Source organism: Bacillus cereus group sp. MYBKT111-2 (assembly GCF_051915205.1).
GTDB lineage: Bacteria > Bacillota > Bacilli > Bacillales > Bacillaceae_G > Bacillus_A > Bacillus_A paranthracis.
Genome location: NZ_JBQAEG010000006.1, coordinates 288,357 through 346,027, shown reverse-complemented (window position 1 = coordinate 346,027; position 57,671 = coordinate 288,357). Strand labels below are relative to the sequence as shown.

Below are 57,671 nucleotides of genomic sequence, written 5' to 3'. Positions count from 1 at the left end.
TGTCGCTTCCATCTTATTCGCATTTTGGAATGCTTTCAGTGCTGATTCTGTCTCTTTACTAAAGTAGCCATCTTCACGTCCTGGTACATACCCTAAACTCTTAAGCATTTCTTGGGCATGTTTTACTTGTACATCATTTGCATTGTATGAAAGTGTCTTTTCAATTTGAATTGGTGTCGCATGATAATAATCTGGTTGTTTCACTTCTACAGTTGGCTTGATTCCTTTTTTATGAATCCAGTTTCCATCCGGTGTTAACCATTTGAACATCGTTAATTTGATATTGCTGCCATCTTTAAATGGAACAGCTTGCTGAACAGTACCTTTGCCAAACGTTTTTTCACCAATTAAATCGTATCCTTCTCCCTCTTTTAGCGCACCCGCTAAAATCTCTGAAGCAGAAGCACTTCCATTATCAATTAATACTGAAATTGGATATGGCTTTCTCTCTTTTAGTTCCGTAGAGAATTTCTTCTTCTCACCATTTCTTTGCTCTACTTGTAGCATCGGCTTTTTATCCGTCATAATTTCTCCTAGTATCTCTTCTACACTATTTAAGTAGCCACCTGGATTACCACGTACGTCAATAACTAAGCCTTTTATGTTTTTCTTCTCTAACTCTTTTAACTGATCCTTAAATTCTTTCGCTGTATTTTCAGCAAAAGAAGTGATTTGCATATAACCGATATCTTTTCCACTCTCTTGTTTCACAGAGCTAAACACTGTGAAGATTGGAATTTTTTCACGCTTAATTTTAAATACAATCGGATCAGCTACTCCTGCACGCTTAATTTCAATCGCAACAGTCGTTCCTTTTTTACCACGAATCTTTAATACGGCTTCTTCACGTGATAAATCTTTCACACTATTTCCATCTACAGATAAAATTTGGTCATTCGGTTTAATTCCAATCTTTTCTGCTGGTGAGCCTTTAATTGGAGATACGATAATAAGCTTACCGTCCGTTTTGTTCACCTCAGCCCCAATCCCTTCTAACTCGGGATCAAGCGATTCACTAAACTGTTTAGCCGTTTCTTTATCCATATACGTGGAATAAGGGTCCTTCAGCGTAGACAACATGCCTTGTATTGCACCTTCGACTAATTTTTCATCTTTCACGTCTTCCACATAACGTGAATCAATTAGTGCATACGCCTCATTAATTTTTGCCAAATTCCCTTGCGCAGTGCTAGCGTTTCCATTCGAAATTGTTTGCGTTACTTCTGCTGGGTTAACCCCAAATAAAGACATACCCGCAAACATTCCGCCAGCACCAATTAAAAATGCAACAACCATTCCAATAATTGCAACTCTACGTTTCAATGCGGAATTCCCCTTTCCAAAACACACAGGTGGTGTAGCAAAAGGCATCACACAGTGTGTGATGCCTTTACCTATTTCTACTATATGATAAGCTTGTACGAATTATGTTTGCAACTTTTTATACTTTTAAGAAGCGACGAATTGACATTACACTTCCCCACATACCGATTAAAGCCCCGATTAACACTAGTAAACCAGCTAATTGGAATACGAATGGGCTGTATGGTAGAAGTTCGAAAATTGTTCCGCCAAGTTTTTCGTTAAACACACCTTGCAACGAATTATACGTAACTAGAATTAAGCCAATTGGAATAATTGATCCTAATACTCCTAGGAATAATCCCTCTAATAAGAACGGCCAACGAATAAACCAGTTTGTTGCACCTACAAGTTTCATAATTTCGATTTCTGTACTACGAGCATAAATTGTAATTTTAATTGTATTAGAGATTAAGAACATCGCTGTGAATAAAAGACCAGCAATTAACACAATCCCGATGTTACGACCAGTTTTTACAGTATCAAATAATCGTTCAACTTGCCCTTTTCCGTACTGAACATTACTTACAAACTGCATTTTTTCAATCTTTTTCGCAATTGTTGCTGTATCTGTTGGTTCTTTTGCTTTTACAACGAATACGTTTTTAAGTGGGTTATCTTGTTCAAATAACTCAAATGTCTTTCCGCTATCGCCTAAGCTTTTAATTAAACGTTTTAACTCTTCTTCTTTAGAAGAATATTTAATAGAGTCTACTTTTGCAATCTTACTCATATCATCTTCTAATTTCTTTTGGTCAGCTTCTTTTGCTGCTGGATCAATGTGTACACGAATTTCTACATCTTGCTCTACTTTCGTCGCAAAATGGTTCATATTCATAATCGCTGTTAAAAAGACACCTACAAGTAATAATGTAACTGTTACTGCACTAACAGAAGCAAACGTCATCCATCCGTTACGTGATAGATTCTTTACACCTTCTCGCAAATGTCGACTAAGGGTCTTAGCCTTCATATCCGTATCCTCCCTCCATCTCATCTCGAACAATTTTTCCGCCTTCAATCGCGATTACACGATGACGGATTGTATTTACGATATCTGCGTTATGTGTCGCCATAACGATCGTTGTACCACGCTCATTAATGCGCGTGAAAATCTTCATAATATCAAGAGCTGTTTCAATATCTAAGTTACCTGTTGGCTCATCGGCAATTACAACCTTTGGTCTATTAACAATTGCTCTCGCAATCGCAACACGTTGCTGCTCCCCGCCTGAAAGTTCGCTTGGAAGTGCGTCTGCACGATCTTCAAGACCTACAAGACCTAACACTTCTGTTACACGCTCACGAATTGCATCTGGCTCTTCTTCAATTACTTCTAAGGCAAACGCAACATTCTCATATACCGTTAATTTAGGTAGTAATTTAAAGTCTTGGAAAATCACGCCTAATTGACGACGGAAATATGGAACGTCTCTTTCTGCTAATGACTCGATAGTAAGACCATTTACATTAATTGATCCTGTAGATGGCTTCTCTTCACGATACATCATTTTAATAAATGTAGATTTTCCGGCTCCACTCGGTCCAACTACGTATACAAACTCGCCTTGTTTAATGTTAACTGTGAGACCAGCAATGGCTTTCATACCATTCGGGTACTCCTTATAAACATTCGTCATTTTTATCATTATTTATCACCCAATACTTAATGATTTTTTTCGAAATACTTTTCTGTACATTTGAAAATAAAAGCTAAACCTTTATTCTCTTTTAAACCACTCTTGTTGAAGGTAGCCTACTTATACTCTTTTTCTAAGCAATACTACTCTATGTAATATATTTCAGCAAAATTCTACAAACCTCATTGTAACATCAAACGGTTTCCAGTTTGGATACATTTTTGTTACAGTTATGTTACATTCCAAAAAAAGGGAAACGAGTTGATTATATGAATCAACTCGTCCATTTTACCCCTTTTTATTTATGTTCAGCTAACCACTCAGCTACTTTTTTCGCATCTTCACCTTGAATAAGTCCTGGCGACATTGAACCGCGACCTTTTTTAATAATTTCTTCGATATCTGCAGCGTCGTACTTCCCGCCTACTTTTCTTAAATCAGGTCCAGTTGCTCCTGATAAATCTGTTGCGTGACACCCAGCACAACTTCTTTGGAAAATTTGTTCTGCACTGTCTGTACTTGCAGACTGGTTCGAAGACTTACTCTCTTCTTTATTTCCACACGCTCCTAAAGCAAAAACGACTGATGTTCCTAGCGCAATAGCCAATAATTTCTTTTTCACTTCTATCGCTCCCCATTGTTGATATTCTTTTCATTCCTAACACACTCATTTTCATTATAAGCATTATCTTTATATAGAAAAGCTAAGGTGTATTTCATATTCTTCAAAAATAAAGTGAGAACCTTAATGATATAAAGCTTTTATAAGTTGTTTCAATTCTGTGAACAACTTATAAACTTCTATAAAGGATTCTTTTTGAACGGGAATTTAGAAAAATTCTGTAGAAAGCCTTACTCTATTGCCAATCTGTTTTACTATTTTCTACTTTTTACAAAACAATATACAACATTGTATGCTACATATAATCCCATCAAAAAGAGAAGTTGTCGTTTCCAACTTCTCTTCCTCTGTACTTCATCCATATAAATAAAATAGCACTCTTTATGTCCTCTATATCCTCAACGTGCGCCAACAATTTTGTTGGCTTTTTTTCACTTAGCTTATTAGATGCGAGAACGTAAGTAAGCATCAATAAACGGATCAATTTCTCCATCCATAACTGCTTGCACATTACCGACCTCAGTATTTGTACGGTGGTCTTTCACAAGAGAATATGGGTGGAATACGTAAGAACGGATTTGGCTACCCCATCCGATTTCTTTTTGTTCTCCGCGAATTTCATCTAACTCCGCTTGTTGCTCTTCTAATTTCTTTTGATATAATTTCGCTTTTAACATCTTCATCGCGTGCTCACGGTTTTTAATTTGAGAACGCTCTGACTGACACGTTACAACCGTATTTGTCGGTGTATGCGTAATACGAACTGCTGAATCTGTCGTATTGACGTGCTGTCCACCCGCTCCACTTGCACGATACGTATCAATTTTCAAGTCTTCTGTACGTATTTCAATTTCAACTTCATCATTGAATTCAGGTACAACTTCACAAGATACGAACGATGTATGACGACGGCCTGAAGAATCGAATGGTGAAATACGTACAAGACGATGTACACCTTTCTCAGCTTTTAAGTAACCGTAAGCGTTATGACCCTTAATTAATAAAGTAACGCTCTTAATACCAGCTTCATCACCTGGTAAGTAGTCAACAGTTTCTACTTTAAACCCACGTTTTTCAGCCCAACGTGTGTACATACGTAATAACATAGAACCCCAGTCTTGTGACTCTGTTCCACCTGCACCTGGGTGTAATTCTAAAATGGCGTTATTTTTATCATAAGGATCACTTAATAGTAACTGAAGCTCATACTCATTCATTTCTTGAATTAAGCCTTTTACTTCTGATTCAAGCTCCTCATGTAAATCTTCATCATACTCTTCTTTTAAAAGTTCATGCGTTATTTCTAAATTTTCGAATGTCTCATCTAACTGACGGAAACTCCCAACCATATCTTTTAACGCATTTGCTTCGTTAATGACAGCTTGTGCGCCTTGTTGGTCATCCCAAAATCCTGCGCCCATCATTTTCTCTTCTAATTCTGCAATTTGTTTCTCCTTAGTAGGGAGGTCAAAGAGACCCCCTAAAAGCCGCTAATCTCTTAGCCATTTTCTCTAATTCCTGTCTAATTTCTACTAATTCCATTTCCTTCACCTCTATGTAATTGCTGTTACTTTCGTATGAAAATAAGGGAAACTCTCTCCACTTATGACGGAGAGAGTTTAATCCTTCTTAATTATACATTTTTGATGTAAAAGTTTGCAAAGTAGCCAAAGCTAACGCCCTGTATTACTTCCCGATACCACAGCAGTTTTTATATTTTTTACCGCTACCACATTTACATAAATCGTTGCGGCCCACTTGGTCACCTTTTACAACTGGTTTTTTCTTCGCTTCTTCGCCATCGCTAGATGGGTGAACAGCTTCACCTTGAACAACTTCTTGACGCTCTAAGTTTTGTTCAATTTCAGCTTTCATAATGTAACGAGAAATTTCCTCTTCAATAGAAGCAATCATTGATTCGAACATTGCGAATCCTTCCATTTGATACTCACGAAGTGGATCAATTTGACCGTAAGCACGTAAATGAATACCTTCACGAAGGTGATCCATCGCATCGATATGCTCTGTCCATTTCGTATCTACAACACGGAATACAACAACTTTTTCGAACTCACGCATTTGCTCTTCTGGCATAAGCTTTTCTTTGTCATTGTAACGCTCTATTAATTTCGCGATAATTGGTTCGCTCATTTCCTCTGGAGCAAGGCGACGTAATTCTTCTTCTTTCACATCTCCTTCTTGCAGAAGGTTTGTATTTAAGTAGTCAACAAGACCTTTAATGTTCCAATCTTCTTCAATTTCCTCTTGTGTATGAAGTGCAACCGCACGCTCTACTGTAGATTTCATCATACCTTCAATAATACCGCGTAAGTTCTCAGACTCCATTACCTCTTGACGCTGTTTGTAAATAACTTCACGTTGCTGACGAAGTACATCATCGTATTGTAGTAACTGCTTACGTGCATCATAGTTATTTCCTTCTACACGTTTTTGCGCAGATTCTACTGCACGAGAAACCATTTTACTTTCGATTGGCTGAGAATCATCCATACCAAGGCGATCCATCATCGCTTTCATATTATCAGAACCGAAGCGACGCATTAGTTCATCTTCCATTGATAAGTAGAACTGCGTAACACCTGGGTCCCCTTGACGACCAGCACGACCACGTAACTGGTTATCAATACGACGACTTTCGTGACGCTCTGTACCGATAACGGCTAAACCAATATTTTTAATATCGTCTCCAAGCTTAATATCAGTACCACGACCTGCCATGTTCGTCGCGATCGTTACAGCGCCTTTTATACCTGCTTCTGCAATGATATCCGCTTCACGCGCATGGTTTTTCGCATTTAAGATGTTATGACGTACACCTTTACGCGTTAACATTTTTGAAATAAGCTCTGACGTTTCAATCGCCACTGTACCGACAAGAACAGGTTGCCCTTGTTTATGACGATTTACAATATCCTCAACAACAGCATTAAATTTACCTTCCATTGATTTGAAGATTAAATCTGCACGGTCATCACGAATAATCGGTTTGTTCGTTGGAATTACGATAACGTTCATATTGTAAATGTTACGGAATTCCTCTTCCTCTGTTTTCGCTGTACCAGTCATACCAGATAACTTTTCGTACATACGGAAGTAGTTCTGGAATGTAATTGTCGCAAGCGTCATACTTTCATTTTGAATTTCTACGCCTTCTTTTGCCTCGATAGCTTGGTGTAACCCTTCGCTATAACGACGACCTTTCATAAGACGACCAGTAAATTGGTCTACAATTACGATTTCGCCTTCTTGTACAACATAATCTGTATCACGATGCATAACAACGTGCGCACGAAGTGCCTGATTAATATGGTGAAGAAGCGCTACATGTTTTAAATCAAATAAGTTTTCAATATGGAAAGCTTTCTCCGCTTTCGTAATACCATCTTCTGTTAACATTACATTTTTCGTCTTCACATCAAATGAATAATCTTTTTCATTTTCTAACGTACGAACGAATGCATTTGCAAACATGTACAGCTCTGTTGATTTTTGAGCTTGTCCAGAAATAATAAGTGGCGTACGCGCTTCATCGACTAAAATAGAATCGACTTCATCGATAATAGCAAAGTGCAGTGGGCGTTGAACGCACTGCTCTTTATATAAAACCATGTTGTCACGTAAGTAATCGAATCCAAGCTCGTTATTTGTGCTATACGTAATATCAGCAGCATAAGCCTCTTGTTTCTCTTCGCGTGACATACTGTTTAAATTAATTCCTACTGTTAATCCTAGGAACTCATGAAGTTGTCCCATTTCGCTCGCATCACGTTGTGCTAAGTATTCATTGACTGTAACAACGTGAACACCTTTTCCTGTTAAAGCATTTAAATATACAGGTAATGTAGATGTTAACGTTTTACCTTCACCCGTTTTCATCTCAGAGATATTCCCTTCATGTAAGGCAATACCACCCATTAACTGTACACCATACGGACGCATTCCAAGAACACGAGTCGCAGCTTCACGAACAACCGCAAAAGCTTCAGGTAGTAGATCATCTACTGTTTCACCTTTTGTTAGACGTTCTTTAAATTCAAGCGTCTTCCCTTTTAATTGTTCATCAGTTAATGGCTTAATAGATGACTCTAATGCATCAATTTGCTCAACTGTTTTCTGCATACGTTTAATTTGGCGTTGATTTACATCAAACACCTTTTTTAAAATACCGATCATAGGAAATACGCTCCTCTTTTTATTAAAATAAAACTTCCGATTGTTTTCTCTTTTTCTCTATTACAATCAGTCGTTATAAAAATCAAATGTATGTTATGCCAATTTTTCTCCTAATTAAAAAAACTAAAATGTATATACCTAATGATAATTGTAACACTTGTCTTATAACTATGACAACAATCGGCAAAATGTCGGGCCTTATATTCAGAAAAAGTTTTTATTTCATTTGTTACGTTCCTTTTCTCTGTCTCGCTATTTCAATTTTACGTTACAAATTTCGTATTAAATCTACGTCCTATTCTTTCAAGTTTCCTTTAAAAAAATAGGACTATCAAAAATTCCTTAATAAAATCTAAATCGACAATTACAAAAAGCCGGAAACTTCGCAGGTGTAGCATCCATAGATACTTACACCTACAAAAAAACTCCGACTTTAAAAGATATTGTTATGTTGCAAGATCTACAAACAACATTAAAATATAGCTGTATCAATCATAAATTTTATTAATTTATCGGTATTTCTAATTCATGATATTTCCCTTCCTTATCCTTTATACACGAAATGAATTTCACTTTAGTTGATTCATTTGAAAAGTTTTTATAATTTTTATAAGGGTCATCTCCTATAAAATAATTTGTCCCTATATACCCTCGTACTGTTTTACCAGCAGGTATTACAGGATCAAACTGATATTTTTTAGGTAATTCCATTGAATAAGGGATTACATTATAAAACTCACCTATTTTAGAATAAAACATTGTATCGGAAATAGACTTATTACTAAGCAAGTTAATATCTCGATTTGTTGTATTTGTAATATCTAAAGGTAAAACATACGTCACTACTTCACGGTCTTCATAGGGATCATAAACTTTTGTAGGATCAAGAGGATTAAGTACATGAAACGTAACTCCTTGCCCATCTTCAAAAGTTCTATTAGATAAAAACTCATCTTTTACCACTTTATAAGATTCATTATTAAGATTTAATGTTTTAAATCTTAATAAACTAGCAAATATACATAGCAACAGACACAATCCAATGCTTATTAAGACATGTTTTCTTGTCACTCTTAATCTACCAACTTTCCATTATTAACATGTACAATACGATCTACTATTTCATTATCTAGAACATGCACATCATGACTGGCTACAACAATAGTCGTTCCCTTGGCTTTTTCTACTTTCAAAATATCTAAAACATCTTTTATCCCATCACTATCTAAAGCATTAGTTGGCTCGTCTAATAACAGTAATTTTGGTTGTTCCATTAAAGCTTGCGCTATCCCTAAACGTTGTTTCATACCTAAAGAGTATCTTTTATACTTTCTCTTATCTGTTTTATCAAGTCCAACCCTTTGAATAATATTATAAATCTCCTCATCGGAGATTTTATTGTTAATCGATGATAAAAATTTCAAGTTCTGAAAACCAGTATACCCTGGAATAAAACTTGGATATTCAATCAATATTCCCATAGAATCAGGAAATTGCTTTTGTTTTCCAATTATTTCATTATCTATATAAACAACTCCAGAATTCAAACGCATTAACCCTGAGATAGCGCGTAAAATCATCGTTTTACCAGAGCCATTATGCCCCTTCAAAACTAAAAATTCGCCTTTTTTTACTGACAAACTAATATTATCTAACACAATATTTCCTTTTAATCTTTTCGTCATACATTCACATTTAATATAATTGTCCATAAATTATTCACCTATCACATCTAGTTTTTTAAAACAAAAACTACCTAATAAAATCATTACAACAACAATTACTACTCCTATTAAAAGTAAATCATTATATTGAATAGATTGATTATTACCTAAAGTCAATTGAATTGAACTGTGATCAACAAAATACCAACGATTTGGCATAACAAAAGAGCCTAAAAAATAAATACTATGAAAGAAAATAGACAAAAATAGGTACAACAACATTAGTACAAAAACAATAGTTATCGGTATATAAAAAGTTAAAAACTCAAAAATCAAAGCTAATAAAAAGCTGATAATGATTTGAATTAGCATAGTACCTAATATCTTATAAGGAAATTGACTATATAAATTTAAAAAATTATACTCGCCTAAAGAAAGCAAATAGTAAGCGCTAAACCAAATAAAATACATACCAATCCAAATAATAATTATATAAAAAAACAAAGATAATATTTTCGTTAACCACAGAAAATGCTTCTTCTTAACACGAGGAAATAAATAAACACCATTCTGTTGAATATCTGAAAAAGCAAAATTCCCTACAAGCAACAAAGGAGTGATTTGAAAGAATATCCAATAAAAAGGGATAGAAAATCGCCCCTCCTTATAAAAATAAGATAAATCCACAAAGTCTACTCCATGAAAAAATCGATAAAAGGTAACATCTACTAATACAGATTCTTTGCCATTACTAAGAGGCTGATTGTATAAAAAAGCAATTGCAATAATAGCGTAAATTAAGAATAAAAAAGCCATTATCTTGATGGAATCTCGAAACCTTACATGTAAATCTCTTTTTAACAAATAATATAAGATCATAATGTAAACTAGATCACCTCTGTCTCATCATTCATAGAAATATAACTTTTTTTAGATAAAATCCATACACTTATAAAAAAGATAAAAAGACAGACAAATAAGCGTATAAATAAACCAGTAGCATCTTCAAAGACATTTATATAAAAAGCATTTGTAAATAAAAATCCATGTAATATAAATCTATCTAATAAAACAGCAGTAATCATACATATTATTACAAGTAAACTAGGTAAAAATAATTGCAATAAAGCACTTATCATACATATAAAAACACTCGCAAATAATTGAATGCAAAATAATAATGGATAATTTACATCAACACTAGTTACAGCCATCATATTTGACATCAAAAACAACTGTAAAATCATACTCCCAGCAAAAAAGTAAACAAAAACGAATAGCTTCAAATAATATATGGAAACTAATTTCAATGCATTATTCACTCTGTAAACAACATAAATACTAAAAAAATTCGACATAGAATATACAGAAAAAACGATAGTTAAAGGAATAAATATAGTCGATAAATTATAAAACGACATAACCTTATACAAAACTTCCAATTCGTTCATTTTCTCTTTTATAATTCCGGTTTCAAAATAATTGAACAAACAACCAATGATACTGACATTAAGTAAAAAGAGAATACTTAACCAAACATATTTCATCCTTATAGTTTCTTTCATAACATTATAAAAGAACATGCTTCCTACTCCCCCGTAAATAAAGAACTACAGAACAAAACCAAATACATAACAGTACACTAAGAAAAATTTGTAATTCAAAAAACCCAAAATCTTTAATTAAATAATCTTTAGGATTGAGAAGCCCTTTTCCAATACCAAGCCAAAAAATATGTAAAATAAATGGAACTAAATAAACAAAATAAACTCGTTTTATAAAAAACGAAACTGATAAAGCTAAACTCGAAAAAACCGCACCGTATAAACCATTTAAAAATACATACATTAGAAAATATAAAGTAGGGTACTTATAATAAACTATATGAAATTGAGCTATTGGCGAAACAGTAGAAGCCATATAATTTAATATTGGATGCGGAGCAACTGTTGGATAAGTCATCACATATAAATAAAAATTAAATAGTAAAGGGACACTTATAATAAAAAAAGATACAATAAAATTAATAAAATAAAGTAGCTTAAAATAATAACATGTTCCCATCTTAGAAATAACAGGATAAATAAATCCATAATTTTTATCAATTCTATAAATCCCTGCTACAGCCATTGCGGAAAGCATAGGAAATATAAGTAAATAAAACTCACTATAAAACGATAATCTATTAAAATATAAAATATTAGATAAATATGGGGATACCTTTATAATCCCAGCATCGTTAAATCCTTTAGTTGTAACAAACATAGCAATATATTGAGCAATAACAATTACTAACATAATAAATAAAGACAACCAAAACATCCTACCTTTTAAAATCCTTCCTAAAAAGTAACTCATCTATAGCTCCTCCATAAACCATTAAATTTAAATCTTTTTTAATATGAACAATTGATCTGCAACACCATAACATTTCTTTTCTTTATTTAACCAAATGTAACGAAAAGAAACATTTGCTCTCTCTCCTTCAAATTTAGGAAACTCAACTTCATACTGATAAACATCATTTGTGCCTTTTCTTTTTACACTCTTAACTTCTTGTTTCCACTGTATTACTTTGCCATCAATTTGTTCAATCCGCCCCAAAAGATACGTTGGTTTTTTCTCATTCGTAACACCCGTTAAAAAAACATAATAATTTTCTGGTATAACTCCTGACTTTAAATTTTTATCTGAAAGCCTATCTTCTATTGCAATATCATTTCTATCTATTTGTCCTTGAAAGAAATCATTACCATTTTTATTCCCCGAAAATACTTGTTCATAAATAGTATTTTTATTAATTTCTTGCAACTGAATACTTTTCAAATTATCTTTTTCCGTTAAAGTATCTTCAACATGTACAATAGGTTCATCTACTTTCTTTTGACAAGAAACTAAGAAACTAATACTCAATATAAAAAAACAAACTAAAATATATTTTGAAAGAAACCTCATTACAGCTCCTCCTATTTTAAAAATGAAATAGCAGGAAAAGTCGTATAATCCGGATTTGAAACTATACGACTTTTTCTAGCACTATAAAATAAATAATTTCAATTTATAATTTCTAAATCAATATTCAGTGTAAGGTCCACTAGGTCTTACACTATCAGGACTCCAAGCAGTAGGATAAGCATTATTTTCTCTAGAATAACCACCAAATCTCACAGGCACATTTTTCCCATGGTTTTCATATGCATAATTTTGAAAAAGATATGTTCTACCTGGTATCACTGTTCCTTCATGCTTACCTGAAACATTTACCCATTTTCTATCTTCTGCATTTTTATTTTTATCTGCTTCTGTCCAAACATTGAAGGAACCTCCGCCCTTCTCACTGCTCTTCACACGCATATACATAGAGGTAGGCGTCTCTTTAGGACGTGCATTAGTATAATCATATGGACTCCAAAGTCTAAAGGTAAAATTCACATGGTCATCCCTTGTACTAGCCTTAGCCGGTTCGGTTAAAGCGAAAGTACTAGCTAAAATACCTAACGATAAAACAGATCCAAACCTAAAACGACTTTTTTTCTTAATGCTCACTAAAAGCACCTCCGATAATTTGTAGCATTATATTGATTTTATTTTTCCACTGAATGAATAAAATCAATATAATACAATATTATGGTAACAACACCTCAACACACCTTCAATGGATTTCAGAATATTTAATATTACCTTTACACTTGCGAACCTTTTGTTAAATTTTTAAAAACAATAATATACTCCTAGCAAAGAATTACTTGTAAAGATAGCTACATTCCTATGCTTGTTCCAAATAATAACGCGTAACTCACTTCTCTAAGTTTTGAATTTTCTCATGCGATTTTAACGAAATAATGCCTAAAATCACTTCTTAATGAAATCGGCTACTTACAAAGCTTTTTAACCTTGCTGCGAAAAATAAAAATACAAAAAAAGCGCAGCCATTTCGGCTACGCTTTTGAATTATTATTTAGTTTCAATTAAACCATATTTCCCATCTTTACGGCCATATACAACGTTAGTTTCATTTGTATCAGCATTTGTGAAGACGAAGAAATTATGTCCTAGCATATCCATTTGTAGGATTGCCTCTTCAACGTCCATCGGTTTTAAATCGAATCGTTTTGTACGTACAAGTTCTAGTTCATCCTCTTCTACCTCATCCAGAACAGCTACTGCTTCTGGAAGGATAAAGTTCGTTTTCATAGAACCTTTCTCACGTAACTTACGATTTACTTTTGTTTTATGTTTACGAATTTGTCGCTCAAGTTTATCAACTACTAAATCGATAGCAGCGTACATATCGCTATTAGTTTCTTCTGCACGAAGTAATAAATCAGTAAATGGAATTGTTACCTCGACACGTTGCTTGTCAGAGTATACTTTTAAATTAACTTTAATCTCTGGGAATGTATCAAAATAACGCTCTAACTTACTTAGTTTTTTCTCTACATATTCCTTTAATGCTGGAGTTACTTCAATATTTTCACCACGAATGTTGAATTTCATAGATGAATTCCTCCTTTCAAGCCTATGTACTATAATTTCGACACCGGCTTAAAAACTCCTTCTAACTTTTTTAAAAAAATTAGTGGAATTGCGATTTTTTTATCGTTTTTTGTTGAAATGAAAAGATGCATCGTTTCTATCTTTATTTTATCCTATTAACATCGTGAATAACGAATATAACTGTGGACAATTCGTTACAGAAAAGAAACAACTTTTTGACAACTCATTTTATAACAAAAACCTCTTGCAAAAAAAACAAGAGGTTCTACTACATATATATAACGTTGCCACAAACGCAGCTTTCTCTTCCCAAAAACAATATACCTACAGTTTTACAACATTAGCTGCTTGCGGTCCACGTGCTCCCTCTACAATATCAAACTCAACTTGTTGCCCTTCTTCCAATGACTTATATCCATCTTGTTGAATAGCAGAAAAATGAACAAACACATCATCACCGTCTTCACGCTCAATAAACCCAAATCCCTTTTCTGCATTGAACCATTTTACTCTTCCTTGCATGTTCATTCCATTCCCTTCACTCTAAAAATCAGGGCATTTGCCCCATAATTTCACTATAACGAATGACAACTTACGAAGTCAAAGAAGACTTATCGTCTTTTTATTATCTCTTTCGACAGTTACAGATCAACTTCTACAGAGCGTCAAACTAGAAACTTCGCTTGCTCCTTTATCATAGAAAAGACTTCCAATTTGTCTCACTGTAATTCCTGTCGTATATACATCATCAACAAGTAAAATATGTTGACCATGAAACATCTCTTCTCTCTGAAAATAAAAAGGATTACTTCCCGAAAGCCTTTCTTTACGCGACTTCTTACTTTGCTTTTCTGTTTCCTTCCTTCTTAATGATGAATAAAAATTTTTGACAGGCAAACAAGCTGCTAATAACTCTGCTTGATTAAAACCTCGTTCATATTTCCGTTCCCCACTAAGCGGAACAGCAATAACGGTTGAAACGTCCGTAAAATACTTTTGAAATAACTCCCGAAAAGATTGATAAAAAATACGAACTAACTCCGCATCACCTCGAAACTTAAACTGCGCTAGTATACCTTTCATATCATCATTGTACACGTACAACGAACGATTTTTAAAAGGACGATATCCTTCCTCATTCCTCCATCTTACACAGTCCATGCAAATATCATTTTCTTTATATCGAGTAGGTAAGTCATCTAAAGGACGACCACAATCCATGCAAATTCCTCCTATAATATAGGAAAGTTTTTGCTCACATCTATCACATATATATTTTTTATGTGACTTTACAAAGAAGGTGTACCAACTAACTGTTTCCACCATATACTCATCACAAAGTAAACAATGCATTAATCGATCAATCCTTGTTCTTTCGCATTTTTGTTCATACTTTGAATATGTTTTTTCGCGCGTACCATTGCCTCTGTCTTACCGTAATGAAAATACATAACCTCACCATATGGCTCTTCAAAACTACGCCCCGCTCGGCCTGCAATTTGTACGAGCGCACTCTCTGAAAAAATTTCTTCTTCAGCTCCTAACACAGCCACTTGCAAGTTCTTCACAGTTACTCCTCTTTCTAAAATTGTCGTTGTAACTAATAACGGAATGTCTCCCTTTCTGAAAGATGCTACTTTTTCTTTTCTCATCGAATCTTCTGCATGCACGCCATCGATTCTATTATCCAACCCTTTCAACAACTGACTTATTTCTTCTATATATCGCACATGAGGAACAAATAAAAAAATAGGATACTTTTTGTTTAAGTTCATTTTTAACCATTGTAGTAACACGCGAGGAACTTTTTTATGATGGAGGCTTTTCTTCCAATTTCCGCACCAACTAAATAGAGGAACTGGTAACGGGTGACGATGGTATCGTCCTGACACAATAACACCTTTTTGTTTCCCCTTTCTGAAATTACGCTTCCATTTTTCATCAGGGGTTGCAGTTAAATAAATACGCGCTGCTTTCTCTTTCATTGCTTGCCTAACTGCATACTGTAACATTTGATCTGCATGATACGGGAAGGCATCAATCTCATCTACAATCATCACATGAAACGCTCTATAGTAACGTAACAGTTGGTGAGTCGTTGCAACGACTAACGCTGCATCTTTTTTATGATCTACACTCCCTCCGTATAAAGCAGCTACAGTTATACTTGGAAACACTTCTTGTAATCTCGGCGCTAATTCCAGTACAACGTCAGTCCTTGGCGTTGCGATACACACTCTTTCTCCTTTTCGAAGTGCCTCTTCTATACCGTAAAATAACATTTCTGTTTTTCCAGCCCCGCACACAGCCCAAATAAAAAAAGATTCTTTTTGCTTAATAGCTTCTATAACACCTTGCGCCGCCAGCTCCTGACCAAGAGACAAACTCCCTTTCCACTGTAACGAATGTAATTCCCTTTCTCCTTTTCTTTCATGAATCACACGAACAAGTACAGTACATTCGCTAACTCTCCCCATCGTGATACACTTCCGGCAATACGCGCATGCTTTACCGCACCTTTTACATAAAAATGATACAAATAGCCGCTGCTCTATATTTCCACAACGCTGACATATATATTTAGAAGCCTTCTTTATTACACCTTGTACACATATAACCTCTCCCTTCTTTTTCAAATCACTTACTTCTCTCCGTAAATCTGAAGAGAGTTCCTCTAATAGCAACTGTTTTCCACCAAGCATTAGCAATCACCTCCAGCACTACTATAAGCCTTTCTTATAATCTCGTAAAAACGCAAAAAAGCCGATAACCTACTTATAAAATAGTAAGCTATCGACTTTATACACGTTTTTTATTCAATTATAATCCTATAATCTACCGTAACCTAAGAAATGCTTTTGGTTGTAAGAGCTATTTACGCTACCGTAAGTAACACCTGTTGATTCATCAGCAGCATGAATCATTTGACCGCCACCAATATAAATACCAACGTGAGATACGCCTGCTCTATAAGTACCTTGTAAGAAGATAAGATCTCCTGGTTTTGCTTCAGATGCGCTAATTTTTTGTACAGAGTTCCATAAACCTCTAGTATCTTGACGACCTAAACCGTAAACATAAGAGATTAAACCACTGCAGTCAAATCCACCATTTGAAATTGACGCACTACCCCATACGTATTTTAAACCTACTAAGCCTTTAGCTTTTTCAACAACATCTTGTCTTCCGCCACCATTGTCAGCTGGTACTACTGGGGCTGGTGTTGCTTTTTTCTCTTCTTTTTTCTTAGGCTCTTCTTTTTTATCTTGTCCGTCATTGTTTGCTGGAGCTGCTGGCTCTGCTTGTGTTTGTGCTGGCTGAGCTGGAGCCTGTGACGGTTGTGCTGGAGCTTGCGCTTGTGCTTGTTGTGCAGCTTGTTCTGCTTGTTTTTGAGCAGCAACTTCTTGTGCTGCTTTTTCTTGTGCTTCTTTTTCAGCAATTTGCTGTAATTTTAATGCCTGTTGTTCAAGCTCCTTCAATTGTTCTTCCGTACTTGTCATTGAAGTTACAACTGTATCCATTTTACCGCTTAAATCATTTACTGCTGTTGCTTTTTTCGCTTTTTCAGCGTCAAGTTCTTTCTTAGCAGTTTCAATTTGAGCTTGTGCTTCTTTTAATTCTTTTTGCTTTGTTTTTACCGTTTCAACATCTTTTTTCACGTTCGCTTGATCTTCTTGTTGTGTTTTCATGATGTCTTCGTCAGACTCAAGAATTTTAGAAACTGAATTTAAACGATCAACTAAATCTGCAAGATTTTTAGAGTTTACAAGAACTTCTGTTACAACGTTTGTGTTTGGTTGCTCTTGAAGTGCAACTAAACGTTTTCTTAATAACTCTTCACGTTTTGCAATTTTCGTTTGTAATTCTGCAATATCTTTATTTTTCTTTTCGATTAATTGCTCAGTGTCCGCAACTTTTTTCGTTGTTTCATCAAGCTTTGCAGCATTCTCTTGAACAGACTTATCTAAACCTTGAATTGTTTTGTTTAAGTCATTCATTTGTTTTTGTAATTCATCACGTTCTTGTTGTTGTTTATGTAAAGTGTCATTTTGTGTATTAATTTGTGATTTCACGTCAGAAATTTTATCTTCTGCAAATACATTTGGTGTTAGTCCTGAAAACATTAACCCTGCCACTAATGCGCAAGATGCCATTTTTAGCTTTTTCATTTTATTTTTTACACCGCTTTCTTTTTTCTTTTTCCGTATATAACCTATAAAATTTATACCATAATTCGGGATTTTTTTTGCTAATGTTACGCTTTTGTAAAACAAATGTAATATTATATGTAACACTATCGCAAAATATGCATATTTTTGTATATATGTGTAGAGTTTTAAAAGGTTTTTATAAGCAAAGAAAAAAACGCAAGGTTTCCCTTACGTTTTATTAAATATACTAATACGGATGAAATCAAAACGTTATTTCATCCATTTCTCAGCCCAATTTTGGACTTCATCCATAACACTTTCTAACGCTTTTCCCTTGTCCGTTAAGCCGTACTCGATTCGAACTGGTACTTCTGGATAAACATTACGAACTACAATGCCTTCGCTTTCCAATTCCTTTAAACGCTCTGATAACATACGATCGCTCATATTCGGTATAATATCTGCGATTTCTCTAAAACGTTTTGACTCTTCCAGCAAAGATTTAATAATTAAGCCAGTCCATTTCTTACTAAGCAAAGTAAAAGCTGACTCAAACTTTGGACATAAACAAGAATTATGCTCCATATGTTTCACCTCTCTTCTATTATAATATAGTTTCTTGTAAAAAGTAAGTTATAAAACTTTCCTCATTATTTTATTTTACGTACATTTTACCATTTCCAAATATTAACTTGTCAACTTCACGTAAAATATCCGTAAAAAAACCCTCTTCCGAAAGAGAGCTTTTTATATCTTTATTACTTCGTATACCATCCAAGACCTAGTGCACCTTCACCTAAATGCGTTCCAATTACAGCACCGAAATAACCTGTGCGGATTGTAACATGAGGATATTTTGCTTCTAATTCTGCCTTCCATTCATTCGCTTCCTCTTCACGTTGTGCATGAATGATAACTGCTTCCATAGGTACACCTTTACTTGCTTGCTCATCAAAAATTTCAATGATACGTTTTAACGCTTTTTTACGCGTACGAATCTTTTCAAACGGGATAATGATTTTGTCTCTAAAATATAAAACCGGCTTTACTTGTAACAGACTACCGATGAAAGCTTGCGCACTATTTAATCGGCCTCCACGTTGTAAATGGTGTAAATCATCTACTACAAAATAAGCGTCCATCGTTTTCTTCATTTCATCAAAACGGGCGATAATCTCTTTTGGATCCTTCCCTTCGCTTGCTAGCTTTGCACCTTCACGCACGTAGAATCCTTGTACTTCACAACTAATTTCAGAGTCGTACGTATATACATCAATACCCTCTACCATTTGACCAGCTGTCGTTGAAGTTTGATATGTACCACTAATCCCACTTGAAAGATGAATGCTAATAACTGCATCATAATCCTTAGATAATTCTTCATATAGCTCAACAAACTTTCCGATTGCTGGTTGAGAAGTTTTTGGAAGTTCTTCTTGCTCACGTACTTTTACATAAAAATCATCTGCTGAAATTTCAGCTTCTTCTTGATAAGATTCCGTTCCAAACACAACGTTTAATGGAATCATATATATATTGAGTTCATCACGAATATGCTTCGGTATATATGCTGTACTATCAGTAACAATAGCTGTTTTCATTTTCGTACCTGCCTTATAAAAAAGTTTTTATTTCCTAATTTTACACGAAAACTAAAAATGGTGCATCCATACATGAAAATGCGGGTTTGAAATTATACTCATCATCTCGACAAATTACAACAAAAAGGTAAAACACTCACCAAAAATTTCAGCTTATTTATAAAAAATGTTTGAATATAAAAACGCCCGCTTTTAAAATGTAAAGTACTAGTCATTTTGATGGATAGGAGCGTATACAAGTGTTATTACAATATTTAACAATAAAAGACTACGGTGAACACGAAATTGTTATTCAAAAATCAAGATTCATCTGTTATGTTAGTCGTGCTACAACCGAAGATGAGGCTCAAGAATTCATACAAAAAATCAAAAAACAAAACTGGAATGCAACACATAATTGTTCTGCTTATTTAATTGGCGAACAAGATCAAATTCAAAAAGCAAATGATGATGGTGAACCTAGCGGTACAGCTGGCGTACCTATGTTAGAGGTACTAAAAAAACGCGGTTTAAAAGATACCGTCGTTGTCGTTACCCGCTATTTTGGTGGCATCAAACTGGGCGCTGGTGGATTAATTCGCGCATATGGAAAATGTACAAGCGAAGGCATTAATCATGTCGGTGTTGTCGAGCGAAAATTAATGCGTGTTATGCAGACCGAAATTGATTACACATTACTTGGTAAAATTGAAAATGAATTACGCAATTCAAAATATGCCATTAAAGATATACATTACCTCGAAAATGTCACATTTGATACGTATGTAGAAGAAGATGGAAAACAACCATTCACGGATTGGATGATTGAATTAACAAATGGGAAATGTACAATTACAGAAGGAGATATGTTGTACTTAGAACAAGATGTTATCTAAGAATAAATACTGTATCGCCTTTAAAGATTAATGTAGTGAATTACTTTCCTACAAATGAACTAAGGAGATTATATATGGAAGAACGTTATTATCATCTCCAAAATAGCAGAATAAAAAAGAAACGAAGAAGAAAGTTTTTCTACTTCCTTATTTTCTTATTTTTATTTGGTAGTGTAGGACTTTATATATTAAATTCCTACTCTTCTCTCATGGGGATGTATAGTGGTTTTACTCGTGAAAAATCGGATTTGAGAACCGAAGATGTAGAAATTACAAAGGAGCCTTTTACACTCCTTATTATGGGTATAGAAGATTATGCAACAGACGGCCAAAATGGTCGTACAGATTCATTAATGTTTGCGACAGTCAATCCGAAAACGCAAAAGATTTCGCTTATGAGTATTCCTCGGGATAGTCGCGTTCCAATTGTCGGAAAGAATAAAGAGGACAAAATTAACGCTGCGCATGCTTACGGCGGAGAAGAAATGGCAATCAAAACTGTCGAAGGTTTTCTAAAAGTGCCTGTCGACCATTATCTTAAAATTGATTTCCAAGGCTTTAAAGGTATTGTTGATGCTGTTGGCGGTGTTACTGTTGATGTCCCCTTCGATTTTTGGGAGCGTTCAGACGTGGATTACTACAAAAAAATCGAATTTAAGCAAGGACAACAAGAATTAAATGGTGAAGAAGCACTCGCTTACGTTCGTATGCGAAAGCAAGATCCAAATGGCGACTATGGCCGGGCTGCTAGACAAAGACAATTACTAGCTGCTGTTGCTCAAAAACTAAATTCCACCTCTACCGTATTTAAAATTAAAGATTTGACAGCAGTCGTTGGAAAATATATAAAAACTGACATTCCTATTTCTGATGGCCTTGCTCTTTACAAGAAACTTTCTGGGTTTGATCCTTCCACAATACAAACACTCAAACTTGAAGGAGAAGACAAAAAAATAGGTGGTATTTATTACTTCCTTCCAGATCCAAACGGTGTTGAGGCAGTACGTAACGAAATTAAAAAAGAACTAGGAGAAAAGGTAACCACGCAAGAAAATTCAACAACAAAAACGGAATCCACTTCTTCTTCAAATTCGAACTCTAACGAGAAAGCGAAGAAAGAAACGAATCAGAATCAGAACAAAACACCAACTGATCCCCCTCCTTCTACGAATGCTCATGCAGAGTGGATTATGAGAAATCAGCAATAAAACAGCCAAATCGCATGCGATTTGGCTGTTTTTTTATTTATTAAAATGTTTTAAGATTGCTTCTACAATACGCTCTGATGCACGGCCATCACCGTACGGATTAGATGCTTTTGACATCTTATCATGAGCTTCTTTGTCTGATAACAACTCATCAGCAAGACTAAAGATTGTCTCTTCGTCTGTTCCCGCTAATTTCAACGTACCTGCTTCAATACCTTCTGGACGCTCTGTTGTATCACGAAGAACAAGAACCGGTACACCTAATGACGGAGCTTCCTCTTGTACACCACCAGAATCAGTTAACATTAAGTATGAACGAGCTGCAACATTGTGGAAATCAATTACATCTAGCGGCTCAATTAAATGAATGCGGCCATGATCGCCTAAAATATCATTTGCAGTTTCACGAACAACAGGGTTCATATGAACAGGATACACAACTTGTACGTCTTCATGCTTATCAACAAGACGCTTAATTGCACGGAACATATTACGCATTGGCTCTCCTAGGTTTTCACGACGGTGAGCTGTCATAAGTACAAGACGATCACTTCCAAGTTTCTCTAGTACAGGATGACTATATGTTTCTTTTACAGTCGTTTTTAGTGCGTCAATCGCTGTATTTCCTGTTATGAAAATACGTGATTCATCTTTATTTTCTTTCTGTAAGTTCGTTGCTGATTTTGCTGTAGGTGAGAAATGAAGATCTGCCATTACACCTGTTAATTGACGATTCATCTCTTCTGGGTATGGAGAATATTTATCCCATGTACGAAGTCCTGCCTCCACATGACCTACTGGAATTTGATTATAGAAAGCAGCTAAGCTTGCGATAAACGTTGTCGTTGTATCACCATGTACAAGTACGATATCCGGCTTTGCTTCTTTCATTACTTTATCCAAACCTTCTAAACCACGCGTTGTAATATCGATTAAAGTTTGGCGATCCTTCATAATATTCAAATCGAAATCTGGTGTAATTCCAAAGATACTTAATACTTGGTCTAACATTTGACGATGTTGTGCTGTTACAGTCACAATCGATTCAATTTTCTCTGGATGCTTTTGCAACTCTAATACAAGAGGTGCCATTTTAATTGCTTCTGGACGTGTCCCGAAAATTGTCATTACTTTTAAACGTTCAGTCATTTCATTGCCTCTTTTCTTTCACTAGTTACAAATCCTATTATGACATATAAGAATATACATGAATACATACCTTTTTAACGAATAACGGAAAAATCCCTCTTATGAATACTTTCTCTTCCAACAGAATAATAATCTATTCCTTGTTTCTTAACATCCTCATCAGTATAACAATTTCTTCCATCAAATAAAATAGGTTCTCTCATAAGTTGTACGTACTTTCCTAACGGATACGTTCGGATAGCCTCCCATTCTGTCACGATAAAAGCCGCACTCGCTCCTCTAATCGATTCATCTATACATTCACTATATTGTATAGTCTCCCCAAAGATATTTTTCATATTTTGAATCGCCTTCGGGTCATATAATACTATGTCTGCACCTATATTCATTAATTCTTGTATCATAATAAGGGACGGTGCGTCTCTTATATCATCTGTATTCGGTTTAAATGCTGCTCCCAGCACTGCAATTCGCTTCTTGTTCATATTTATTACTTTCTTCGCTTTCTCAATCAATAATAGCTGTTGTTTATTATTTACTTCAATGACGGCTTTTAACAAACGAAAATCATGTGCCACATTCCCTGCAATTTGCACAAGCGCTTTCGTATCTTTCGGAAAACACGATCCCCCGTAACCAATGCCCGCATTTAAAAAAGACGACCCAATTCTCTTATCCATTCCCATTCCTTTTGCAACATCTAATACATTAGCTCCTACCTTCTCACATATATTTGAAATCTCATTGATAAAACTAATTTTTGTCGCTAAAAAGGCATTCGATGCGTATTTAATCATCTCTGCACTTTTTATATCTGTAACATACGTTTGCAAATGTAATTTACTATATAAATTCTCAACTTTTCGCGCCGCTTCCTCATTATCAGCTCCAATTACAATACGATCTCCCTGAAAAAAATCGTAAATCCCTGAACCCTCCCGTAAAAATTCGGGATTCGATACAATATGTAATTCATGCCTATTTTGTAATGTCTCCTCAATCCATCCCCTCATAGCACCATTCGTCCCTACAGGAACAGTACTTTTTGTAACAACAATCATGTCTTTAGTCGCATATGCTCCAATATCAAAACATGCATTTTGAATATATGTTAAATCTGCTGTCCCATCTAATAACGATGGCGTTCCAACTGCAATAAATATAAATTCTGCATCATGAAATGCTTCTTCTTTACTTGTTGTAAAAGTTAAACGATTATTCTCACACGCATCATGTATTAATTCATATAAGCCAGCTTCATAAATAGGCAGATCCCCTTGTTTTATCCGTTCAATTTTCCCATCATTTATATCAAAACATGTAACCGAATGTCCCAATACTGCCAATCCTACTCCTGTAATCAATCCAACGTATCCGGTACCTATTATCGTAATTTTCATTTCCTTTTCGCACAGGAATATACAATAGAAAATATACGAATACATAGAATTTCCCCTGTGCTTCCCCCTCTCACATTAAAAATGAGAAAACTCTTTTACTTCTTTATTATATGAATTGCTTTCTTCATTCTTTTTTAAGTTTTTGTAAAATTAAATATTGTCCATAAAACCAATAGAAATTTTACCGAGATTAAAGCTGCACGTTCAGGCTTGAAAAATTCCCACATTTTAACACGGAACTTACTCATTTCTACGTGTAACACTTATAATATTGAAATAAAATTATTCGCTATTAAAGAGAAAGAGAAAATGTCATATTCCAAAGCCCTATACGATTAACCTTCTCAAACAATTCAACATTCTGTATACCATTGTCATATATTCTATCCGCTTCCATTTACCATAAAACGAAAAAAAGATTGAATTCTAATCTTTTTGTGATACCATATGTTATGAGCCTGTAAATAAACATCATAATTTTCAGATAAATATATTAAAAAAAATTACGTTAGACTATAAAAGGGTGGGGTATTAATGGACTCACAAGTGATTTATGCCATTTTGGCATCTTTCATCACTGTACTCGTCGTTACTCCTTTAGTTATTAAGTTAGCTTTTAAAATAGGAGCAACAGATAAGCCAAACGCGCGTAAAGTACACCAAAAGATTATGCCTCGTCTTGGCGGGTTAGCAATATTTATTGGTGTGGCTGTTGGATTTGTTGTCGGTGGCTTATACGAACAAAGAATGTTATCGATAACGCTAGGTGCGATTATCATTGTAATCATCGGTATTTTAGATGATATGTACGAGTTATCTGCGAAGGTAAAATTCGGTGGACAACTATTAGTTGCCATTATGATTGTAAAAAGTGGATTATTAGTGCAAGTATTATATATTCCAATCCTCGGGGATACTGAACTTGGATGGCTTGCTTACCCAATTACAGTATTTTGGATTGTAGGTATTACAAATGCAATCAACTTAATTGATGGTTTAGATGGATTATCTGCTGGTATTTCATCTATCGTACTGGCAACGCTAGCATATATGGCCTTCACTAGCCCATGGGGCACTGGAGCTGCTATTATCTTACCACTAGCATTAATTACATTAGCAAGTACAATTGGATTTTTATTCTACAACTTCCATCCAGCAAAAATTTTCATGGGAGATACAGGAGCACTATTTTTAGGATACTGTATTTCTGTTATATCGTTACTTGGATTATACAAAAGTGTAACGCTATTCAGCTTTATCGTTCCAGTTATCATTTTAGGCGTGCCTGTATTTGATACGACATTTGCAATTATCCGTCGTATCGTAAATAAAAAACCTATTTCAGCACCAGATAAGTCGCATTTACATCACCGTTTACTTGCAATGGGCTTCTCACATCGCAAAACGGTACTAATTATATACGCATTCGGTATTTTCTTTAGTGTAAATGCAATCATTTTCTCTAGTGCGACATTATGGTTATCCATTATTCTTCTTTTCGTTTTAATCTTCTTTACAGAGATTATTGCTGAAGTAATTGGACTTGTACATGAACGTTACAAACCACTTATTTCCTTTTATAAAAAAGTGAAAAAACGCGAAGACTAATTGTAGTATAGCCTTTACTATTATGAAATATTCAAATAGCATCCTCTTTCTTATAAGAGGATGCTATTTTTTATTCATTATTTTACATTTCCAAAATATAGCTTGTTTGAGAGTTCCACTATTGGAGAAAGATATACATAATAAGAAAAGGATTATATTTTCTTTTTTACATCTTGATTGTCAAACTGAGGGTGAATGTTATGATCAAGCGAGTATTTCAATACATTATTTTATTTTTAACGATTACTATGTACGCGTCATCTCATGCAGGAGCGACTACCATTCCCCCTGCTGAACATCATCCAAATACCGAAACTACCTCTTCTACCAAAAAAATCGCGTACTTAACATTTGATGACGGACCAAACAAATATACTACGCAAATTTTAAACATCTTAAAAGAAAAGAACGGAAAAGCAACTTTCTTTGTTATTGGTGGAAAAGTGCCACATTATAAAAAGACAATGCAACGATTAATTAAAGACGGACATTATATCGGGCTTCACAGTATGTCACATGATGTAAAACGCCTTTACACCGGTGATCCATCTGCTTTAATTACAGAGATGGAACAAACACAAAGCATCGTTCAGCAAGTTACAAAATTAAATTCACATCTCGTTCGTGTCCCGTATGGTAGCATGCCTTATTTAAAAAAAAATTACCGTGATGCACTTGTATCAGCCCAGTATAAAATGTGGGATTGGACAATCGATACATACGACTGGAAAAGCTATGATAACCCTTCTGCCATTCTAGAAAGGGTGCGTAATCAGAGCGATGAACAAGTCGAAGTAATTTTAATGCATGATTCGAGTGTAACCGTACAAATACTGCCACAAGTAATTGATTACTTACAGTCACAAGGATACAAGCTTCTTCCCTATAATCCATCTTCTCATCTCGAAGTAAACTTTTGGAAAGACACAAGATTGTAACAGCTTTAGTGCCTATGTGCTAAAGCTGTTTTATTTTTCTCTTCCCACCCTTCCCATTTTTGTGTAAAATTTTAAATAGTGATGAAGTTTCGAGGTGAATAGAAATGAAACGAATAGATCTCATTTTTAACGCAATACAAAAAAGCAATTATACAGAAGGTGTAACTGCATCAGAACTCGCTACCCTGTTGCAGCTAGATCGAGCCAATGTAAGTAGCGACTTAAACAAACTCGTAAAAGATAAACGTTTATTAAAAACAAATACGCGTCCTGTTCGTTTTTATATAGAAACGAACACTTCGTTGGAAACGCATTCAAAAGAAGCAACTTCATTAGATACATTTGCAGTTGAAAATACGAGCCTTAAAATCGCAATCGAAAAAGCGAAAGCTTCTATTCTCTATCCTCCAAACGGTATGCATACTTTACTGCTCGGAGAAACAGGCGTCGGAAAATCCATGTTTGCTTCTTTAATGCACGAATATGCAATTGAAGTTGAACAGCTTCCTAAAAATGCACCATTTATCGTCTTTAACTGTGCTGATTATGCAAATAACCCACAGCTACTACTCGGGCAATTATTTGGGATTAAAAAAGGAGCGTATACAGGGGCAAGTGATCAAAAAGGGTTAATTGAAAAAGCACATGAAGGGATCCTTTTCTTAGATGAGGTACATCGCCTTCCTCCAGAGGGACAAGAAATGCTTTTCACCTTTATTGACCGCGGAGTATATCGCCGCCTTGGAGAAACAGAAAACGAACGTAAAGCACAAGTATTGATCATTACTGCAACAACAGAAGAACCAAATTCATTTTTATTAAAAACATTTACAAGACGTATACCAATGACTGTCACGCTGCCACCACTTCGTGAGCGTACACATAAAGAACGTTTTGCTTTACTGCAACTATTTTTCACAAATGAAGCAATTCGCTTGCGAAAAGAAATTCACGTTAGCCCAAATGCAATGCGTGCTTTCGTCTTTTACAATTGTCCCAATAACATCGGCCAATTAAAAACGGATGTACAAATTGCCTGTGCGAAAGCCTATTCTGACTTCGTGACAAAGAAACGTGATTCTGTCTATGTTTCAAGCACAGACTTACCTTGGTATATGAAAGAAGGACTATTCATTGAAAGAAAGAGCCGTCATCTATACCAAATACCGAATGAAACATTTATATTTACAGGTGATGAAGGTTGGAGTAATCATAAAATAGAAAATGAAAAACAGTCTTCTATTTACGATTATATTGACTATAAATATGAAGAACTTCAAGCTCGTGGTATTGAAGAGGAAGAATTAGAATTACTAATAGAAAATGATATTCAAAGCTTTTTCGTACAATATTTTAACCAAATGTCAAAAAAGACAAGTCATGAAAATGTTTTTAAAATTGTAGATCGTAATATCGTTTCCGTTTGTGAAAAAATTGCTGAACTTGCTGAAAAACATTTATCCAAGACGTTCGATGAAAAAGTATTTCTCGCTTTAAGTTTACATGTACAGACAACTCTACAACGTTTACAGGCTGGAAAACAAATTCATCACCCGCAATTAAATCAAATTCGTACGAAATATAAAGAAGCTTTTTCCGTAGCTATGCAATGCATTCAACTACTGGAAGACGAATTACAAATAACAATGCCTATCGATGAAGCAGGCTTTTTAACAATGTTCTTCGTTGTTGATCCAATTCCTGCCTCACAAACAGAAGTAAAAGTATTAATATTAGCGCACGGCAACGGCATAGCAACAGAAATGGCAAACGTCGCAAATGAACTGCTCGGCATTGACGAAGTAACCGGTATCGATATGCCGTTACATGAATCGCCGAAAGATTTCTTAGAGCGTGTGAAAGTGTATATGAAAACACTCCAAAATGTAAACGGGCTTCTCTTACTCGTTGATATGGGATCTCTCGCTTATATTGGTGATATATTAGAAACTGAGTTCAAAATTCCAGTGCGTGTTCTTTCCATGACAAGCACTCCACATGCACTAGAAGCGGCTCGAAAAGCTCAGCTTGGCTACTCGTTAGATGCATTATATGAAACGGTGAAGAACTTAACACCGTTTTACTTAAACGTACAAGAAGAAAAGAAAAAACCACTATCACCAATGAAATCTGTTATTTTGACAGCTTGTTTAACTGGGGAAGGCAGTGCTTTAGCTATTCAAAAAATGTTGGAGAACTATTTGCGATTTGACAAAGACTTAATTGAAATCATTCCGATTAGTATCGTCCATGAAAAAGATTTAACGAAAATGATTGAGAACATAAAAAAAGAGCGGAACATTATTTGTATCGTCACGAATTTCGATGTACAAGTGCCATGCTTAACATATCATTTCCAAGACATTGTAAACTACACAGCGATTCAGCCAATTCAAGAATTAATTACGTACGAAGAAACATATGCAAAAATGGCTGATATTCTTGAACAACAAATGCAGCGTAACGACGGAGCATTACTTATTAAAACGATCCGTTACGCATTGAATACAATTCAAGAATTAATTTCCTTACAGCTAACTCCTGACAGTTTAATGGGTGTTATTCTGCATATGAGCTGTATGGTTGACCGTCTTCAAAAGGGAGAAAGCCTTCTCCCTCATCCAGATAAAGAGAAACGAAGACAAGATGAATACTGGATGTATATGAAAGTAAAAAAAGCATTGCAGCCAATTGAAAATACATTTGAAATACAAATACCTGATGACGAAGTGTTTTATGTTATGGACTTCTTCATTAAAAATCAGCCTCTAAAAAATTAATCGTGGCAGTTTTTTAGTATATCGATCTTAACTCAGATTTTATCGGCGATTTTCAAAATATATCAGCGCAACTCGAGTTTTATCAGCGATTTTTCTAATATATCGATTTACCGTCAATAATCGCTAAAATTCGCACCTTATAACAGAAAAGGCTGTTCAATATGAACAGCCTTTTTTCTACTTCTTTACTTTCCTAATTCTCCCCCTTATTTCACCCTTCTTATGGGACTTCGTATAAACATTTACATATACATTCGCCTGAATGATTTCTTGCAGTAAGCTATCAAACGCTCGCCCCTGTAAAGGCCCTTCAAAATCCCCCACATTAACTACACCAGTGACGACTCCTTCATTAACACTAATACCTTGCTTTAATGGACCAAATAAACTTAAAACAATTGGACCAATTTGATTTGCTTTCCCTAAATGAATTTGGCATGATGTAACTTTTTCTATGTTTTTCAATATGACCCGATATTGCAACTTCTTTAAATCCTCACTAAATATAAACTCTGCTACGCCATAAGCTTCTGTATTTACAGGAGGTATTTCCCTCTTACCTGTTAACCTCGCAAAGAAATGTGTTGTCATACGGGCATTCTCCTTATATAAATTTCCCAGCACTACTTCTACTACTTTATGGTTTATACATAATCATTTATGACTTTTTCAAGTGTTAATTACGAAGAAAAGATTCACATAATCTTTACACTAGAATCGTTCCTTTTTCTTTACTACCTCTTGTATAATGCACTTAGAAAAACATTCTAGGAGGTCGTTTTGGAAAATAACAAATACACTTTTCACACATTATTAGAGATTTTTCTCGTCTCATTTAAATTAGGACTTACTTCGTTTGGTGGCCCCGTCGCCCATCTCGGCTATTTCCACCACGAATATGTACAAAAAAGAAAATGGATGGATGAACGAATCTATGGAGATTTAGTAGCACTATGTCAATTCCTCCCTGGTCCTGCTAGCAGCCAAGTCGGTATGGGCGTTGGATTATTAAGAGGCGGGGTATTCGGAGCTATTATTTCATGGATTGGGTTCACTTTACCGTCTGTGCTTGTTTTAGTTTTCTTCGCCTCATTCCTTAATCAGTTCGACCTTGGAAGTGCTGGCTGGATTCATGGGCTAAAACTTGTAGCAGTCGCTATTGTCGCTCATGCAATATGGGGAATGGCGCAAAAATTAACGCCAGACCGAAATCGTGCGACGATTGCAATTGCAACTGCCTCAATCGCCCTATTATGGCCAAGTAGCTGGACACAAGTCACTCTCATTATCATATCTGGCTTTATCGGCTGGCTTTTATATCGCAACGAACCAATTAGTCAATCTCAACATATAAAAGTACCTATTTCAAAAAAGATAGCAGTTTCTTGTCTCGTCTTATTCTTCGGACTATTACTACTGCTACCAATAGTAAGACCGTTCTCTTATTACATCGCTTTATTTGATAGTTTCTATCGCTCTGGCGCACTTGTATTTGGAGGCGGACACGTCGTCCTCCCTCTTCTTGAAGGTGAGTTCGTACAAAACGGAATGATGACGAAAGAACAATTCCTAGCTGGATACGGATTAACACAAGCAATGCCAGGACCATTATTTACATTCGCCTCTTATATAGGAGCAGTGTTAAACGGGACGCTTGGTGCCATACTTGCAACAATTGCGATCTTTCTTCCTGCTTTCTTACTCGTTATTGGTGTTTTACCCTTTTGGGACAGTGTGAGAAAAATATCTTTCATACAAGGCGCACTACTTGGAGTCAATGCGGCCGTTGTCGGTATTTTATTAGCAGCTTTTTATGACCCGATTTGGACAAGCACGATTATGAACGCTGTAGATTTTGTTTTTGCATCTCTTCTATTTTGCTTGCTCGCTTTTTGGAAAACACCACCTTGGGTTATCGTTATACTTGGAGCCTTTGGCGGATATATTCTATCCATTTTATAAATAAAAAAAGACGGCATAATGTAGCCGTCTTTTTTCTATTAAAACTTTATAAGCTCTATTCCTTCAGGCAACTCACTCTCTGTTAAAATACGCAATTCTTTCACGCGATCCATTACGTAAGAAGAACGCTTCACAAGCTCTGGGTCAATATAAGCTGGATGAACCATAATTTCTACCGTTTGTTCACCTTGTACTCTTTCTTTTAACTTCACGAAGTAATCTTCCGTCACACCATCTGCGTAAAAATCACTGTAAAATACGTCAGAAAATGGGCGTACTGCTCGCTCTTCCTCACAACGACGGATCGGAACATTATATGTAGCCGCTAATCTCTCAAGAACATCGTGCAAAATCGGTAATCCGTGCACATGGTGATGACTATCTAGATGAGTTGGCGTTAATCCGTAAGATAAGAATTTCTCAATTTGAGCAGTCCACTCTCTCTCAACTTCCTCTGGATTTACTTTCCCTTCCCATACGACACTTTGTTTATGAAACAATCCATCGCTACTTACAAGTGACGGTACATCTCCAAGAAGCGGTTTCCCTGCCGTTAATACGAGATGTACTCCTACCCCTAACGTTTTATACTCTTTTGCTAAGCGTACCGCATGCTCTGTTCCTGGCATATTCATCATCATCGTCGTTGAATTTACAAGTCCATTTATATGTCCATCAATAATGCCGTAATTTGTACCTTCTGTAAGACCGAAATCATCTGCATTTACAATTAATTTAATCATCATAATACCTCCTAATAGAATAAAAAAAGCGGGCTAAATAGCCCCGCTTTATTTCTCTACCTTTTTGAAGAACTGCGGAAGATATTCTTTATGCGCTTCCAACATTTCATCTAAAATTTGTTTTGCCACTTTATCTGATGGTACAAGTGGATTAATTGTCATAGCAAGCAGCGCTTTATGATAATCCCCTGTAACAGCAGCTTCAATTGTTGTGCGCTCAAATGATTTAATTTGTTGTACTAAACCGCGAACTGGTACCGGAAGATCTCCAACTGCAATTGGTTTTGGACCTTCTTTCGTAATAATACAGTTCACTTCAACAGCCGAATCATGTGGCAAGCTTGCAATTGTTCCGTTGTTTCGTGTATTAACAGGCTGGATATCACCTTTATTATTATAAATAGACGTAATTAAGCTACATGCTGCGTCACTATAATAAGCGCCTCCACGTTTTTCTAATTGTGGTGGTTTAATATCTAAATTCGGGTCTTTATATAACTCGAATAAATCATCTTCTAATTGTTTTACTACTTCTGCACGTGTACCTTTTTCAACCGAAGCTTCTTTCTCTTCTTCTAGCATTTCACGTGTTTTGTAGTAGTAACGATGGTATGGACATGGAATTGCACGAAGGCCGCGAATAAAGTCTGGTTCCCAGTTAAGCGCAGCGATATTTTCCATCGTAATTTGCTTTTCTGGATCTGTTACAAGCTCTAACACACGATCCATTACACTTACGCCATCCAAATATACATCTAGTCCGTATACCATATGGTTTAAACCTGCGAAGTCAACGTGTACACGACTTGCATCTACCTCAAGTAATCTCGCAAGACCCATACGGATTCCGATTGGAACGTTACATAGACCAACTACTCTTTGAATATTTGTATAACGAAGAACAGCTTCTGTTACCATACCAGCTGGGTTTGCAAAGTTAATTAACCATGCATTCGGACAAAGCTCCTCCATATCCTTACAAATATCTAAAATAACAGGAATCGTTCTCAATGCTTTGAATAAACCACCAGGACCATTCGTTTCCTGACCGATTACATCATATTTTAACGGGATTGCTTCATCTTTTGCGCGAGCTTCTAATAAACCTACGCGAAGCTGCGTCGTTACGAAGTCAGCATCTTTTAATGCTTCGCGACGATCAAGCGTTAAATGTACCTCAATTGGTAAACCAGATTTTTTTACCATACGTTTCGCTAAGTTACCAACGATTTCTAACTTTTCTTTTCCTGCCTCAATATCTACTAACCAAATTTCACGAACAGGAAGTTCATCATAACGTTTAATAAATCCTTCAATTAACTCTGGTGTATAACTAGATCCACCGCCGATTGTAGCAATTTTAATTCCAGTCATGCTTTATTCCCCTTTCGCTTCAAGCTTTTTATAAAGATCGATAAACTCTGCTGCTAATTCTTTTACTGTAATCGCATTCATTAAATGATCTTGTGCGTGAATTAAAAGAACACTAATCTCTGTTTTTTCTCCTCTTGCTTCTGATTGTATGAGCTCTGTCTGGAAATGATGCGCTTCATTAATCGCTTCTTTCGCCTTTACCATCGCTTCATCAGCCTCTGCCATTTTCCCCTGTTTGGCAAATTGAAGTGCCTCCATCGCAAAGCTTCGTGCATTACCACTATTTAAAATTAATTGGAATGGAATTTGTTCTGCTGTAGTCATCATAATTACCGCCCTCTCTATTATCGTTCAACCGACTTACATACCCCTTCAGTTTGAACATTTCTATTAAAATATTAATTTATGAATGATAGTTTGGTGTTCTTGTAGATGGATCTCATCTTTTTGAACATGATATAAAGGTTAGTTGTTCTGACGAGCTATAAAAACTCGTCAGAACAATACTTTTTAAAGTGATACTGAATTGTTATTTCCTTTTGTTTCAGCTTTTGCAGCTTGTACATAAGTACGGTCACACATTAATACAAATGGATAGTAAATTACTACCGCAATTGCAAAGTTCACTACTTGTAATGCTGCACCAGCAATGCTTCCGCCCGCTACAAGATAACCACTAAAGATTGGTGGCATTGTCCATGGAACTAAAGCAACTGTTTTTGGTACCCATCCTAAAGAGATTGCTGTATAAGAAGTAATAACTAATACCACTGGTGTAAGTACAAATGGAATAATTAATGCTGGATTTAATACAATTGGTGTACCGAAAATAACTGGTTCGTTAATATTGAAGAAACCAGGTCCGATAGATACGCGACCTACACCGCGAAGCTGCGCACTTTTTGCAACAAGCATTACTGCAACTAAGAATGCTAATGTTGCACCAGATCCACCGATATATACATATACATCAAAGAATGGTTTTGTGAAGATGTGCGGTACATCATATGCAGACATACCATCGTTAAATAATTTAATATTCTTTTCTAATGCTGGTAAATAAATTGGGTCAATAATACCACCAACGATATTAGGACCATGTAATCCGAAGAACCATAATACGTGAATAAGTAATGCTACAATAATTGCACTTGGTAATGTACCTGCTAAACCTTGTAATGGTACTTGAATTGTTTCAAATACGATTTTATGAATGCTTGTTCCTGCTAATTTCACTGCTAATTGAATGCTTGCTGTTACGATTAAAATAACGAATGCTGGAACTAATGCTGCGAATGATTTCATTACTGCTGGTGGAACACCATCTGGCATTTTAATTGTAATATCTCTTTGGACAAAGAATCTAAATGCCTCTGTTACAAGAAGAGCTACAATTATAGAAACGAATAAACCTTGTGATCCAGTCCATGCTAAATCAATACCGCCTTCTTTTGGCGTTGTCGGAGAAATAATGATTAATGCACCGAATGTAATGATTGCTGCTGACAACGCGTCAACGCCGTAAGATTTCGCTAAATTATAACTTATCCCTACTGCGACTATGAGGGCGAGTATAGCGAAGGAACCTGCCCACATACCGCCGCCGATATCTTTCCAAACTTCCCCGAATGCACCTTTCATAAATTTTTGGAATGCATCCACTGGTAAGTTATTAATAAGTATTGCAAATGATCCAACTAAAATAAGTGGCATAACGGCGATAAATCCATCACGGATCGCAACTAAGTGGCGCTGCGATCCAATTCTACCTGCGATTGGGACTAAATATTTCTCCATAAATGCAATAAACTTTTGCATTTTGCTTCCCCCCTAATTATTTTTTAAGTGTTAATGCGTGATCTAAAACTGCTTCTCCATTCATCATGCCGTAGTGCATTGGATTGATAACGTCGATTCCAACGTTTCTCTCATCAGCAAGCGTTTTCATTGAAGACAGCATGTAACGAACTTGTGGTCCTAGTAATAATACATCTGCTTGATCGATATTTGTTTTTACTGCATCCCCAGATACAGCCCAAATCTTTCCTTCTAGACCGCGAGCTTTTGCAGCCGCTTCCATTTTTGTAACTAGTAAACTTGTAGACATCCCTGCTGAGCAACATAATAAAATATTCATTTGAAAATCCCCCTTGTGTAGTATAAAAAATTTATATTTTATTTATTTTTCTTTACGCTATTTATTAATGCAATTAGCGTGCCAACTTTTTAAAACCACTAAAATCAGCACTTTTTCGACTATTTTCTTTGTGTGTTAACGCTTTCAATTAGTGTGTCGATCAAAAAACACACAGTGTGTTATAAAACAACACGCTTTTAACACATAACTGTATGAAAATAGATTAGTGTTTAGTTGTCTAGTTGTGTTTAAAACAAAAAAAACACTAAAAAAATTTTTTTAGCGTGAAAATCTATTAAAAAAACTCCTCTATCTATTGTCCAAGCAAACTCTACTAAATCACATAGAATAGAGTAAAGTAACACAATTCGAAAGGGGATTCCTATGCCAAAACATAGAAAACAAAGCAAAATAAAGATTTATAGAATAACAAGCTATAAAAAAGACAAACGTTCTGAATTAAACTCTAACAAATTTGAACTAGAACAGCAGGAAATAGAAAATAAGCAGGACAAGCACGGTAAACAAGGCAAACAGGATAAACAGGACAAGCAAGCACAAACGGAAAATGTAGTCATAGTACCCACGGATTCACACAACCTAGATATATGGGATGAAATTTCTTTAAAAGAAATACAAGCTGGTGAACATACAAGTTTATTGAATGAAAAAAGCAATTATCAAAATATTCATTTGCTACAAGTAAGCGATATCCGTTTATATTTGGACAAGCAACTACAATTCAGTTCCGTCGATGAGCAAATTTATCATGAAGCACTTGTACATCCAATTATGTCAAAAGTAATTGATCCAAAACGTGTTCTCATATTAGGTGGTGGCGATGGTCTTGCCCTGCGAGAAGTTTTGAAATATGAAACTGTGCTACATGTAGACCTTGTTGATTTAGATGAGGCAATGATTAATATGGCACGTAATGTTCCAGAAATAGTATCTTTAAACAACAATGCATTTTTGGATAGTCGCGTGAATGTGCACGTATGTGATGCGAAAGAATTTCTAAATTCTCCTTCATCCTTATACGATGTAATTATTATTGATTTTCCTGATCCAGCAACAGAAATTTTAAGTACTTTATATACAAGCGAACTTTTTGCTCGGATAGCTACATTCTTAACAGAAGATGGTGCATTCGTCTGCCAATCTAATTCACCTGCTGATGCACCTCTTGTATATTGGAGTATCGGTAATACAATTGAACATGCGGGATTAACTGTGAAAAGTTATCATACAATCGTTCCTTCTTTCGGAACTGACTGGGGATTTCATATTGCCGCTAATTCTGCCTATGTACTCGATCAAATTGAGCAATTATATGTAGTGCCAACGCCTCGAACATTACCTTCTCTTCTTTCTCCTTTATTTCAATTTAGAGAAGAACATTTAGAACAACGTAATCTCGCTCTTTTAAACTCAGAATCGAATCTTATCCTACATCAATGTTACAAACAGGAAATGGAATTTTAACAACATTATAGTAAGGAGCGCTACCTTATGGAATATTCTACTTTCGGTAAGCATATAATAGTAGATTTATGGGGAGTGGATTTTTCCCTATTAGATGATATTTACTTTTTAGAACATCATTTAGTTCACGCTGCTGACCAATCTGGTGCCCACGTTTTAAACGTAAGTACAAAAGAATTTAATCCGCATGGTGTTACTGTTTTAGTTTTACTATCAGAAAGCCACCTCTCTATTCACACTTATCCCGAAAAAAACTTTGCAGCTATCGACTGTTATACGTGCGGTACAACCGTTGAACCGCAAATAGCGATTGATTATATCGTAAGTATATTAAAACCAAATAAGATGCATATGAAAAAACTGATTCGTGGTATAGGAGAGATTGTTACTGTCGATTAAATATCACTCTTACTCATTTGTAAAAAGGAGGATTGTAAATACCATCAGTGGAACAAACACTCCACTGATGGTACAGACACATACATAAAAAACCTTGCATACGCAAGGTTCATTCAGCTACCGACATCTTCTTATATAATTCTACAAATTCACTCGCTAATTCCTTCACCGTAATTGCATTCATTAAATGATCTTGCGCGTGCACCATTAGAAGGGTGACTTCGGTCTTTTCACCACCGGCTTCTTTCTGTATGAGGTCCGTTTGTACACGGTGTGCCTCTTTTAATTCCTCTAACGCTTCTTGTAATTTCGCTTCTGCTTCTGTAAACTCTCCACGCTTCGCGCAATCAATTGCTTCCATTGAACAACTTCTCGCATTTCCCCCATGCAAGATTAAGTGAAAGGCCTTCGTTTCTACCGTATCCATTTTAGTTCTTTACGCCCCCTTTTCTTCCGCTATTTTTTGTTTATCCCATATTTTTAAGAACGGTAAATATATGACGAACGCTAGTGCAAAGTTAACGAGTTGCAAAATCACACCTGAAATTTTGCCACCCGATCCTAAATATCCACTAAATAGAATTGGTGTCGTCCATGTTACAGCAGCACCACTTGGGCGAGCTACCAATCCCCATTCCATTGCGAAATAAGAAACAATCGTTAATACAACAGGAACTACTATAAATGGAATAAGTAAAAGTGGATTCATGACAATTGGCATACCGAAAGTTACCATTTCATTAATATTAAAAATACCAGGTGCAATTGACAATCGTCCTAAACTTTTTAATTGCTGACTTCGCGCAAACAATAACATTCCGACAACTAAGGCTAGTGTTGCACCAGAGCCGCCCATATAAATCCATAAATCAAAAAACTGTGCGGTAATCGTATTCGGTACATCTTGGCCCGCTTGAAAAGCAATCCGGTTCTGATCCATTAACGATAACCAAATCGGGCTCATTACACCGCCCACAATTGTAGCTCCATGAATTCCACACGCCCAAAGGACATGAACGAGAATAACCGCTATAACTGCTCCCCAAAGACTAGCACCAAGTATACTCAGCGGTTCTTGCAGTAGCTTCCCTACAACATTATGAATGCTTCCGAAAGTTGTGTGTTCAAAAATCAATCTAATGATCCAAACAACTGTCACAACAATAAACCCAGGAATAAGCGCTGCAAATGAACGCGTTACTGCCGGCGGAACTGTCTCAGGCATTTTTATAATCATCTTTTTTTGTACAAGAAATCGGTATATTTCAGTAGATATAATTGCAATAATCATCGCTACAAATAAACCTTGGCTTCCCATTAATGCCGCTGGAATTACTCCATCTACCAGTATACTTTCTTTCGTACCCGGCATGATATATGAAACTTGAAATGGAGTTGCAAGTAAAAATGTCACAAGCGACAATGCCCCGGATGCTAAAGCGTCCACTTTATAATATTCCCCAAGCCTGTAAGCGATTCCAAAAACGGCTATTAAAGCCATTATATTAAAAGTTGCACTAACTGGATACCCTAATGCTACGTTCCAGTTTTTCCCGAACAAACTCGCCATGAATTCACTATACCCTGGGATTGGTAATGTACTAATAATAAGAAAAATTGATCCTATAATTAAGAACGGCATCGTCAATACAAGTCCATCACGAATTGCTAGCAAATGCCTCTGCTCTGCAACCTTTCCTGCTACCGGCATTACATATTTCTCTAAAAACCGTATCATCTATCCCACTCTCCTCATGGTTTCATTGACAAAGCTGCTTGCAAGATAGCTTCCCCATTACAAAGTCCGTAATGAACGGATTGAATGACATCAACAGGTACCCCTTTCTCCTTACATAATTCTTTCATTTTCGGTAATAAATAACGTACTTGTGGCCCAAGTAAAAGTACATCGGCTTTATCAATATGGCTATTTACTTCAGAACCTGATACAGCCCAAATCTTTACCTCTATTCCTCTTGCCTCTGCTGCTTTCTCCATTTTAGTAACAATCAAACTGGAAGACATTCCCGCTGCACAGCAAAGCAAAATATTCATCTCGCTTCCCTCCCCCTTCTTCTCAACCTAAATGATGGCGCATCCCTTACCACAACTAGGTTACAAATATATATGTCTAGATTTCCTGCTGTATGCCGAGCTTAAAAACAAAAATTTCTCGGTTTTCACGCTATTCCATCTATCCGTATTTTCCTAGTAAAGAGGACTTTAACTCGCTATAATAATTCAGTATGATTTTTTTAATTGATAGGAGGATATATTTATGAAGGCATATCGCTTTCCACTTATTTTATTATCTTCTATCCTAATTGGTGGTTTCATTGGTTATTTCATGGGTGCCGATGCAGTTGCTTTAAAGCCGCTTGGTGACATTTTCTTAAACTTAATGTTTACGATTGTTGTACCGTTAGTGTTCTTTAGCATCGCGTCATCTATTGCTAATATGGATGGATTAAAACGTTTCGGTAAAATTATGTCTAGTATGGCTGGGACTTTCTTATTTACAAGTATTTTAGCTGCTATTTTTATGATTATTGTCGTGAAAGTATTCCCGCCAGCACAAGGTGTTGTATTAGAACTAACCCAACCTGACAAAGCTGAAAAAGCAGTTAGTGTTGCAGATCAAATCGTTGGTATTCTAACAGTATCTGACTTCTCGAAGTTACTATCTCGTGAAAATATGTTAGCTCTTATTTTCTTCTCTATTTTAATGGGGATTGCAACTTCAGCAGTTGGTGAAAAAGGAAAACCATTCGCTACATTCTTACAAGCTGGTGCAGAAATTTCAATGAAAGTCGTATCTTTCATTATGTACTACGCTCCAATCGGACTTGCTGCTTACTTCGCAGCATTAGTTGGTGAATTCGGACCACAGCTTCTTGGAACTTACTTCCGAGCAGCAATGGTATACTATCCAGCGTCTCTTATTTACTTCTTTGTATTCTTTACGTTCTATGCATACCTTGCAGGTCGCAAGCAAGGTGTACAAGTATTTTGGAAGAACATGGTCTCTCCTACAGTTACATCTCTTGCAACTTGTAGTAGTGCCGCAAGTATTCCAGCGAACTTAGAAGCAACGAAGAAAATGGGTATCTCTTCTGACGTTCGTGAAACAGTTGTCCTTCTTGGATCTACACTTCATAAAGACGGCTCTGTTTTAGGCGGCGTATTAAAAATTGCTTTCTTATTCGGTATTTTCAACATGGAATTCGAAGGACCGAAAACATTGGCAATCGCACTTGTTGTTTCTCTATTAGTAGGAACAGTAATGGGCGCTATTCCAGGCGGCGGTATGATTGGTGAAATGTTAATCGTTTCTTTATATGGCTTCCCGCCAGAAGCATTGCCAATTATCGCAGCAATCAGTACAATCATTGATCCTCCTGCAACGATGTTAAACGTAACAGCAGATAACGCTTGTGCCGTAATGACAGCTCGCCTTGTAGAAGGTAAGAACTGGATCAAAAACAAATTTGCTTAATAGATAGAAAGAGGATGCTCGTTTTGAGCATCCTCTTTTTTTGTTGTTAATCCATTCCGCCACAAATTTGTTACAATCTTCACAAATATTCCACATCCATTATCCATTCTCCGTACTATAATCATGTATGGAAAAGGAGATGGACATAATGACTCAAAGCGCACCAGAATTTAAAGTTTTGCAAAGCATTGCATTCCTTGCTGTCGTTTTGCAAAGTTCGTTATTATATACAATGAATCAAGGACATGTTTTACTTGAGCAATCCCTCATTATGGGTATGCTATTTAATCTCGCAAAATTTTCAGCACCTGCATTCATATTTATCGTCGGCTTCCACTTAATTCGTCAATATACAAAGCAACTTGCCTACGCAGAATATATTTATGAAAAAGCCGCACATTTACTCATTCCTTATCTCTTCTGGTCTATTCTTTACTTATTAACAACAAACGATATGATTACACTACAAAGCGGAATAAAAAGTTTATTACTCGGAACAGCCGCACCTCACCTTTGGTACGTGATTATGATGTTTCAAATTCACCTATTGTTCCCTTTACTGTGCACACTATTTTATTGGTTTCAAAAACGAACAGAAAATAAAAAAGACATATATAAATATATGACTACCTTTGCTTGTTTATATTTCCTCTTAATGTGGTATTCTTCGCACTACATTTTTAATGGAGAGAAATTGACTAGCTCAACAATTTTACATTATACAGACCGTTCCTTCTTCTTCTACTCGTTCTATTTCGTCATGGGAGGAATCGTTGCTGTAGCACTAAAAACGTGGCGTACATTTGTTATGAAACATATCCCGCTTATCACAATATTATTTTTCGTCTTATTTTTATTCATCAATTATGAGTTATTTAGTTTTTACGGAGCAAACTCTATTCATTTAACCGTTTCGACTTATTTAAAACCGTCTATGTTTTTATATATCGTATGCGAAATTATCATACTTTACGTGCTTTCTATTACAATCGTACAGAGACGCGGTTTCTTATATAAAGCTTTACGATTTATCGGGAATTACACATATGGTGCTTATTTAGCTCACTTTTTCTTCTTGCAACTATGTACAAAGTTTCTTTCTCTATTCACACTGCAAGAAAACACAATATTATATAGCCTATTATTATTTACAATAACAGCCACAATCTCGATTTCAGCAATGGTCATATGCAGTGCACTACCATTTCATACATGGATTACAGGACCTTCTCCTACGACAAATATGAGATGGGCGAAGATTGTACTTCGGAAAAATCACGAAAAGGTATTCAAACCATATCTTTGATATAATAGAATTCCATACACGAAAAGAAAGTAGGACACACCTATGATTAATCAAATTGGACAAATTATGCTATATGTAAATAATCAAGATGAAGCCATGCAATTTTGGACTGAGACAGTAGGATTCCAAATTATTGCGGAAGAAAATAACGGACAAGGTTTTCGCTGGATTGAAATTGCACCGTCAAAAGAAGCAGGAACAAGCATCGTCCTTCACGATAAAGAGTTAATTGCAAAGATGCAACCTGAATTAAACTTAGGTACTCCTTCACTTATGTTCTTCTCTAACAACTTAGATCAACTATATAAAGATCTTTCTGAGAAAAACGTTACTGTTGGACAAGTTGTAGATTTACCTACTGGCAGAGCTTTTAACTTTGCTGATAATGAAAACAATTACTTTGCGGTAATGGAACGCAAATAAAAAAGAAGCTATCCGAAAAAGTCGGATAGCTTCTTTCATTTTAAGAAACTTTTTCTACATTCGTTTCCCTATGTTGTATATGGCTCGTGATCCAAGCAATTCCGCCAGCAACAACGAGATAGCATAACAATATTAAAATTTGCATTTGTAATTGCGACCAATCTCCTAAAGAAATCACATCTTGCAATCCTCTAAGAGAATGGGACATTGGAAGAAATTGTCCAATTTTGCTAAGAACAGCTATATTTAATTCTCCTGGGAAAGTCCCACCGCTCGTCGCTAATTGCAAGACGAGAAGCGTTACCGCTAAGAACTTTCCAACAAGACCAAATACCGTTACTAACATAAGAATAAACGTCATGAACGTAAAGGAAATAACGATACTTGATAAAACAAAGAGTGGCACACTTGCAACTTCTAATTTCATAACACCTAGCACAACTACATCTACGAGTAGCGCTTGAATAAGTCCAATTAAATATACCAATCCTAGTTTATTAATAAAATGTACCGTTCCGCTTACCTTCATATTTTGTCTGCGGCCAAGAGGTAAAATATTCGATGCCATAATTCCGCCAACATAAAATGCAAGTGATAAGAAATATGGCGCAATGCCTGAACCGTAGTTAGGCACGTCAGAAACTGTTGACTTCACTAACTGAACTGGCTCTGAGAACATCGTATTGCGTGCATCATCATTGCGAACATCCGCTATCTTCTCTGCGCCCTCTCCCAATTTCGTAGAAAGTTCTTTCGCACCATCGTCAAGTTTAACAAGTCCGTTCGTTAACTGATCAGCACCATGATTCAGCTCTGTTCCCCCGCTCGCAAGTTGATTTACACCTTCTTGTAATGATGTAAACCCAGTTCCCCATTTCGTAAATCCACTAGCTAAATTTGTAGCACCATCTGCTATCTTTTTCGTTCCAGCAGTAGCTTCATTTAACTTAACTCCGAATGTATTCATACCTTCTTCAACCTTATGCTGACCATCTGCAAGCTTCTGTGCGCCTTGTGTCAATTGTTTCTGACTATTATTTAAAGTGTTTGTTGCTTGAGCTAATCCATTAGAAGTAGCGATAATCTTTTGAAAAGCAGGGTCTTGCTGCACCTCTGGATGACTTTTCACGTACTCTTCTAATTGTTGTTTTACACTATTTGCTGCATTGTCCGCTTTCACTTGCCCGTCAACAAGTTTCTCACTTCCGTTCACCCATTCATTTGTACCAGCACTTAATTCACTAACTCCTGATTGTAAAGTTTTTTCACCTTGCGCTAGTAATTCCATACCACTATGAAGTGATGTCGCTCCTTGACTTAGCTCATTTGCTCCCCCTGTTAAGGCAGATTGGCTGGATGCAAGCTTGTCACTTCCCTCTTTCAATTTCGATGTCCCGTCACTTAAACGATGAATGCCACCTGCAAGCTGATTTGCCCCATTTTTTGCATCTGTCGTTCCTTCATGTAACTTCTTAGCGCCATCACTTGCATCACCCAGCCCTTGTGCCAAATCTTGAAACTTTGAAAAGACGCCTTCTGTATAAGATTTCGTAATACTATTTGAGATTTTTGTTTTCATATTTTCAACAGCTGTCGTTCCAATTTGCGCTGCTACAAAGTTTTTACCCGGATTTACTTTGTACTGCAGCTGCGCTGGCTCTGGTTTCTCATCCATTAGTGTACTTACCTTTTTAGAGAAATCCTCTGGAATCGTAACAACCATATAATACTTATCTTCTTTTAGTCCTTCATCAGCATGTTTTTCTGATACGAAATGAAAAGCTAGTTCCTTATTCTCTTTTAAATTTTTTACAAAATCGTCTCCTGCATGAATTGTTTTTTCATCCATCGCAGCACCCTTATCTAAATTTACAATCGCAACAGGCAATTTATCTAATTTTCCATATGGATCCCAATATCCAGCTAAAAAGAATCCTGAATAAATTAAAGGAACGATTAATAAAAAAATTAAAGCGATACGTCCATGTTTATGGTGCCACATCGCTTTCCAATCTTTAAATATAAGTTGAATTCCCTTCATGAAACATACTCCTTCTCCTAATTTCACACCATTACAATGGTTTAACAGATTTACTATACACTTCACTTTCCATACTGTATAATACATCTTTAATTATCAATCCATTCCTTTTGGTCTATAGAAAGGAGAGTCAAAATGGAACTTCTTCAACTAAAATACTTTCAAACAGTTGCACGATTAGAGCATATGACAAAAGCCGCTGAAGAATTGCATATCGCACAGCCTTCGCTCAGCAAAACAATTGCTAGATTAGAAAAGGACTTAGGCGTTCCGTTATTTGACCGCCAAGGTCGACAAATTACATTAAACTCTTTCGGGAAAGTATTTTTAAAACGAGTAGAGCGCATTTTTCATGAATTAAGTGAAGGCGAACGAGAAATTAAAGATTTAGCTGACTTACAACAAAGCTCTATTACGTTGGCTGTTTCTATTCCAAGAATATTACCCGAACTAATTGGTTCTTTTTTACTAGAACATCCTAACGTTCGATTCCAACAATTTCTCGCATCTACTCCTTCTATGAAACGACAACTAGATAATATAGAAATTGACTTTTGCATTTCTTCTGTGCCAATTGAAGGAGAAGAAATTGTTTGGGAACCACTTATTACAGAAGAAATTTTCTTAGTCGTCCCTTCAGGGCACCGTTTATCAGAACGTGAAAGTGTATATTTGCATGAAGTAAAAGACGAACCGTTCATTAGTATGAACACTGGTTATGGATTTCGGCACTTAACGGATGAATTTTGTAAAGAAGCTGGCTTCACTCCACATATCGCCTTTGAAGTAGATGAACCAACCGTGATTAGCGACCTGATTAAGCAAGGCCTCGGCATTGCTTTTGTCCCAAGTTTAACTTTATTAAAAAACTCTACTTTAGCATTAAATAAGTTACGTATTATTGAACCCATTTGTAAGCGAACGATTGGCTTAAGCTGGTCAAAAAAACGTTACTTATCGAAAACCGCTCAGCAATTCCGTGAATTCGTGATTGATTACTTCTCCAATATTAGGACGTAAAATGATATCAAAAAATAAAAGGTGCCATCCCCATAGGGTGGCACCTTTTATTTTTCACTCTTCTCTAATTCTATTTCAGCTAAAAGCGGCAAAACATTATCAAAAATATGCGTATTGTTATTTTCGCCTGTTACATATCCACCGTAATATCTACTAAATACGTTGTCATTTCGGAATGTAGCCATATGATCATATAATTCCTTTGCGAAATTTGTATCACCTGTTTGTAGTACGTACAAAATCGTTAATCCGTAAGCGGCTGGCGATTCATAATTCACAGTTTGTTTTCCCGTTTCTAAATTGTAACGACCGTATAGCTTTCCATCCTCCTGGAATTTCTTCTTTATAAATTCCAAATAAGCATCTGATGAAAGACCACCTAAACTACGATGATATGCAACGTATGATTGGTCAATCAGATTCACTTCTTTGTCGTACGTAAATGTACCATCTGCTTTATACTCTTTCGGGAATGCCCATCCATGCCTTGGATAATCCGCTAAAAATTGAACGACTTCCTCATATTGCTGAGCAGAAACTTTTCCATACTTTTTCATATAGGAGAATGCATGCGGATTTACATATGACGTTGTTGCAAAATCATTTTGTTTCCTTGCATCTGCATCATAATAATCAACATAATAATTATCTTTCTTATTATAACGAATTACAGCATCACTCAATTGATCTGCCAAGTTTTTATAGCGCTCTTCCTTGTACATTTCATAAGCGCGATATAACTGTTCTATAATACGAAGATCATCAATAAGTGCATTTGTAGCTGACTGCATTTCTCCCTTTTCAGAGATTTTCCATAAAACAATTTGGTTCTTATGTACAAAGTTATTTTGAATAACCTTAACTTGTTCATCGAATAACGCTTGATCGTCTTTATCGAGTGTATATTGCAGCCATAGTCCTGCTGATTCCGATAAAGCTTCACGGCCTTTCGCTTCACCAGTACCTGCTTTTGTATCCTCTAAACGATATGTAGCAAGCGTCCCATTTTCATTCACCATATGTCTTAAAATAAAATGTTCCGTACGGTTTCCTTGCAAAGCTGACCAAAATACAATTCCACCTAAAGCGATCAAAAGAATAACGCCAATCACTATATATATACGTTTCCGCAAACTTTTCACCTCCCTAGTAAGGCTATCCTTAATTTTACCAGAACATACGTAAATGTAAAAAAGACAATCTAATAGATTGTCTCCCGTTCCTTTATCCCTCACAAGCCTCTTTAGAAGGTCTATATAGCGATTCCACGAGTCGATCATACTCACTACGCGTAATCTCTTTATTATACAGCTTCAATAATAAATCTCTATGCTCTTTTGAAAATGCCATCTTTTTAATGACTTCAGGATACATAAAACATCCTCTCCATTTCACATAAACTTCTTCACTCCAAAAACAGAACTTATGTTCGCATAAAAGATTATAAAATATTCCTCACTAAAAAACAAACAAAATATTAACTTCTTTCTATTCAGAATATTCAAACATAATATTATCATATCCACTTTTTAAATACATATATATTTTTGGTAGTTTTTTTGAATAAATCTTCCAATTCAATCAGAAAATAATGGCAAAAAAGAAGAGGAGTTTACATATGGATACGGTAACATTAGCAAGAGCATTTTTCGGTTCTTCACTAGCATTCCACATTATCTTCGCAACACTTGGTGTCGGACTTTCATTAATGATTTTTATAAGTGAAATACTCTATCACTGGAAGAAAGATTCCGACTACGCCATTATGGCGAAAAGATGGACAAAGGCTTTTGCCATCCTTCTCGGTGTAGCAATTCCAACTGGAACAATCGTTGGTGTGCAAATCTCACTTCTTTGGCCTGGTTTTGCCAAAATTGTTGGGCAGGTTATTTCTGTTCCCTTTCAAATTGAGATTTTCGCCTTCTTTTTAGAGGCTTTGTTCATGTCTATTTATGTATATGCAGCTGACAAACTACCTCCATTCATGAGATTAATCTCGCTATTCTTCGTCATGATTGGTGCCACGGCATCCGCCGTGCTTATTACATCGGCAAATACATGGATGAATACACCCGCGGGCTTTTCAATGGGACCAGATGGATCAGTTTTTAACGTTGATCCGTGGAAAGCTTTCTTTAATCCGAGTTTTGGCACGAGCGCATTCCACGTTGTGATTACAGCCTACGCAACTGGAGCTGCCGTCATTGCCTCTATCGCCGGATTTAAATTATTAAAGAAGAATGTAAGTGAACGTGAAGTGGCATATCATAAAAAAGGACTACTGTTAGGACTCGTCGTGACATTTATTACAGGCGCTACGATGTGGCTTTCGGGACACGAATCGGCAATTGCTTTACATAAGCATTCCCCTGAAAAACTGGCATCTGCTGAAGCTTTATTTGAAACGACATCACATGCACCGTTATCAATTGGCGGCGTTGTAGATCCTAACACACTTGAACTAAACTATGCACTAGAAATTCCGAACATGCTTAGCCTACTAGTAGGACTAGACCCTAACACTGTCGTAAAAGGACTAAAGGAATTTCCACAAGAAACATGGCCACCATTTTACACGCATACACTGTTCAATTTAATGGTTGGCACTGCTGCCTTTACCTTTGCAGTTGCAGCAATTGCCCTCTTATATTGGTACTTTGTTTACCGAAAAAAAGAAACAGAGCTACCGAAGTGGCTTCTTTGGGGAGCTACCGCATGTGGACCAGTTATGATGCTCGGCATTGAATTTGGGTGGATTTTCAGCTGTAGCGGTCGTCAGCCATGGACCATTTACGGTATGCAACGTACAGTCGACGCTTCTACACGCGCTGATTTTGTCGGTCCTTTATTTATTCTATTCATCATTTTATATATTGGACTCGGTATTTTAACAGTTTTTGTACTACGGACATTCTTTAAGAAACATCCGCTTACAAATGATTTACATCACGAAGGAGGCGATTCTCGTGCATGAGGAAAGTATTGCAATCATCATCTTATGGGCTCTTATTTTCGTATACAGTATATTAGGGTCCATCGATTTTGGAGCAGGTTTTTGGGGCATGGTATACGCAAAACATCCAACGCTAGCTGCCAAGCTTGCCAACCGATACTTATCACCGACTTGGGAAGTAACAAATACATTTCTCGTCTTTGTCGTTGTCGCTTTTCTTGGCTTCTTTCCGAAAGCCGCTTTTACCCTAGCAACGGTAATGTTCGTACCCGTTATGTTAATTCTAGTACTCGTGGCAATTCGCAGTACATTTATGGTATTTGCTTATTCCCTGCCGAAGTACCAACACCTTCTTCGTATTATTTCAGGTATTACAGGACTCTTAATTCCAGCCCTATTAATTACCGTTTTACCTGTTACAGAAGGTGCCTATATTACAATGTCTGAAGGAAAAGAAGTACTCCTATATGGAAAACTTCTTTCTAGTCCTGTTATTTATTGTTATATGCTCTTCGGACTAACTTCGGAACTATTTCTTTCCTCTCTCTTTCTTGCTGATTTTGCGAGAGAACAAGGTTCAGAAGATGCATATAGAATTTATAGAAGAAACGCGATTATCCTTGGTCCTGCAACGCTCGTTACGGCGATTATTGCCCTCGTTGTAATGGATCCGGAAACACACTGGCTTATGCAAGGGCTAATAAAGCAATTCACATGGTTTACAGTTTCTATCGTTTTATTCATTATCGGATACTCTTCTCTTTGGTGGACAAACAAGAAGTATGACACACTAGGATACCCTCGCATTGCCGTTTTAGCAGTCGTCGCTCAATATGCATTTGCAAGTTATGCTTACGGCGTTGCGCATTTACCGTATATTATTTATCCTGATGTAACTGTATTTACAAGCTTTACAACGGTCGAAACATTCTATGCATTGCTTATTCTATATGCAATTGGGATTGCAATTTTATTACCAGGATTTATTTTCTTCTGGAATTTATTCTTGAAGGATCGAACTTTTTTGAAGGAAAAATAATATTGTAGGGCCTGTTCCAAAAGGTATTTTGGGATGGGCTCCTTTTGTCATGTTTTGTCGATAAGTCGATATAATTTAAAAATCGCTGATATATTTTGAGTTGCGCCGATATATTTCAATAATCGCTGATATATTTTGAGTTGCGCCGATATATCTCCATAATCGCCCATATAAATTTCATTTACTATCTTACTGCCCCATTAATTTCTAGACTCCTCTCACAATAGTTATTTCACTAAGAGAGATACTTGTCCCATAACTTGAAAAACACATATTTATTGCACTCCGTTATACGTCTAGTTCTTCTTATTTTTTGCTGAATATACTACCAATACAAACCTTAAGACAAGCTACATTACTTTAAGGAAAAGTAGAAAGGTAGGTAAAATATGAGCATTGAAATATGGATTACTATTATTGTATTCTTCTTAACAATGATTGTTATCTTTTGGCGACCTCGTGGTTTAAATGAGGCGTGGCCGGCAGCAATTGGCGCTGGCATTATCCTGATTACTGGACTTGTATCAAAACCAGACGTCATGGACATTATTAGTAAAATTGGCGGTGCCTCCATAACAATATTAGCGACCATCGTTATGGCGGTTATATTAGAAAGCTTCGGCTTCTTCCACTGGTCCGCAGCGAAACTTGCAAACCTAGCAAAAGGCTCCGGGCGCCGCTTATACTGGTATATTCAATTATTATGTTTTCTTATGACTCTTTTATTTAATAACGACGGTAGTATTTTAATTACAACGCCAATTTTAATTCTTCTCCTAAAAAATCTTCAATTAAAACCGCATCAACAAATCCCTTATTTATTAAGCGGTGCTTTAATCGCTACTGCATCTAGTGCACCAATTGGTGTAAGTAATATCGTAAACTTAATCGCATTAAATATCGTGAATATGACTCTTTATATGCATACTGCTATGATGTTTGTACCTGCAACATTAGGACTATTGTTTATGTCATGGCTTATGTATACGGTTTTGAAGAAAAAACTTCCGAAAAAATTGCCTGTTTCTTCATATGATATTGAAGAAATATTCTTCACGAAAAACTTTCATCCGTTAAAAGGAAAAAATTCAGTTGATACGAAACAAAAACGGACAAGGTTCATGCTAAAAGTATTAGGCTTCGTCTTCCTTATGCGCTGTCTTCTATTCGTTGCATCCTTCTTATCCATCCCAATCGAGATTGTTGCCGTACTCGGTTCACTCGTTCTTCTCATTTGGAGATGGTACTACTTACGAACGAACCCTGTCGACATTTTGAAAAAGACACCGTGGCACATTTTGATTTTTGCTTTCTCTATGTATGTCATTATTTACGGGCTCCACAACGCAGGATTAACAGCAGCGCTTGTCCAATGGCTTGAACCAGTTGTAAGTCAACATCTGCTTTATGCTAGCTTTGCAATGGGTGGACTCGTTTCTCTCCTCTCCAATGTCTTCAATAATCACCCTGCACTTATGATTGGTACCATTACGTTAACAGAAATGGGATTAGATCCAGTCACATTAAAAACTATCTATCTCGCAAATATCATTGGTAGTGACATCGGTTCACTATTATTACCAATCGGTACGCTAGCTTCTCTCATTTGGATGTATATCCTGAAACAAAACAAAATTAAAGTAAAATGGAAAGACTATTTAAGTGTATCCCTTATCGTTATCCCACTCACAACCGTCGTCACATTATTCCTCTTATTCTACTGGGTACATCTCTTCTTCGCCTTATAAAGTGAAACTTTAATCAGCCCTAACCAATCGGGCTTTTACGGGCAGTTGCCCCCCCACCTAACTTCTTTGCTTCCGCTGAATTTTGAGGTGGGGGTCTTACTGCCCACAAATAGCGGGATAAACAACAGAAGCCCGCTTTGCTACCGTCTTAGCAAAGCGGGCTTCTTCTATATTTAAGTTAGGTACTACAGTGTGATCAATCAAGTAAAGAGGTGTAACGTGTTATTGGTATAAATGACTACCAGTGTCTTTAAATTCTTTCGCTTTCTCTTTCATTCCCTTTTCAATTGCTTCTGTCGTTTCTAAATCATTTTCTTTTGCGTATTCACGAATATCATGTGAAATTCTCATACTACAAAACTTCGGTCCACACATGGAACAGAAATGAGCCGTTTTCGCACCTTCTGCTGGCAACGTTTCATCGTGATACTCCATCGCACGTTCAGGATCTAAAGATAAATTAAATTGATCGCGCCAACGGAATTCAAAACGAGCTTTTGAAAGTGCATCATCACGCTGATGAGCCGTTTTGTGCCCTTTCGCCAGATCAGCTGCATGCGCAGCGATTTTGTACGTAATAACACCTTCGCGTACATCATCTTTATTCGGTAAACCTAAATGTTCTTTCGGCGTTACATAACAAAGCATCGCTGTTCCAAACCAGCCAATCATCGCAGCTCCAATTGCGGATGTAATATGGTCATAACCTGGTGCAATATCTGTCGTTAACGGTCCAAGTGTATAGAATGGTGCGCCCTGGCAAATATCAAGCTCTTTCTCCATATTTTCTTTAATTAAATGCATCGGTACATGCCCAGGCCCTTCAATCATAACTTGCACATCATGTTTCCAAGCAATCTTCGTTAATTCACCAAGTGTTTCAAGCTCAGAGAACTGCGCTTCGTCATTTGCATCTGCAATCGAACCTGGACGTAATCCATCTCCAAGAGAGAACGAAACATCATACTGCTTCATAATTTCACAAATCTCTTCAAAATGAGTGTATAGGAAGTTTTCTTTATGATGGTATAAACACCACTGCGCCATAATTGAACCACCGCGCGAAACGATACCTGTCGTACGCTTTGCAGTAATCGGAATGTAACGAAGTAATACGCCAGCGTGAATCGTAAAGTAATCTACGCCTTGCTCCGCTTGCTCAATTAACGTATCACGATACACTTCCCACGTTAAATCTTCTGCAATTCCGTTTACTTTTTCAAGCGCTTGATAGATTGGTACCGTTCCAACTGGTACAGGTGCGTTACGAATAATCCACTCACGCGTCGTATGAATGTTTTTACCTGTAGATAAATCCATAATCGTATCTGCACCCCAGCGAGTAGCCCACGTCATCTTCTCTACTTCTTCTGCAATAGAAGAAGATACAGCAGAGTTTCCGATATTTGCATTCACCTTCACGTGGAAATTACGTCCAATAATCATCGGCTCTGCTTCCGGATGGTTAATATTTGCTGGTAAAATAGCGCGACCTTCCGCAATTTCCTTACGAACAAACTCCGGCTCTACTCCTTCACGAATCGCAACATATTCCATCTCAGACGTAATGATGCCATTACGTGCATAATGCATTTGCGTAACATTTGCACCTTGCTTCGCTCTAAGTGGTTTACGATCCATTTGCGGGAAAACAGGTGTATGTTTTGAAGCCACCTTCACACCGTCATCCTCTGGTTTTACTTCGCGCCCTTCGTATGCTTCTACATCATTACGCTCCAGTATCCAAGAGTGGCGTGGCGTTGGAATCCCCTTTTCCAGCTCCACTTTATACGCGGGATCCGTATAAGGACCGCTCGTATCATACACACGAATTGGCGGATTCGGAACGCCGTTTGTATCGCTTTGTTCAATCTCACGCATCGGCACTTTCATACCTTCTCGTGGTCCATCCACATACACTTTCTTACTTCCTGGTAAACTCGATTTCAATTCAATTTGCTCAGCTGAAACAGACTGTTTCATAACCTTTATTGCCCCCCTGTACGTGACAAGGACGAGATATGGCCAGCGTATGCCAAAATAAAAAGAGCCAGGTCCATAAAAAAATAAGGACCTGGCTCATAAAAGACATCATTATGTAAAGCCGTTAACTTCCCTACGCTGGTACGAGCCAGATCAGGTCCAAAGGGTTAAGAAGTTCACGCGCTTCTCTCTCAGCCTACGCATACGTTAGGCACCCCTAGTTTATCACTGATTTAATTTTCAATACTTTCTCATCATACACGATAATCTGAAAAATGCAAAGTTTATTTCTTTTGTTGTTTATGGAATCATCCACGTTAAATAATATGCCTGTACATACGTCATAATACCAACAATAATTACGAAGAACAAACTATGCTTTACTGTAAAGCGGAATAAATCTGATTCTTTTCCAGCAAGTCCAACTGCTGCACAAGCAATGGCAATTGATTGCGGAGAAATCATTTTACCTGTTACACCGCCCGTTGTATTTGCTGCAACGAGGAGTACTTCAGATACACCGACTTGCTGCGCTGTAATTGCTTGTAAATTTGAAAATAATGCATTCGCTGAAGTATCAGACCCTGTTAAGAATACACCAATCCATCCTAAGAATGGTGAGAAGAACGGGAATAGTCCGCCAGTTCCTGCTAGTGCTAATGCTAGTGTAGAAGATAGCCCAGAATAGTTTGCAATAAATGCAAATCCTAATACAAATCCAATAGATAGAATTGGCATTTTTAATTCACTTAAAGTTTCTTTAAATGTTACCACTGCATCTTTTACACTCATTTTCAAAATAAACATGGAAATGAGACAAGCAATTAAAATTGCTGTTCCCGTTGCTGATAATACATCAAACTTCAAAATTGCCTCGTAAGGCGTCGCTTTATTTACAATCGGCTCTGCTTTCATTACTAAATTGTGCAAGCCTGGAATTTCAAACTTAAATACAAGGCTTTCTAATGCGCCTCCTGGAGCAAATAATGCTTTAAAGAAACTTTGACTCCAAATGACTACCATAACCGTTAATACAATAAATGGAGACCATGCCTTTACTACTTTTCCTAACGTTAATTTCGGCATCGATGCCGCTGTTGTTGCAGCTGCTTCTCTATTTGCTTGCCCAGATTGATAAATTTCTTTCGGTTGCCATACTTTTAAGAACAGCGCTAAACTAACTAAACTTACAAGTGCCGACGTAATATCCGGAAGTTCCGGTCCTAAAAATGTCGCTGTTATGAACTGTGTAATTGCAAATGAGCTACCTGCTACAAGTAAAGCAGGCCACGTTTGTCTTACTCCTTTCAACCCGTCCATTAAAAATACGATAAAGAATGGAACAAATAATGATAAGAACGGTAATTGATGTCCAGCCATTTGTCCAATTTTATGTGGATCAATACCTGTTACTTGTCCAGCAACTGTAATCGGAATACCCATCGCTCCGAACGCTACTGGTGCTGTGTTTGCAATTAAACAAAGACCTGCTGCATATAAAGGATTTAGCCCAAGGCCTGCAAGAAGCGCTGCCGTAATCGCTACTGGTGCACCGAATCCTGCTGCCCCTTCTAAAAATGCTCCGAATGAAAAACCGATTAAAATAACGAGTAAACGATGGTCATTCGTAATGGATAATACAGATGCACGAATGACATCAAATTGACCTGTTTTCACAGATATTTTATATAAAAATACCGACATAATGATAATCCAAGCAATTGGCCATAATCCGTATAAGAAACCATATCCGGTCGCTGCCATCGCCATTGTGAACGGCATCTTATAAGCGAATAACGCCACTAAAATTGTAAGTACAACTGTAATAAATCCTGCCACATACCCCTTCATGCGGAAAACTGCTAAAGCTAAGAAAAAAAAGATAATCGGAATAAGTGCTACCGCTGCCGAAATCCAAATGTTTCCGAACGGATCATAAACTTGTGTCCATGTGTTCATTGTTCTCTCCCCCCTAAAGAATCCCCTTTTAAATAGAATAACCTCATCAATAGACTATCAGGTCATCATACCTTTCAACCTAAAATAAAAAAACGTTTAAGAAAACGTTTTCAATAACTTTCTTTTATACTGTACCATAACAATTTCCATTTAAAAAGATTTTTTTGAAAATTTTATTATTTCACTAGAAAATCTTACAAAAGCGTCATGTTCTTGTCATGTTCATCGATAGAAAGCTTACCAAAACTATTGCATAATAATAGTATAACAACGGACATTATTTATGAGGTGATATAGATGAACGGAAACAAAATATTAGCAGCTTTATCATACTTTAGTGTATTATTTGCCCCTATCTTATTCCCGATTATTGTGTGGATTGTGGGAGACACGGAAACGAAACCACATGCAAAACGTGCTCTATGGACACACATTATCCCAAGTATTGCTACATTCATTGGCATGATTATTTTAGGAGTTATGGGTCTTGGATCTGATCAACCGGATGTAACACTGAGCATCGGTACGATGATTGTCTTATGTATTTGCGGAATCATTAGCTTATACTACTTCATTTGGAACATCGTGAAAGGTATTAAAGTACTGAAAGCTTAATTTTAAACAAACGTTTGATTAATAAGAAAAAACCGTCCCAAAATACTTTTTGGGACGGTTTTTTTACCTTCTGCGTTTCTTCTTTTTTCTCATCATTTTCTTGCGTCGCGTATTCACTTTATCCGCTATAATGTGAAGCGTGCTTGCCAAAACAATCCCCATTACGAACGTTACAATTTCAACCTCATGTTCCTTCGCCATTTCTATTAAATTCCCGTCAAGCGCGATTACATTTAATAGGAATAAAAACGGAGAAAACACAATTAACATGTATGCAATACGAATCACATCACCAAGTATAATTGTGTGTGTAAAGAAGGAGCGATGCGGCATCACCTTCTTATACGGATACCAAAATATACGCAGGAATCCCCATTTATTATACGCATTACTATACGTATCTAAATCCGGTGTTAAAAATGTAGTACCTACTAAAAAGCCAATTGCAAAAGTTAATAAAAAATCAAAATTTGTTAGTCCATACGAAAAGAGCATAAACAAAACAACCGGAAGGGATATTAAGTTTATTTTCGTATGCGTTCTTCCTGATGGCATAATGCACTTCCTCGCTTACGTTCGCCCTGTCACTATGTGACAGTTCTCACCTATTGATCTAATTTCTGATCGATAAAGGATGTGTCTATATCCGAACCAAACCATTCTGTCAACTTCACTCGTGCCTTATCTTTCACATCATCATTAACGTATAACGACGCTTGTAATAGCGCAGCCATTAACGCCCCTAAATCATCCGTATAACCAATTCCAGCAACGAAATCTGGAATCGCATCAATCGGTGCAATAAAATAAGCAAGTGCTCCAATTACAATAATTTTCACTCGCTTTGGAACATCTGGTTTCTGCAAAACGTAAAACAATAATAAACTTGCATAAATGACCGACTGCCCTGCTTGCTTTGCGACATGTTTTACTTTCTTCCAAAATGCTTCAACTGAAAATTTTTGTTTCATGTAAAAGCCTCCCTATTTTTTTAAAAGAAATAAGCTACAATATGTTTTCAGTAAAAGTTCATCAAAATTACACATAATCTATCAATGAACTTTCATTGTAACAAACAAACCAAAAAAGAACAAGTGTTCGTTAATTTTTACATACTTCCCTTCATATAATAGGTTTCTAGATAACCACTTACCCATTGTCATTTCTTATTTCTCAACAAAGAAAATTTTCACTTTCACTTAACATTCTGCTCTACCTTTGTTATATTTTCTAGTTGACGGACATATAAACGAATGTTAAAGTTTTCTCTGGTAGTGACAAATCTCATACAAAAAATGT

Annotated in this window: 54 protein-coding genes, 1 pseudogene and 1 riboswitch (1 of these 56 only partly in view); of the genes and pseudogenes, 17 read left to right on the top strand and 38 right to left on the bottom strand. The window is 36.3% G+C overall.

Annotation, left to right across the window (positions count from 1 at the left end):
• The 6 genes from ACTFNE_RS19130 to secA all read right to left on the bottom strand — a co-directional run.
• On the bottom strand, positions 1-1,323 hold the 5' portion of the coding sequence (locus ACTFNE_RS19130) for a S41 family peptidase (RefSeq protein ID WP_000830290.1). 114 nt of this gene lie to the left of the window's left edge; the window shows 1,323 of its 1,437 coding nt (coding positions 1-1,323); its start codon is at positions 1,321-1,323; its stop codon lies off the left edge, out of view.
• A gap of 118 nt (positions 1,324-1,441) precedes the next feature.
• Positions 1,442-2,335 carry a permease-like cell division protein FtsX gene (ftsX, locus tag ACTFNE_RS19125; protein ID WP_000645019.1) on the bottom strand — a complete coding sequence of 298 codons (894 nt, stop codon included), beginning with the start codon at positions 2,333-2,335 and terminating at the stop codon, positions 1,442-1,444.
• Complete coding sequence (ftsE, locus tag ACTFNE_RS19120; protein WP_000594318.1) at positions 2,325-3,011, bottom strand: cell division ATP-binding protein FtsE; 687 nt, start codon at positions 3,009-3,011, stop codon at positions 2,325-2,327. Before ftsE ends, ftsX begins: the two co-directional genes overlap by 11 nt.
• Positions 3,012-3,300: 289 nt before the next feature.
• Positions 3,301-3,624, bottom strand: a complete 324-nt coding sequence (gene cccB, locus ACTFNE_RS19115) for a cytochrome c551 (RefSeq protein ID WP_000727972.1) — start codon at positions 3,622-3,624, stop codon at positions 3,301-3,303.
• Between the two features lie 443 nt (positions 3,625-4,067).
• A protein-coding gene (gene prfB, locus ACTFNE_RS19110; RefSeq protein WP_096334510.1) for a peptide chain release factor 2 occupies positions 4,068-5,166 on the bottom strand; the annotation gives its coding sequence in 2 pieces (ribosomal slippage) (positions 4,068-5,093 and positions 5,095-5,166; 1,098 coding nt in all).
• Positions 5,167-5,310: 144 nt separating this feature from the next.
• Entirely contained in the window at positions 5,311-7,818 is a 2,508-nt protein-coding gene (gene secA / locus ACTFNE_RS19105) for a preprotein translocase subunit SecA (RefSeq protein ID WP_046198065.1), read from the bottom strand.
• A gap of 358 nt (positions 7,819-8,176) precedes the next feature.
• Between secA and ACTFNE_RS19100 the strand changes: the two are divergent.
• Positions 8,177-8,326, top strand: a pseudogene (locus ACTFNE_RS19100) (tyrosine-type recombinase/integrase); the annotation flags it as partial.
• Here ACTFNE_RS19100 and ACTFNE_RS19095 read toward each other — a convergent pair.
• From ACTFNE_RS19095 to ACTFNE_RS19030, 14 genes are all read right to left on the bottom strand, one after another.
• Positions 8,323-8,850 (bottom strand): hypothetical protein, encoded by a 528-nt coding sequence (locus ACTFNE_RS19095; RefSeq protein WP_046198087.1) that lies wholly within the window; start codon positions 8,848-8,850, stop codon positions 8,323-8,325. The pseudogene ACTFNE_RS19100 and the gene ACTFNE_RS19095 overlap by 4 nt on opposite strands.
• A 41-nt stretch (positions 8,851-8,891) precedes the next feature.
• On the bottom strand, positions 8,892-9,530 hold the full coding sequence (locus ACTFNE_RS19090) for an ATP-binding cassette domain-containing protein (RefSeq protein WP_046198064.1): 639 nt from the start codon (positions 9,528-9,530) through the stop codon (positions 8,892-8,894).
• Between the two features lie 3 nt (positions 9,531-9,533).
• On the bottom strand, positions 9,534-10,298 hold the full coding sequence (locus ACTFNE_RS19085; protein WP_270705809.1) for a hypothetical protein: 765 nt from the start codon (positions 10,296-10,298) through the stop codon (positions 9,534-9,536).
• 71 nt (positions 10,299-10,369) lie between these two features.
• Positions 10,370-11,065 (bottom strand): hypothetical protein, encoded by a 696-nt coding sequence (locus ACTFNE_RS19080; RefSeq protein WP_046198063.1) that lies wholly within the window; start codon positions 11,063-11,065, stop codon positions 10,370-10,372.
• Positions 11,052-11,840, bottom strand: a complete 789-nt coding sequence (locus ACTFNE_RS19075; protein ID WP_046198062.1) for a hypothetical protein — start codon at positions 11,838-11,840, stop codon at positions 11,052-11,054. Before ACTFNE_RS19075 ends, ACTFNE_RS19080 begins: the two co-directional genes overlap by 14 nt.
• A gap of 27 nt (positions 11,841-11,867) precedes the next feature.
• Positions 11,868-12,437 (bottom strand): hypothetical protein, encoded by a 570-nt coding sequence (locus ACTFNE_RS19070; protein ID WP_046198061.1) that lies wholly within the window; start codon positions 12,435-12,437, stop codon positions 11,868-11,870.
• 117 nt (positions 12,438-12,554) lie between these two features.
• On the bottom strand, positions 12,555-13,028 hold the full coding sequence (locus ACTFNE_RS19065; RefSeq protein ID WP_000023379.1) for a hypothetical protein: 474 nt from the start codon (positions 13,026-13,028) through the stop codon (positions 12,555-12,557).
• Positions 13,029-13,436: 408 nt separating this feature from the next.
• Complete coding sequence (hpf, locus tag ACTFNE_RS19060; protein ID WP_000671190.1) at positions 13,437-13,979, bottom strand: ribosome hibernation-promoting factor, HPF/YfiA family; 543 nt, start codon at positions 13,977-13,979, stop codon at positions 13,437-13,439.
• A 324-nt stretch (positions 13,980-14,303) separates the two neighbouring features.
• Complete coding sequence (gene cspC / locus ACTFNE_RS19055; protein WP_001162041.1) at positions 14,304-14,501, bottom strand: cold shock protein CspC; 198 nt, start codon at positions 14,499-14,501, stop codon at positions 14,304-14,306.
• 126 nt (positions 14,502-14,627) lie between these two features.
• Positions 14,628-15,332, bottom strand: a complete 705-nt coding sequence (locus ACTFNE_RS19050; protein WP_046198060.1) for a ComF family protein — start codon at positions 15,330-15,332, stop codon at positions 14,628-14,630.
• A complete protein-coding gene (gene comFA, locus ACTFNE_RS19045; RefSeq protein WP_046198059.1) occupies positions 15,332-16,681 on the bottom strand; it encodes an ATP-dependent helicase ComFA in 1,350 nt (449 codons plus the stop codon). The genes ACTFNE_RS19050 and comFA overlap by 1 nt, the downstream gene beginning before the upstream one ends.
• A 126-nt stretch (positions 16,682-16,807) precedes the next feature.
• Entirely contained in the window at positions 16,808-18,253 is a 1,446-nt protein-coding gene (locus ACTFNE_RS19040; protein WP_046198058.1) for a C40 family peptidase, read from the bottom strand.
• Positions 18,254-18,400: 147 nt separating this feature from the next.
• A complete protein-coding gene (locus ACTFNE_RS19035) occupies positions 18,401-18,715 on the bottom strand; it encodes a winged helix-turn-helix transcriptional regulator (RefSeq protein WP_000400857.1) in 315 nt (104 codons plus the stop codon).
• A 173-nt stretch (positions 18,716-18,888) separates the two neighbouring features.
• On the bottom strand, positions 18,889-19,731 hold the full coding sequence (locus ACTFNE_RS19030; RefSeq protein ID WP_000844764.1) for a DegV family protein: 843 nt from the start codon (positions 19,729-19,731) through the stop codon (positions 18,889-18,891).
• A gap of 239 nt (positions 19,732-19,970) precedes the next feature.
• Here ACTFNE_RS19030 and ACTFNE_RS19025 point away from each other — a divergent pair, with 239 nt between their 5' ends.
• The gene (locus ACTFNE_RS19025) at positions 19,971-20,606 is read left to right on the top strand and encodes a YigZ family protein (RefSeq protein WP_046198057.1); all 636 of its coding nucleotides are present in this window, start codon (positions 19,971-19,973) and stop codon (positions 20,604-20,606) included.
• 74 nt (positions 20,607-20,680) lie between these two features.
• Positions 20,681-21,814: an LCP family protein gene (locus ACTFNE_RS19020; protein ID WP_046198056.1), complete on the top strand. Its 1,134-nt coding sequence runs from the start codon at positions 20,681-20,683 to the stop codon at positions 21,812-21,814.
• Between the two features lie 33 nt (positions 21,815-21,847).
• On the opposite strand, the gene wecB is transcribed toward ACTFNE_RS19020, so the two are convergent.
• Positions 21,848-22,963 carry a non-hydrolyzing UDP-N-acetylglucosamine 2-epimerase gene (wecB, locus tag ACTFNE_RS19015; RefSeq protein ID WP_000140134.1) on the bottom strand — a complete coding sequence of 372 codons (1,116 nt, stop codon included), beginning with the start codon at positions 22,961-22,963 and terminating at the stop codon, positions 21,848-21,850.
• A gap of 74 nt (positions 22,964-23,037) precedes the next feature.
• Complete coding sequence (locus ACTFNE_RS19010; RefSeq protein WP_046198055.1) at positions 23,038-24,408, bottom strand: UDP-glucose dehydrogenase family protein; 1,371 nt, start codon at positions 24,406-24,408, stop codon at positions 23,038-23,040.
• 489 nt (positions 24,409-24,897) lie between these two features.
• Here ACTFNE_RS19010 and ACTFNE_RS19005 point away from each other — a divergent pair, with 489 nt between their 5' ends.
• The 3 genes from ACTFNE_RS19005 to ACTFNE_RS18995 all read left to right on the top strand — a co-directional run bounded on the left by ACTFNE_RS19005 (position 24,898) and on the right by ACTFNE_RS18995 (position 29,689).
• Positions 24,898-25,971 carry a glycosyltransferase family 4 protein gene (locus tag ACTFNE_RS19005; protein ID WP_016718934.1) on the top strand — a complete coding sequence of 358 codons (1,074 nt, stop codon included), beginning with the start codon at positions 24,898-24,900 and terminating at the stop codon, positions 25,969-25,971.
• A gap of 200 nt (positions 25,972-26,171) precedes the next feature.
• The gene (locus ACTFNE_RS19000) at positions 26,172-26,909 is read left to right on the top strand and encodes a polysaccharide deacetylase family protein (protein ID WP_000597163.1); all 738 of its coding nucleotides are present in this window, start codon (positions 26,172-26,174) and stop codon (positions 26,907-26,909) included.
• 104 nt (positions 26,910-27,013) lie between these two features.
• The gene (locus ACTFNE_RS18995) at positions 27,014-29,689 is read left to right on the top strand and encodes a PRD domain-containing protein (protein WP_046198054.1); all 2,676 of its coding nucleotides are present in this window, start codon (positions 27,014-27,016) and stop codon (positions 29,687-29,689) included.
• A gap of 177 nt (positions 29,690-29,866) precedes the next feature.
• On the opposite strand, the gene exsM is transcribed toward ACTFNE_RS18995, so the two are convergent.
• Entirely contained in the window at positions 29,867-30,280 is a 414-nt protein-coding gene (gene exsM / locus ACTFNE_RS18990; protein WP_000207029.1) for an exosporium regulatory protein ExsM, read from the bottom strand.
• A gap of 189 nt (positions 30,281-30,469) precedes the next feature.
• Between exsM and ACTFNE_RS18985 the strand changes: the two genes are divergently transcribed.
• The gene (locus ACTFNE_RS18985; RefSeq protein WP_270705801.1) at positions 30,470-31,651 is read left to right on the top strand and encodes a chromate transporter; all 1,182 of its coding nucleotides are present in this window, start codon (positions 30,470-30,472) and stop codon (positions 31,649-31,651) included.
• A 38-nt stretch (positions 31,652-31,689) separates the two neighbouring features.
• On the opposite strand, the gene chbG is transcribed toward ACTFNE_RS18985, so the two are convergent.
• The 5 genes from chbG to ACTFNE_RS18960 all read right to left on the bottom strand — a co-directional run bounded on the left by chbG (position 31,690) and on the right by ACTFNE_RS18960 (position 35,905).
• A complete protein-coding gene (chbG, locus tag ACTFNE_RS18980; RefSeq protein ID WP_270705821.1) occupies positions 31,690-32,394 on the bottom strand; it encodes a chitin disaccharide deacetylase in 705 nt (234 codons plus the stop codon).
• A gap of 48 nt (positions 32,395-32,442) precedes the next feature.
• Positions 32,443-33,768, bottom strand: a complete 1,326-nt coding sequence (celF, locus tag ACTFNE_RS18975) for a 6-phospho-beta-glucosidase (RefSeq protein ID WP_000145757.1) — start codon at positions 33,766-33,768, stop codon at positions 32,443-32,445.
• Positions 33,769-33,771: 3 nt separating this feature from the next.
• Positions 33,772-34,095 (bottom strand): PTS lactose/cellobiose transporter subunit IIA, encoded by a 324-nt coding sequence (locus tag ACTFNE_RS18970; protein ID WP_000989050.1) that lies wholly within the window; start codon positions 34,093-34,095, stop codon positions 33,772-33,774.
• A 183-nt stretch (positions 34,096-34,278) separates the two neighbouring features.
• Entirely contained in the window at positions 34,279-35,586 is a 1,308-nt protein-coding gene (celB, locus tag ACTFNE_RS18965; protein ID WP_001168841.1) for a PTS cellobiose transporter subunit IIC, read from the bottom strand.
• Positions 35,587-35,602: 16 nt separating this feature from the next.
• On the bottom strand, positions 35,603-35,905 hold the full coding sequence (locus ACTFNE_RS18960; protein ID WP_001023569.1) for a PTS sugar transporter subunit IIB: 303 nt from the start codon (positions 35,903-35,905) through the stop codon (positions 35,603-35,605).
• Between the two features lie 384 nt (positions 35,906-36,289).
• Between ACTFNE_RS18960 and ACTFNE_RS18955 the strand changes: the two genes are divergently transcribed.
• A complete protein-coding gene (locus tag ACTFNE_RS18955) occupies positions 36,290-37,390 on the top strand; it encodes a polyamine aminopropyltransferase (protein ID WP_270705798.1) in 1,101 nt (366 codons plus the stop codon).
• 27 nt (positions 37,391-37,417) lie between these two features.
• Complete coding sequence (gene speD / locus ACTFNE_RS18950; protein ID WP_046198050.1) at positions 37,418-37,789, top strand: adenosylmethionine decarboxylase; 372 nt, start codon at positions 37,418-37,420, stop codon at positions 37,787-37,789.
• Positions 37,790-37,898: 109 nt separating this feature from the next.
• Here speD and ACTFNE_RS18945 read toward each other — a convergent pair whose 3' ends face one another.
• The 3 genes from ACTFNE_RS18945 to ACTFNE_RS18935 are packed head-to-tail and all read right to left on the bottom strand — an operon-like array spanning position 37,899 to position 39,844.
• Positions 37,899-38,216, bottom strand: coding sequence for a PTS lactose/cellobiose transporter subunit IIA (locus tag ACTFNE_RS18945; RefSeq protein ID WP_046198049.1), 318 nt, complete (start codon positions 38,214-38,216; stop codon positions 37,899-37,901).
• 9 nt (positions 38,217-38,225) lie between these two features.
• The gene (gene celB / locus ACTFNE_RS18940) at positions 38,226-39,527 is read right to left on the bottom strand and encodes a PTS cellobiose transporter subunit IIC (protein WP_046198048.1); all 1,302 of its coding nucleotides are present in this window, start codon (positions 39,525-39,527) and stop codon (positions 38,226-38,228) included.
• 14 nt (positions 39,528-39,541) lie between these two features.
• Positions 39,542-39,844 carry a PTS sugar transporter subunit IIB gene (locus ACTFNE_RS18935; protein WP_001023546.1) on the bottom strand — a complete coding sequence of 101 codons (303 nt, stop codon included), beginning with the start codon at positions 39,842-39,844 and terminating at the stop codon, positions 39,542-39,544.
• Between the two features lie 223 nt (positions 39,845-40,067).
• Here ACTFNE_RS18935 and ACTFNE_RS18930 point away from each other — a divergent pair, with 223 nt between their 5' ends.
• The 3 genes from ACTFNE_RS18930 (at position 40,068) to ACTFNE_RS18920 (ending at position 43,014) form a co-directional block, all read left to right on the top strand.
• Entirely contained in the window at positions 40,068-41,285 is a 1,218-nt protein-coding gene (locus ACTFNE_RS18930) for a dicarboxylate/amino acid:cation symporter (RefSeq protein ID WP_000649370.1), read from the top strand.
• A gap of 148 nt (positions 41,286-41,433) precedes the next feature.
• Positions 41,434-42,591: an acyltransferase gene (locus tag ACTFNE_RS18925; protein WP_270705796.1), complete on the top strand. Its 1,158-nt coding sequence runs from the start codon at positions 41,434-41,436 to the stop codon at positions 42,589-42,591.
• Between the two features lie 42 nt (positions 42,592-42,633).
• Entirely contained in the window at positions 42,634-43,014 is a 381-nt protein-coding gene (locus ACTFNE_RS18920) for a VOC family protein (RefSeq protein ID WP_000609839.1), read from the top strand.
• Between the two features lie 40 nt (positions 43,015-43,054).
• On the opposite strand, the gene ACTFNE_RS18915 is transcribed toward ACTFNE_RS18920, so the two are convergent.
• The gene (locus tag ACTFNE_RS18915) at positions 43,055-45,055 is read right to left on the bottom strand and encodes a YhgE/Pip domain-containing protein (RefSeq protein WP_270705794.1); all 2,001 of its coding nucleotides are present in this window, start codon (positions 45,053-45,055) and stop codon (positions 43,055-43,057) included.
• Positions 45,056-45,190: 135 nt separating this feature from the next.
• On the opposite strand from ACTFNE_RS18915, the gene ACTFNE_RS18910 reads away from it, so the two are divergent.
• The gene (locus ACTFNE_RS18910) at positions 45,191-46,075 is read left to right on the top strand and encodes a LysR family transcriptional regulator (RefSeq protein ID WP_270705792.1); all 885 of its coding nucleotides are present in this window, start codon (positions 45,191-45,193) and stop codon (positions 46,073-46,075) included.
• A 47-nt stretch (positions 46,076-46,122) separates the two neighbouring features.
• Here ACTFNE_RS18910 and ACTFNE_RS18905 read toward each other — a convergent pair whose 3' ends face one another.
• Together ACTFNE_RS18905 and ACTFNE_RS18900 are read right to left on the bottom strand one after the other, a co-directional pair.
• Positions 46,123-47,208 carry a hypothetical protein gene (locus ACTFNE_RS18905; protein WP_001231578.1) on the bottom strand — a complete coding sequence of 362 codons (1,086 nt, stop codon included), beginning with the start codon at positions 47,206-47,208 and terminating at the stop codon, positions 46,123-46,125.
• Between the two features lie 91 nt (positions 47,209-47,299).
• The gene (locus ACTFNE_RS18900; RefSeq protein ID WP_000283184.1) at positions 47,300-47,449 is read right to left on the bottom strand and encodes a hypothetical protein; all 150 of its coding nucleotides are present in this window, start codon (positions 47,447-47,449) and stop codon (positions 47,300-47,302) included.
• Between the two features lie 244 nt (positions 47,450-47,693).
• On the opposite strand from ACTFNE_RS18900, the gene cydA reads away from it, so the two are divergent.
• The 3 genes from cydA (at position 47,694) to ACTFNE_RS18885 (ending at position 51,815) form a co-directional block, all read left to right on the top strand.
• Positions 47,694-49,049 (top strand): cytochrome ubiquinol oxidase subunit I, encoded by a 1,356-nt coding sequence (cydA, locus tag ACTFNE_RS18895; protein WP_270705790.1) that lies wholly within the window; start codon positions 47,694-47,696, stop codon positions 49,047-49,049.
• Positions 49,042-50,067 (top strand): cytochrome d ubiquinol oxidase subunit II, encoded by a 1,026-nt coding sequence (locus ACTFNE_RS18890; protein ID WP_000544181.1) that lies wholly within the window; start codon positions 49,042-49,044, stop codon positions 50,065-50,067. Before cydA ends, ACTFNE_RS18890 begins: the two co-directional genes overlap by 8 nt.
• A gap of 389 nt (positions 50,068-50,456) precedes the next feature.
• On the top strand, positions 50,457-51,815 hold the full coding sequence (locus ACTFNE_RS18885; RefSeq protein WP_000021134.1) for an arsenic transporter: 1,359 nt from the start codon (positions 50,457-50,459) through the stop codon (positions 51,813-51,815).
• A gap of 222 nt (positions 51,816-52,037) precedes the next feature.
• On the opposite strand, the gene thiC is transcribed toward ACTFNE_RS18885, so the two are convergent.
• Both thiC and lldP read right to left on the bottom strand, forming a co-directional pair.
• The gene (gene thiC, locus ACTFNE_RS18880; protein ID WP_270705788.1) at positions 52,038-53,798 is read right to left on the bottom strand and encodes a phosphomethylpyrimidine synthase ThiC; all 1,761 of its coding nucleotides are present in this window, start codon (positions 53,796-53,798) and stop codon (positions 52,038-52,040) included.
• Positions 53,799-53,911: 113 nt separating this feature from the next.
• A riboswitch (TPP riboswitch) is annotated at positions 53,912-54,027 on the bottom strand.
• 71 nt (positions 54,028-54,098) lie between these two features.
• A complete protein-coding gene (lldP, locus tag ACTFNE_RS18875) occupies positions 54,099-55,757 on the bottom strand; it encodes an L-lactate permease (protein WP_270705787.1) in 1,659 nt (552 codons plus the stop codon).
• Between the two features lie 297 nt (positions 55,758-56,054).
• On the opposite strand from lldP, the gene ACTFNE_RS18870 reads away from it, so the two are divergent.
• On the top strand, positions 56,055-56,372 hold the full coding sequence (locus ACTFNE_RS18870; protein WP_270705785.1) for a DUF4870 domain-containing protein: 318 nt from the start codon (positions 56,055-56,057) through the stop codon (positions 56,370-56,372).
• A 63-nt stretch (positions 56,373-56,435) separates the two neighbouring features.
• Here ACTFNE_RS18870 and ACTFNE_RS18865 read toward each other — a convergent pair whose 3' ends face one another.
• Both ACTFNE_RS18865 and ACTFNE_RS18860 read right to left on the bottom strand, forming a co-directional pair.
• Positions 56,436-56,927 (bottom strand): metal-binding protein, encoded by a 492-nt coding sequence (locus ACTFNE_RS18865; protein ID WP_270705783.1) that lies wholly within the window; start codon positions 56,925-56,927, stop codon positions 56,436-56,438.
• 50 nt (positions 56,928-56,977) lie between these two features.
• Entirely contained in the window at positions 56,978-57,343 is a 366-nt protein-coding gene (locus ACTFNE_RS18860; protein WP_000810368.1) for a YkvA family protein, read from the bottom strand.
• Positions 57,344-57,671 lie beyond the last annotated feature (328 nt).

Coding starts and splice junctions, on each gene's coding strand:
- speD (WP_046198050.1), top strand. CDS start 37,418: ATGGAATATTCTACTTTCGGTAAGCATATAATAGTAGATTTATGGGGA.
- ACTFNE_RS19050 (WP_046198060.1), bottom strand. CDS start 15,332: ATGCATTGTTTACTTTGTGATGAGTATATGGTGGAAACAGTTAGTTGG.
- cspC (WP_001162041.1), bottom strand. CDS start 14,501: ATGCAAGGAAGAGTAAAATGGTTCAATGCAGAAAAGGGATTTGGGTTT.
- ACTFNE_RS18935 (WP_001023546.1), bottom strand. CDS start 39,844: ATGAATATTTTGCTTTGCTGTGCAGCGGGAATGTCTTCCAGTTTGATT.
- ACTFNE_RS19030 (WP_000844764.1), bottom strand. CDS start 19,731: ATGAAAACAGCTATTGTTACTGATAGTACAGCATATATACCGAAGCAT.
- ftsE (WP_000594318.1), bottom strand. CDS start 3,011: ATGATAAAAATGACGAATGTTTATAAGGAGTACCCGAATGGTATGAAA.
- ACTFNE_RS18925 (WP_270705796.1), top strand. CDS start 41,434: ATGACTCAAAGCGCACCAGAATTTAAAGTTTTGCAAAGCATTGCATTC.
- chbG (WP_270705821.1), bottom strand. CDS start 32,394: ATGATTAAATTAATTGTAAATGCAGATGATTTCGGTCTTACAGAAGGT.
- exsM (WP_000207029.1), bottom strand. CDS start 30,280: ATGACAACACATTTCTTTGCGAGGTTAACAGGTAAGAGGGAAATACCT.
- ACTFNE_RS18900 (WP_000283184.1), bottom strand. CDS start 47,449: ATGTATCCTGAAGTCATTAAAAAGATGGCATTTTCAAAAGAGCATAGA.
- cydA (WP_270705790.1), top strand. CDS start 47,694: ATGGATACGGTAACATTAGCAAGAGCATTTTTCGGTTCTTCACTAGCA.
- celB (WP_001168841.1), bottom strand. CDS start 35,586: ATGCAAAAGTTTATTGCATTTATGGAGAAATATTTAGTCCCAATCGCA.
- ACTFNE_RS18870 (WP_270705785.1), top strand. CDS start 56,055: ATGAACGGAAACAAAATATTAGCAGCTTTATCATACTTTAGTGTATTA.
- ACTFNE_RS18910 (WP_270705792.1), top strand. CDS start 45,191: ATGGAACTTCTTCAACTAAAATACTTTCAAACAGTTGCACGATTAGAG.
- ACTFNE_RS18865 (WP_270705783.1), bottom strand. CDS start 56,927: ATGCCATCAGGAAGAACGCATACGAAAATAAACTTAATATCCCTTCCG.
- ACTFNE_RS18930 (WP_000649370.1), top strand. CDS start 40,068: ATGAAGGCATATCGCTTTCCACTTATTTTATTATCTTCTATCCTAATT.
- celF (WP_000145757.1), bottom strand. CDS start 33,768: ATGACTGGAATTAAAATTGCTACAATCGGCGGTGGATCTAGTTATACA.
- ACTFNE_RS19075 (WP_046198062.1), bottom strand. CDS start 11,840: ATGAGTTACTTTTTAGGAAGGATTTTAAAAGGTAGGATGTTTTGGTTG.
- ACTFNE_RS18995 (WP_046198054.1), top strand. CDS start 27,014: ATGAAACGAATAGATCTCATTTTTAACGCAATACAAAAAAGCAATTAT.
- ACTFNE_RS18970 (WP_000989050.1), bottom strand. CDS start 34,095: ATGATGACTACAGCAGAACAAATTCCATTCCAATTAATTTTAAATAGT.
- ACTFNE_RS18885 (WP_000021134.1), top strand. CDS start 50,457: ATGAGCATTGAAATATGGATTACTATTATTGTATTCTTCTTAACAATG.
- ACTFNE_RS18960 (WP_001023569.1), bottom strand. CDS start 35,905: ATGAATATTTTATTATGTTGCTCAGCAGGGATGTCTACAAGTTTACTA.
- ACTFNE_RS18860 (WP_000810368.1), bottom strand. CDS start 57,343: ATGAAACAAAAATTTTCAGTTGAAGCATTTTGGAAGAAAGTAAAACAT.
- ACTFNE_RS19005 (WP_016718934.1), top strand. CDS start 24,898: ATGGACTCACAAGTGATTTATGCCATTTTGGCATCTTTCATCACTGTA.
- secA (WP_046198065.1), bottom strand. CDS start 7,818: ATGATCGGTATTTTAAAAAAGGTGTTTGATGTAAATCAACGCCAAATT.
- ftsX (WP_000645019.1), bottom strand. CDS start 2,335: ATGAAGGCTAAGACCCTTAGTCGACATTTGCGAGAAGGTGTAAAGAAT.
- ACTFNE_RS19020 (WP_046198056.1), top strand. CDS start 20,681: ATGGAAGAACGTTATTATCATCTCCAAAATAGCAGAATAAAAAAGAAA.
- ACTFNE_RS19000 (WP_000597163.1), top strand. CDS start 26,172: ATGATCAAGCGAGTATTTCAATACATTATTTTATTTTTAACGATTACT.
- ACTFNE_RS19090 (WP_046198064.1), bottom strand. CDS start 9,530: ATGGACAATTATATTAAATGTGAATGTATGACGAAAAGATTAAAAGGA.
- ACTFNE_RS19010 (WP_046198055.1), bottom strand. CDS start 24,408: ATGTATTCGTATATTTTCTATTGTATATTCCTGTGCGAAAAGGAAATG.
- hpf (WP_000671190.1), bottom strand. CDS start 13,979: ATGAAATTCAACATTCGTGGTGAAAATATTGAAGTAACTCCAGCATTA.
- ACTFNE_RS19070 (WP_046198061.1), bottom strand. CDS start 12,437: ATGAGGTTTCTTTCAAAATATATTTTAGTTTGTTTTTTTATATTGAGT.
- thiC (WP_270705788.1), bottom strand. CDS start 53,798: ATGAAACAGTCTGTTTCAGCTGAGCAAATTGAATTGAAATCGAGTTTA.
- celB (WP_046198048.1), bottom strand. CDS start 39,527: ATGATACGGTTTTTAGAGAAATATGTAATGCCGGTAGCAGGAAAGGTT.
- ACTFNE_RS18955 (WP_270705798.1), top strand. CDS start 36,290: ATGCCAAAACATAGAAAACAAAGCAAAATAAAGATTTATAGAATAACA.
- lldP (WP_270705787.1), bottom strand. CDS start 55,757: ATGAACACATGGACACAAGTTTATGATCCGTTCGGAAACATTTGGATT.
- ACTFNE_RS18945 (WP_046198049.1), bottom strand. CDS start 38,216: ATGGATACGGTAGAAACGAAGGCCTTTCACTTAATCTTGCATGGGGGA.
- ACTFNE_RS18920 (WP_000609839.1), top strand. CDS start 42,634: ATGATTAATCAAATTGGACAAATTATGCTATATGTAAATAATCAAGAT.
- ACTFNE_RS19035 (WP_000400857.1), bottom strand. CDS start 18,715: ATGGAGCATAATTCTTGTTTATGTCCAAAGTTTGAGTCAGCTTTTACT.
- ACTFNE_RS19080 (WP_046198063.1), bottom strand. CDS start 11,065: ATGTTCTTTTATAATGTTATGAAAGAAACTATAAGGATGAAATATGTT.
- wecB (WP_000140134.1), bottom strand. CDS start 22,963: ATGACTGAACGTTTAAAAGTAATGACAATTTTCGGGACACGTCCAGAA.
- ACTFNE_RS19085 (WP_270705809.1), bottom strand. CDS start 10,298: ATGGCTTTTTTATTCTTAATTTACGCTATTATTGCAATTGCTTTTTTA.
- ACTFNE_RS18915 (WP_270705794.1), bottom strand. CDS start 45,055: ATGAAGGGAATTCAACTTATATTTAAAGATTGGAAAGCGATGTGGCAC.
- comFA (WP_046198059.1), bottom strand. CDS start 16,681: ATGCTTGGTGGAAAACAGTTGCTATTAGAGGAACTCTCTTCAGATTTA.